Source organism: Methanothermobacter sp. KEPCO 2, from assembly GCF_041228365.1.
Taxonomy (GTDB): Archaea; Methanobacteriota; Methanobacteria; order Methanobacteriales; family Methanothermobacteraceae; genus Methanothermobacter; species Methanothermobacter marburgensis.
Genome location: NZ_CP166185.1, coordinates 196563 through 251301, shown reverse-complemented (window position 1 = coordinate 251301; position 54739 = coordinate 196563). Strand labels below are relative to the sequence as shown.

At 48.5% G+C, this 54739-nt stretch carries 69 protein-coding genes (2 of these 69 only partly in view); 32 read left to right on the top strand and 37 right to left on the bottom strand.

Annotated features, from left to right (window positions below; all coding sequences use genetic code 11):
• On the bottom strand, positions 1-1659 hold the 5' portion of the coding sequence (locus AB9H23_RS01530) for an ATP-binding cassette domain-containing protein (RefSeq protein WP_370005133.1). 48 nt of this gene lie to the left of the window's left edge; only the first 1659 of its 1707 coding nucleotides appear in the window; its start codon is at positions 1657-1659; its stop codon lies beyond the left edge, outside the window.
• Positions 1660-1838: 179 nt separating this feature from the next.
• Between AB9H23_RS01530 and AB9H23_RS01525 the strand changes: the two genes are divergently transcribed.
• The 7 genes from AB9H23_RS01525 (at position 1839) to AB9H23_RS01495 (ending at position 6534) form a co-directional block, all read left to right on the top strand.
• Entirely contained in the window at positions 1839-2366 is a 528-nt protein-coding gene (locus tag AB9H23_RS01525; RefSeq protein WP_013295419.1) for a nicotinamide-nucleotide adenylyltransferase, read from the top strand.
• 9 nt (positions 2367-2375) lie between these two features.
• Positions 2376-2807, top strand: coding sequence for a molybdenum cofactor biosynthesis protein MoaE (locus AB9H23_RS01520; RefSeq protein WP_321211748.1), 432 nt, complete (start codon positions 2376-2378; stop codon positions 2805-2807).
• A 10-nt stretch (positions 2808-2817) separates the two neighbouring features.
• Positions 2818-4038, top strand: coding sequence for an HD domain-containing protein (locus tag AB9H23_RS01515; RefSeq protein WP_370005131.1), 1221 nt, complete (start codon positions 2818-2820; stop codon positions 4036-4038).
• Between the two features lie 112 nt (positions 4039-4150).
• Positions 4151-4720, top strand: coding sequence for a UbiX family flavin prenyltransferase (locus tag AB9H23_RS01510; protein ID WP_321211746.1), 570 nt, complete (start codon positions 4151-4153; stop codon positions 4718-4720).
• Between the two features lie 87 nt (positions 4721-4807).
• Positions 4808-5374, top strand: coding sequence for a precorrin-6Y C5,15-methyltransferase (decarboxylating) subunit CbiT (gene cbiT / locus AB9H23_RS01505; RefSeq protein ID WP_370005129.1), 567 nt, complete (start codon positions 4808-4810; stop codon positions 5372-5374).
• 17 nt (positions 5375-5391) lie between these two features.
• Complete coding sequence (locus tag AB9H23_RS01500; protein ID WP_370005127.1) at positions 5392-6150, top strand: hypothetical protein; 759 nt, start codon at positions 5392-5394, stop codon at positions 6148-6150.
• 180 nt (positions 6151-6330) lie between these two features.
• Positions 6331-6534 (top strand): pseudomurein-binding repeat-containing protein, encoded by a 204-nt coding sequence (locus AB9H23_RS01495; protein ID WP_013295413.1) that lies wholly within the window; start codon positions 6331-6333, stop codon positions 6532-6534.
• On the opposite strand, the gene AB9H23_RS01490 is transcribed toward AB9H23_RS01495, so the two are convergent.
• From AB9H23_RS01490 to cbiM, 14 genes are all read right to left on the bottom strand, one after another.
• On the bottom strand, positions 6524-7123 hold the full coding sequence (locus AB9H23_RS01490; RefSeq protein ID WP_370005125.1) for a molybdenum cofactor guanylyltransferase: 600 nt from the start codon (positions 7121-7123) through the stop codon (positions 6524-6526). The two genes, AB9H23_RS01495 and AB9H23_RS01490, sit on opposite strands and share 11 nt — an antisense overlap.
• A 28-nt stretch (positions 7124-7151) precedes the next feature.
• Positions 7152-8633, bottom strand: coding sequence for an IMP dehydrogenase (gene guaB, locus AB9H23_RS01485; RefSeq protein WP_370005123.1), 1482 nt, complete (start codon positions 8631-8633; stop codon positions 7152-7154).
• Between the two features lie 32 nt (positions 8634-8665).
• Positions 8666-9376, bottom strand: a complete 711-nt coding sequence (locus AB9H23_RS01480; RefSeq protein ID WP_370005121.1) for a (5-formylfuran-3-yl)methyl phosphate synthase — start codon at positions 9374-9376, stop codon at positions 8666-8668.
• Positions 9377-9478: 102 nt separating this feature from the next.
• A complete protein-coding gene (locus AB9H23_RS01475; RefSeq protein WP_370005120.1) occupies positions 9479-10669 on the bottom strand; it encodes an LUD domain-containing protein in 1191 nt (396 codons plus the stop codon).
• A 55-nt stretch (positions 10670-10724) separates the two neighbouring features.
• Positions 10725-11408, bottom strand: coding sequence for a (Fe-S)-binding protein (locus AB9H23_RS01470; protein WP_370005118.1), 684 nt, complete (start codon positions 11406-11408; stop codon positions 10725-10727).
• A gap of 101 nt (positions 11409-11509) precedes the next feature.
• Entirely contained in the window at positions 11510-12637 is a 1128-nt protein-coding gene (locus tag AB9H23_RS01465; RefSeq protein WP_370005116.1) for a glycosyltransferase family 4 protein, read from the bottom strand.
• Between the two features lie 27 nt (positions 12638-12664).
• A complete protein-coding gene (locus AB9H23_RS01460) occupies positions 12665-12991 on the bottom strand; it encodes a DUF2304 family protein (protein WP_321211738.1) in 327 nt (108 codons plus the stop codon).
• Positions 12992-13028: 37 nt separating this feature from the next.
• Positions 13029-13724 carry a glycosyltransferase family 2 protein gene (locus AB9H23_RS01455; RefSeq protein WP_370005891.1) on the bottom strand — a complete coding sequence of 232 codons (696 nt, stop codon included), beginning with the start codon at positions 13722-13724 and terminating at the stop codon, positions 13029-13031.
• Positions 13725-13809: 85 nt separating this feature from the next.
• Positions 13810-14394 carry a flavodoxin family protein gene (locus tag AB9H23_RS01450; protein WP_370005114.1) on the bottom strand — a complete coding sequence of 195 codons (585 nt, stop codon included), beginning with the start codon at positions 14392-14394 and terminating at the stop codon, positions 13810-13812.
• Positions 14395-14415: 21 nt separating this feature from the next.
• Positions 14416-14874: a riboflavin synthase gene (ribC, locus tag AB9H23_RS01445; protein WP_370005888.1), complete on the bottom strand. Its 459-nt coding sequence runs from the start codon at positions 14872-14874 to the stop codon at positions 14416-14418.
• A gap of 12 nt (positions 14875-14886) precedes the next feature.
• The gene (locus AB9H23_RS01440; RefSeq protein WP_370005113.1) at positions 14887-15723 is read right to left on the bottom strand and encodes an ATP-binding cassette domain-containing protein; all 837 of its coding nucleotides are present in this window, start codon (positions 15721-15723) and stop codon (positions 14887-14889) included.
• Between the two features lie 86 nt (positions 15724-15809).
• Complete coding sequence (gene cbiQ / locus AB9H23_RS01435) at positions 15810-16574, bottom strand: cobalt ECF transporter T component CbiQ (protein WP_370005111.1); 765 nt, start codon at positions 16572-16574, stop codon at positions 15810-15812.
• A 21-nt stretch (positions 16575-16595) separates the two neighbouring features.
• Positions 16596-16883: an energy-coupling factor ABC transporter substrate-binding protein gene (locus AB9H23_RS01430; RefSeq protein ID WP_321211733.1), complete on the bottom strand. Its 288-nt coding sequence runs from the start codon at positions 16881-16883 to the stop codon at positions 16596-16598.
• Between the two features lies 1 nt (position 16884).
• On the bottom strand, positions 16885-17553 hold the full coding sequence (gene cbiM, locus AB9H23_RS01425) for a cobalt ECF transporter S component CbiM (protein ID WP_370005109.1): 669 nt from the start codon (positions 17551-17553) through the stop codon (positions 16885-16887).
• Positions 17554-17757: 204 nt separating this feature from the next.
• Here cbiM and pyrF point away from each other — a divergent pair, with 204 nt between their 5' ends.
• A complete protein-coding gene (pyrF, locus tag AB9H23_RS01420; protein WP_370005107.1) occupies positions 17758-18411 on the top strand; it encodes an orotidine-5'-phosphate decarboxylase in 654 nt (217 codons plus the stop codon).
• Between the two features lie 94 nt (positions 18412-18505).
• Here pyrF and AB9H23_RS01415 read toward each other — a convergent pair whose 3' ends face one another.
• From AB9H23_RS01415 to AB9H23_RS01400, 4 genes are all read right to left on the bottom strand, one after another.
• A complete protein-coding gene (locus AB9H23_RS01415) occupies positions 18506-19033 on the bottom strand; it encodes a hypothetical protein (RefSeq protein ID WP_370005105.1) in 528 nt (175 codons plus the stop codon).
• Between the two features lie 20 nt (positions 19034-19053).
• Entirely contained in the window at positions 19054-19956 is a 903-nt protein-coding gene (locus AB9H23_RS01410) for a deoxyhypusine synthase (protein WP_370005103.1), read from the bottom strand.
• Between the two features lie 182 nt (positions 19957-20138).
• Positions 20139-21020: a CBS domain-containing protein gene (locus AB9H23_RS01405; protein WP_370005102.1), complete on the bottom strand. Its 882-nt coding sequence runs from the start codon at positions 21018-21020 to the stop codon at positions 20139-20141.
• A 95-nt stretch (positions 21021-21115) separates the two neighbouring features.
• Complete coding sequence (locus AB9H23_RS01400) at positions 21116-21298, bottom strand: hypothetical protein (protein WP_370005100.1); 183 nt, start codon at positions 21296-21298, stop codon at positions 21116-21118.
• Positions 21299-21366: 68 nt separating this feature from the next.
• On the opposite strand from AB9H23_RS01400, the gene AB9H23_RS01395 reads away from it, so the two are divergent.
• The 3 genes from AB9H23_RS01395 (at position 21367) to AB9H23_RS01385 (ending at position 24013) form a co-directional block, all read left to right on the top strand.
• Positions 21367-22380, top strand: coding sequence for a B12-binding domain-containing protein (locus tag AB9H23_RS01395; protein WP_370005098.1), 1014 nt, complete (start codon positions 21367-21369; stop codon positions 22378-22380).
• Positions 22381-22419: 39 nt separating this feature from the next.
• A complete protein-coding gene (locus AB9H23_RS01390) occupies positions 22420-23490 on the top strand; it encodes a sensor histidine kinase (RefSeq protein WP_370005096.1) in 1071 nt (356 codons plus the stop codon).
• Positions 23491-23557: 67 nt separating this feature from the next.
• Positions 23558-24013: an NUDIX domain-containing protein gene (locus AB9H23_RS01385; RefSeq protein ID WP_370005094.1), complete on the top strand. Its 456-nt coding sequence runs from the start codon at positions 23558-23560 to the stop codon at positions 24011-24013.
• 138 nt (positions 24014-24151) lie between these two features.
• Here AB9H23_RS01385 and AB9H23_RS01380 read toward each other — a convergent pair whose 3' ends face one another.
• Positions 24152-24376, bottom strand: coding sequence for a TIGR04165 family Cys-rich peptide (locus AB9H23_RS01380; RefSeq protein WP_048174901.1), 225 nt, complete (start codon positions 24374-24376; stop codon positions 24152-24154).
• An 87-nt stretch (positions 24377-24463) separates the two neighbouring features.
• Between AB9H23_RS01380 and AB9H23_RS01375 the strand changes: the two genes are divergently transcribed.
• Together AB9H23_RS01375 and AB9H23_RS01370 are read left to right on the top strand one after the other, a co-directional pair.
• Entirely contained in the window at positions 24464-24973 is a 510-nt protein-coding gene (locus tag AB9H23_RS01375) for a nitroreductase family protein (RefSeq protein ID WP_370005092.1), read from the top strand.
• A gap of 75 nt (positions 24974-25048) precedes the next feature.
• A complete protein-coding gene (locus AB9H23_RS01370; protein ID WP_370005090.1) occupies positions 25049-26035 on the top strand; it encodes an ATP phosphoribosyltransferase in 987 nt (328 codons plus the stop codon).
• 103 nt (positions 26036-26138) lie between these two features.
• On the opposite strand, the gene AB9H23_RS01365 is transcribed toward AB9H23_RS01370, so the two are convergent.
• Complete coding sequence (locus AB9H23_RS01365; protein ID WP_300479643.1) at positions 26139-26315, bottom strand: hypothetical protein; 177 nt, start codon at positions 26313-26315, stop codon at positions 26139-26141.
• A gap of 123 nt (positions 26316-26438) precedes the next feature.
• Here AB9H23_RS01365 and AB9H23_RS01360 point away from each other — a divergent pair, with 123 nt between their 5' ends.
• Positions 26439-27455: a pseudomurein-binding repeat-containing protein gene (locus tag AB9H23_RS01360; RefSeq protein WP_370005088.1), complete on the top strand. Its 1017-nt coding sequence runs from the start codon at positions 26439-26441 to the stop codon at positions 27453-27455.
• Positions 27456-27505: 50 nt separating this feature from the next.
• Here AB9H23_RS01360 and AB9H23_RS01355 read toward each other — a convergent pair whose 3' ends face one another.
• The gene (locus AB9H23_RS01355) at positions 27506-28249 is read right to left on the bottom strand and encodes a SagB/ThcOx family dehydrogenase (RefSeq protein ID WP_321211720.1); all 744 of its coding nucleotides are present in this window, start codon (positions 28247-28249) and stop codon (positions 27506-27508) included.
• A 13-nt stretch (positions 28250-28262) separates the two neighbouring features.
• Complete coding sequence (locus AB9H23_RS01350) at positions 28263-28817, bottom strand: heme-binding protein (protein ID WP_370005086.1); 555 nt, start codon at positions 28815-28817, stop codon at positions 28263-28265.
• Between the two features lie 55 nt (positions 28818-28872).
• Between AB9H23_RS01350 and AB9H23_RS01345 the strand changes: the two genes are divergently transcribed.
• From AB9H23_RS01345 to AB9H23_RS01330, 4 genes are all read left to right on the top strand, one after another.
• Positions 28873-29022 (top strand): hypothetical protein, encoded by a 150-nt coding sequence (locus AB9H23_RS01345; protein WP_370005085.1) that lies wholly within the window; start codon positions 28873-28875, stop codon positions 29020-29022.
• A gap of 2 nt (positions 29023-29024) precedes the next feature.
• Positions 29025-29177 (top strand): TIGR04165 family Cys-rich peptide, encoded by a 153-nt coding sequence (locus tag AB9H23_RS01340; RefSeq protein WP_321211717.1) that lies wholly within the window; start codon positions 29025-29027, stop codon positions 29175-29177.
• 8 nt (positions 29178-29185) lie between these two features.
• Positions 29186-30313, top strand: coding sequence for a TIGR04083 family peptide-modifying radical SAM enzyme (locus AB9H23_RS01335; protein WP_370005083.1), 1128 nt, complete (start codon positions 29186-29188; stop codon positions 30311-30313).
• Between the two features lie 73 nt (positions 30314-30386).
• On the top strand, positions 30387-30863 hold the full coding sequence (locus AB9H23_RS01330) for a hypothetical protein (RefSeq protein ID WP_370005081.1): 477 nt from the start codon (positions 30387-30389) through the stop codon (positions 30861-30863).
• A gap of 69 nt (positions 30864-30932) precedes the next feature.
• On the opposite strand, the gene AB9H23_RS01325 is transcribed toward AB9H23_RS01330, so the two are convergent.
• Entirely contained in the window at positions 30933-31499 is a 567-nt protein-coding gene (locus tag AB9H23_RS01325) for a zinc dependent phospholipase C family protein (protein ID WP_370005079.1), read from the bottom strand.
• A 144-nt stretch (positions 31500-31643) separates the two neighbouring features.
• A complete protein-coding gene (locus tag AB9H23_RS01320; protein ID WP_370005077.1) occupies positions 31644-32024 on the bottom strand; it encodes a hypothetical protein in 381 nt (126 codons plus the stop codon).
• A 161-nt stretch (positions 32025-32185) separates the two neighbouring features.
• Between AB9H23_RS01320 and AB9H23_RS01315 the strand changes: the two genes are divergently transcribed.
• On the top strand, positions 32186-32407 hold the full coding sequence (locus AB9H23_RS01315; RefSeq protein ID WP_147671043.1) for a hypothetical protein: 222 nt from the start codon (positions 32186-32188) through the stop codon (positions 32405-32407).
• 113 nt (positions 32408-32520) lie between these two features.
• Here AB9H23_RS01315 and AB9H23_RS01310 read toward each other — a convergent pair whose 3' ends face one another.
• Positions 32521-33069 carry an ArsR family transcriptional regulator gene (locus AB9H23_RS01310; protein WP_370005075.1) on the bottom strand — a complete coding sequence of 183 codons (549 nt, stop codon included), beginning with the start codon at positions 33067-33069 and terminating at the stop codon, positions 32521-32523.
• Between the two features lie 149 nt (positions 33070-33218).
• Here AB9H23_RS01310 and AB9H23_RS01305 point away from each other — a divergent pair, with 149 nt between their 5' ends.
• The 7 genes from AB9H23_RS01305 (at position 33219) to AB9H23_RS01275 (ending at position 39533) form a co-directional block, all read left to right on the top strand.
• A complete protein-coding gene (locus tag AB9H23_RS01305) occupies positions 33219-33887 on the top strand; it encodes a tributyrin esterase (RefSeq protein WP_370005073.1) in 669 nt (222 codons plus the stop codon).
• A 9-nt stretch (positions 33888-33896) separates the two neighbouring features.
• On the top strand, positions 33897-35756 hold the full coding sequence (locus AB9H23_RS01300) for a glutamate synthase-related protein (protein WP_370005071.1): 1860 nt from the start codon (positions 33897-33899) through the stop codon (positions 35754-35756).
• Between the two features lie 137 nt (positions 35757-35893).
• Positions 35894-37075: an MFS transporter gene (locus AB9H23_RS01295; protein WP_370005069.1), complete on the top strand. Its 1182-nt coding sequence runs from the start codon at positions 35894-35896 to the stop codon at positions 37073-37075.
• A gap of 38 nt (positions 37076-37113) precedes the next feature.
• Positions 37114-37266 (top strand): hypothetical protein, encoded by a 153-nt coding sequence (locus tag AB9H23_RS01290; RefSeq protein WP_255503767.1) that lies wholly within the window; start codon positions 37114-37116, stop codon positions 37264-37266.
• Positions 37267-37669: 403 nt separating this feature from the next.
• The gene (locus tag AB9H23_RS01285) at positions 37670-38530 is read left to right on the top strand and encodes a C39 family peptidase (protein WP_370005067.1); all 861 of its coding nucleotides are present in this window, start codon (positions 37670-37672) and stop codon (positions 38528-38530) included.
• 5 nt (positions 38531-38535) lie between these two features.
• Entirely contained in the window at positions 38536-39015 is a 480-nt protein-coding gene (locus tag AB9H23_RS01280) for a hypothetical protein (RefSeq protein WP_370005065.1), read from the top strand.
• Positions 39016-39101: 86 nt separating this feature from the next.
• A complete protein-coding gene (locus AB9H23_RS01275; RefSeq protein WP_370005063.1) occupies positions 39102-39533 on the top strand; it encodes a hypothetical protein in 432 nt (143 codons plus the stop codon).
• Between the two features lie 319 nt (positions 39534-39852).
• On the opposite strand, the gene aqpM is transcribed toward AB9H23_RS01275, so the two are convergent.
• From aqpM to AB9H23_RS01260, 3 genes are read right to left on the bottom strand one after another with little or no spacing between them, the layout of a single operon-like run.
• Entirely contained in the window at positions 39853-40593 is a 741-nt protein-coding gene (gene aqpM / locus AB9H23_RS01270; protein WP_370005061.1) for an aquaporin AqpM, read from the bottom strand.
• A gap of 1 nt (position 40594) precedes the next feature.
• Positions 40595-40804: a DUF2180 family protein gene (locus AB9H23_RS01265; protein WP_147671048.1), complete on the bottom strand. Its 210-nt coding sequence runs from the start codon at positions 40802-40804 to the stop codon at positions 40595-40597.
• Positions 40805-40835: 31 nt separating this feature from the next.
• Positions 40836-42335, bottom strand: coding sequence for a DUF2193 domain-containing protein (locus AB9H23_RS01260; protein ID WP_370005059.1), 1500 nt, complete (start codon positions 42333-42335; stop codon positions 40836-40838).
• A gap of 234 nt (positions 42336-42569) precedes the next feature.
• Here AB9H23_RS01260 and AB9H23_RS01255 point away from each other — a divergent pair, with 234 nt between their 5' ends.
• On the top strand, positions 42570-42875 hold the full coding sequence (locus tag AB9H23_RS01255) for a DUF2769 domain-containing protein (RefSeq protein ID WP_370005057.1): 306 nt from the start codon (positions 42570-42572) through the stop codon (positions 42873-42875).
• A 227-nt stretch (positions 42876-43102) separates the two neighbouring features.
• Positions 43103-43786 carry a radical SAM protein gene (locus AB9H23_RS01250; protein ID WP_370005055.1) on the top strand — a complete coding sequence of 228 codons (684 nt, stop codon included), beginning with the start codon at positions 43103-43105 and terminating at the stop codon, positions 43784-43786.
• A gap of 14 nt (positions 43787-43800) precedes the next feature.
• On the opposite strand, the gene AB9H23_RS01245 is transcribed toward AB9H23_RS01250, so the two are convergent.
• Both AB9H23_RS01245 and AB9H23_RS01240 read right to left on the bottom strand, forming a co-directional pair.
• The gene (locus tag AB9H23_RS01245; protein WP_370005053.1) at positions 43801-44136 is read right to left on the bottom strand and encodes a hypothetical protein; all 336 of its coding nucleotides are present in this window, start codon (positions 44134-44136) and stop codon (positions 43801-43803) included.
• Positions 44137-44192: 56 nt separating this feature from the next.
• Positions 44193-44399 (bottom strand): hypothetical protein, encoded by a 207-nt coding sequence (locus AB9H23_RS01240; protein ID WP_370005052.1) that lies wholly within the window; start codon positions 44397-44399, stop codon positions 44193-44195.
• Between the two features lie 182 nt (positions 44400-44581).
• Between AB9H23_RS01240 and AB9H23_RS01235 the strand changes: the two genes are divergently transcribed.
• The 4 genes from AB9H23_RS01235 (at position 44582) to AB9H23_RS01220 (ending at position 49655) form a co-directional block, all read left to right on the top strand.
• Positions 44582-45103, top strand: a complete 522-nt coding sequence (locus AB9H23_RS01235) for a hypothetical protein (protein WP_370005050.1) — start codon at positions 44582-44584, stop codon at positions 45101-45103.
• A 97-nt stretch (positions 45104-45200) separates the two neighbouring features.
• Entirely contained in the window at positions 45201-46091 is an 891-nt protein-coding gene (locus AB9H23_RS01230) for a hypothetical protein (RefSeq protein WP_370005049.1), read from the top strand.
• Positions 46092-46299: 208 nt separating this feature from the next.
• On the top strand, positions 46300-48984 hold the full coding sequence (locus AB9H23_RS01225) for an FmdE family protein (protein ID WP_370005048.1): 2685 nt from the start codon (positions 46300-46302) through the stop codon (positions 48982-48984).
• 89 nt (positions 48985-49073) lie between these two features.
• Entirely contained in the window at positions 49074-49655 is a 582-nt protein-coding gene (locus AB9H23_RS01220; RefSeq protein ID WP_370005047.1) for a zinc dependent phospholipase C family protein, read from the top strand.
• A 139-nt stretch (positions 49656-49794) separates the two neighbouring features.
• Here the strand turns inward: AB9H23_RS01220 and AB9H23_RS01215 are convergent, their stop codons facing one another.
• The 6 genes from AB9H23_RS01215 to AB9H23_RS01190 form a co-directional block, all read right to left on the bottom strand.
• Positions 49795-51030, bottom strand: a complete 1236-nt coding sequence (locus AB9H23_RS01215) for an LL-diaminopimelate aminotransferase (RefSeq protein ID WP_370005885.1) — start codon at positions 51028-51030, stop codon at positions 49795-49797.
• A 240-nt stretch (positions 51031-51270) separates the two neighbouring features.
• Positions 51271-51546, bottom strand: coding sequence for a HEPN domain-containing protein (locus tag AB9H23_RS01210; RefSeq protein ID WP_370005046.1), 276 nt, complete (start codon positions 51544-51546; stop codon positions 51271-51273).
• A 13-nt stretch (positions 51547-51559) separates the two neighbouring features.
• A complete protein-coding gene (locus AB9H23_RS01205) occupies positions 51560-51862 on the bottom strand; it encodes a nucleotidyltransferase domain-containing protein (protein ID WP_013295360.1) in 303 nt (100 codons plus the stop codon).
• Between the two features lie 223 nt (positions 51863-52085).
• Positions 52086-53744 (bottom strand): glutamate--tRNA ligase, encoded by a 1659-nt coding sequence (gltX, locus tag AB9H23_RS01200; RefSeq protein ID WP_370005044.1) that lies wholly within the window; start codon positions 53742-53744, stop codon positions 52086-52088.
• A 3-nt stretch (positions 53745-53747) separates the two neighbouring features.
• Positions 53748-54725 (bottom strand): short chain isoprenyl diphosphate synthase IdsA, encoded by a 978-nt coding sequence (gene idsA, locus AB9H23_RS01195; protein WP_370005042.1) that lies wholly within the window; start codon positions 54723-54725, stop codon positions 53748-53750.
• Positions 54722-54739: the 3' portion of an RNase J family beta-CASP ribonuclease gene (locus AB9H23_RS01190; protein WP_321211691.1), read on the bottom strand. The gene runs 1335 nt beyond the window's last position; the window shows 18 of its 1353 coding nt (coding positions 1336-1353); its start codon lies beyond the right edge, outside the window; the stop codon is at positions 54722-54724. The genes idsA and AB9H23_RS01190 overlap by 4 nt, the downstream gene beginning before the upstream one ends.

Genomic DNA, 54739 nt, shown 5'->3' with positions numbered 1-54739 from the left:
CTCGTCGCAGAGGCCATCTGGTTCCCCGTCCATTACAAGACGGCCGTCCTCAACCATCACAGCCCTCGTGCTGAGCTCCCTTATGAAATCCACATGGTGACTCACCATGATTATGGTTGTCCCGAACTCCATGTTGATCCTCTTGAGGGAATTTGAAACCATCCTGAGTGTTATGGGGTCAAGGTCCCCGAACGGCTCATCAAGGACAAGGACATCGGGCCTTGATGCAAGGACAAGTGCAAGGGTCGCCCTCACCCGCTCACCCCCTGAGAGCTCATAGGATTTCCTGTCAAGTATGTCCATGGGGAGGTCCAGGGCCCTGAATATGGGCTCAGCGTACTTCTTAACCTCACTGTCAGGGAAACTCGGGAAGAGCTCCTCAAGTATCTCAGGTGAGAGGCCAAGTTTCTCAAGCCTGTATCGGGCCTCTGTTTCAGGAAGATCCGTGAGCTGGTAGAGCACATCAAGGACCATATCGCTTATCCCAAGCTCCTCGGCCCTCTTCCTTGCCTCTGCAACAACATGTTCACCCTTAACACCGAGCCTTGCAGCTATCTGGCTCCTTATGGTGGCGTGGTGTACAAGGGCAAACTCCTGATGCATGAAACCCATCTTCCTCCTTACACCCATCCTTTTAACGCCAGGTTCATGCATGTTAACCCATTCACTGTTGAGCCTGAACTCCACCGTACCCTCATCAGGAAGATCCAGTCCACCGATCATCCGGAGGAGCACCGTCTTGCCGGCCCCGCTGGGCCCTATTATGGATACTATCTCACCCTCCCTGATATCAAGGTTAACATCCCTCATCTCAAGAACTGCCCCGCCCTTGAGGAGTACAAACCTCTTGGCCAGGTCCCTGACCCTGAGGATCTCCCTCTCTGAGCTGGGGGGTGTGTAGTCAACCGGGGGCTCAATGTCCCTCATGAACCTCTCTATAATCCTCCCGGGTTCCCCCTCATCAACGATGCGCCCGTCCTCCATGAGAACCAGGCGGTCTGCAAGGTACTCGTGGACTTCAGGAAGGTGTGAAACCAGCACCACCGTGACCCCCAGTTCCCTGTTGATGTTCTTTATGGCATCCAGTATCTCCTGCTTTGTCCCCGGGCATGACATGGTTGCGGGTTCATCAAGAAGGAGTACCCTGGGTTTTTTTGCAAGTTGCCTGGCCATTATGAGCCTCTGCTTCTCGCCACCACTGAGGACAGGTGCAAAGTGCTCGGCCTTGTGGTCGAGTCCAACCACCCTTAGGAGTTCCATTGCCTCTTCACCGAATTCATCATAGGCGAAGTCAAAGTCCGTCATGGACTCGTCACCATATTTTGCAGCGTACAGCTTCCTTATGACATTCTGAAGGGCGGTCTCCGACCAGAGCCCAAATGACCTCTGGAGGTGAATCGCAGTCTTCTTTTTGAGCTTTGAGAAGTAGTACTGTCCAGAATCAGCCTCAACGGTTACATCATCCAGGGTTATCCTCCCTGAATCAAAGGGTTCAACACCCCTCAGGATCCTCAGAAGTGTCGTCTTACCTGAACCGCTCATTCCAAGTATTCCCAGTATTTCGCCCTCAGAAACCTCAAGGTTAACATCAGAAAGTGCCCTGAATTCATCTCCATTCTCAAGTTTATAGGTCTTTGTGAGGTTCTCCAGCCTTATCATTGCATCACCGCAACCATTCCTTCAAGGTTCAAAGATACCAGATCTCATGGCAGTGACTGAAAAACTGCCAGTGAAAATTTCATCCAATCGTTACAGCAACGTGCTGCCATGAATATATACTAGAACCACTATAGTTCTAATAGTTTTACTGACATAATAACCTTTATGCGGTGATATGAATGAGGGGATTGCTGGTTGGAAGGATGCAGCCATTCCACCGGGGACACCTCCAGGTTATAAAGAGGGTGCTCGGGGAGGTTGATGAACTCATAATATGTATCGGGAGCGCCCAGCTGAGCCACAGCCTCAGGGACCCCTTCACCGCCGGTGAGAGGGTGATGATGCTGACCAAGGCACTCAGTGAGAACGGTATCCCCGCATCAAGCTACTACATCATACCTGTCCAGGATATAGAGTGCAACGCCCTCTGGGTTGCACATATAAAGATGCTGACACCCCCATTTGACAGGGTATACAGTGGAAACCCCCTTGTCCAGAGGCTCTTCAGTGAGGACGGCTATGAGGTGACTGCACCCCCCCTTTTCTACAGGGACAGGTACTCAGGGACAGAGGTGAGGCGGAGGATGCTGGATGATGGTGACTGGCGCTCACTCCTTCCAGACTCGGTGGTTGAGGTTATAGAGGAAATAAATGGTGTTGAAAGAATAAAACACCTTGCAAAAAAGGAAGTTAGTGAACTGGTGTAGGTGTCAGAGATGATGGTCATGGTGACAGATGAAAAGGAGGTCTTCAGAATGGATGACCTCCTTGAACATGTGAAGAAGAGCCCCTACCTTGATGAATGCGGAGCAGTGTTCACCTTTGAGGGTATCGTCCGTGGTGTTGATGATGAGAGGACAGAGAAACTTGTACTCACAACACCTGACATTGAAAAGGCCCAGAGGGAACTGGAGGGGATAGTGGAGGATGTGATGGAGAAGTACCCTGTGAGGGACGTGGCGGTTGTGCACTACGTTGGGGAGTTCTACGTATCAGAGACCCTCTTCATGGTGGCTGTTGCAGGACCCCACCGCGGGGAAACCCTTGATGCCCTTAAAGAGATAATCGAGAGGACAAAATATGAAATAGACTTCAAAAAGGAGGAGTACACCACCAGCGGCAGGAACGTTATCATGTCAGGCGGCTAGGAGTCTTAAAATGAAATTCATAAGGGACAGCGTCCACGGTAACCTGAAACTCACCGAATTTGAGGTGAGGGTTGTTGACACACCCCAGTTTCAGAGACTCAGGAGGATAAAGCAGCTGGGATTCACGAATCTGATATACCCCGGGGCAAACCATTCAAGGTTCGAACACTCCATAGGGGCCATGTACCTGGCATCGAGACTGGCAGAACACCTCAACCTTGGACCTGAAAAGAAGAGCATACTGAGGCTCTGCGCCCTCCTCCATGATGTGGGTCACGGTCCATTCTCCCATGTATCAGAGGGCGTCCTTGAAAGGTCCCATGAGAGCCTCACAAGAGAACTCATAAGGGAATCTGTGCTCGGTGAGATAATATCAGAGGAGTTTGACCTTGAACAGGTTATGAGGATACTGAGGGGTGAGGGGGTCCTTGGACAGGCAATCAACGGGGAGCTTGACGTTGACAGGATGGATTACCTGCTGCGGGACTCCCACTACACAGGGGTGGCCTACGGTATAATAGACGTTGAAAGGCTGATATACAATATGAAGATGGAGAACGACCTTGTCCTTGACAGGAAGGGTGTTCAGGCCGCAGAGTCTGCCCTGCTTGCAAGGTACTTCATGTATCCCAGCGTCTACCAGCACCACACCACGAGGATCGTGAACTCCATGTTCAGGAGGTGCCTCAGGAGCCTCATATCTGAGGGGGTGCTTGATGAGTCCAGGATATACCGGTATGACGACATGGACCTCATCGTAATGTGCAGGGAGCAGGATGGACTTGCAGGTGATATGATACGGAGACTGGATAACCGTGACCTCCTCAAGACCGTGGACTCTGTGAAACTCAATGAACTCGAGGACCCCCACAGGGTATTCAGGATCACAGATGCTGAGATAAGAAAGGCCGAGAGGGAAATTGCAGATGACATGGACCTGGACCCTGATTATGTTGTGGTTAACCTTCCCGAGTACCCTGCGTTTGATGAGATGAGGACCCAGGTTTCTGTTGGGGACTCCATTGTGAACCTGAGCCATATATCAAGTCTCGTGGGGGCGCTGAAGGAGGCGAGGTTCAACCATGCAGATATCTGTGTCTACGTCCCCCGTGAATCCGCCACAGCATTCAGGGAATTCAGCCTCCACAACTACATGGATCTCCCTGAGAGAAGACCAGCACACCCCAGGCAGCTCCGCCTCACGGTACCTGATTACCTCAAATTCCGATAAATAATACCCTATCATGGCGGATAACAAAATAAAACCCTCCAGGATACCTCAATCAGATAAATTCTCATCAAAAAAGAATGATCATACATAAAAACACTCAGAAGTGATTCAGATGATAATACTGGCAATGACAGGTGCAAGTGGCGTTATCTACGGGGATAGAATACTCAGGGCCCTGAAGGACGCCGGGGAAAATGTTGGACTCATGATAACCGATACTGCACGTGATATAATCAGATACGAACTTGGAAGAGACCCTGAAACCCTGGAGGAGATGGCTGATGAGTGCTTTGATTCTGATGACTTCACATCAGCAGTTAACAGTGGCTCCTCCAGTTTCAGTGCCATGGTCATAGCGCCGTGCACAATGAAGACCCTATCAGCGATAGCCAATGGATATGCAGGCAATGCACTCACAAGGGCCGCTGACGTGTGTCTCAAGGAGAGGCGTAAGCTGGTCCTTGTGCCAAGGGAGACTCCACTTAGAAGCGTGCACCTTGAGAACATGCTGAGGGTTTCAAGGGAGGGGGGTATAATACTCCCTGCAATGCCCGGATTCTACCACAGACCATCATCAATAGAGGAAATCGCCGACTTCATAGCTGGTAAGGTGCTGGACGTCCTGGGGATAGAGAATGAACTCTTCAGAAGGTGGAGCGGTGAGGATATGAAAAGGCCTTAAAGCCAGTACTTCCTGTTCACAATACACTTATTCACAGAAAAGTGAGGATATGAAAAGGCCTTAAAGCGAATGCAACGGTGGTGTGAGTTGATACCTGACCATGAATTCATAAAGAACCCCTCTGTACCGGGACCAACAGCCATGGAGGTTAGGTGCCTCCTCATGTGCCTTGCAGATCCCCGGAAAGGGGACACAGCAGTTGACGTGGGGTGTGGAACCGGTGGAGTGACCCTTGAACTTTCAAGGAGGGCTGGAAGGGTCTATGCAATCGATAAAAGCCCCGATGCAATTTCAACAACGGAGATGAACCTTAAAAAGCATGGGCTGGGGGATAACGTCACGCTGATATGTGGTGATGCGGTGGAAGCTCTCTCTGAAATTGATGCACTGGACATTGCTGTAATCGGGGGAAGCGGCGGTAGACTGGGGGAGATACTTGAAGTGGTTACAGATAAACTTAGAGATGGTGGAAGGATCCTTATAACCGCAATACTTCTTGAGACAAGGTGCGAGGCCGTGAAGTACCTTCGGGAGCTTGGATTTGACGTGAACATAACCGAACTGAGCATAACAAGGGGTCGTGTACTTGAAAGGGGGACCATGATGGTTTCAAAGAACCCCATTGCAGTGGTTTACACGGAGAATTCAGATTAAGATTCTCAGGTGATGGTATGAACTCAAGGCTAAACTGGAAATTCAGGGTGGGGATTCTGCTTGTACTTGTATCAGCCTCCATCTACCTTCTCCTCTACTTCATATTCCATAAACCGGAGACTGAACTATTCTATATCGGTATAGACCTTGCATTTGTGCCCCTGGAAATTCTGATCGTTGTTATAATCGTGGAGGCTGCCATATCCCGGCGTGAACTTGTTGAGAGACTCGAGAAACTCAACATGGTCGTGGGGGCGTTCTTCAGTGAGGTGGGCACCGAATTCCTTAAGAGGGTATCCACCTTCGAGTCAAATACAGATAGGATTGCATCAAAACTTAAGATAGATGCATCATGGAGTCCAGATGACTTTAAGGGAATGCTCAGTGAGATAAGGGGATGCGAATTTGATTTTGAGCTGGGGTCCCCTGAAAGTGTTGAACTCCTCAAGTACCTGAAAGTTTTCCTAACGTCCAAGAGGAAGTTTCTACTGGGGCTTCTTGAAAACCCCAATCTACTTGAGCATGAAAGCTTCACAGACATGCTCTGGGCGGTCTTTCATCTCATGGAGGAACTTGAGGCACGAGAGGACCTCTCATCTCTACCTCCCACAGACTATGAGCACCTGGCCGGTGACCTCCAGAGGGCCTACTCTGCAGTTGTTTCTGAGTGGCTGGGATACATGGAACACCTCAGTGAAAACTACCCCTACCTCTTCTCACTTGCCGTGAGGAAGAACCCCTTCAACAGGGATGCGAGGGTGGAAATTCTTGAGTGATGATCTCAGTACACTGGAGAATTTACCCTGGCACGGAGGCCCCATAAAGAGGAATATAAGGACACACGTTCATTCATATTTTAATTTAAATTTTTAATAATGCCTTGTTTTGAAAATAAAATCGTATAACTTATATATTATGACGGAGAGATTATAAAAAAACTCCAATGGTTGGTATCCATGGAACGTTTGACCCTTGAGCAGTATAGGGAAATGGTTAATGAGATAATTGAATTCAAGAATCTGTACGGGTCTTTACCGGAATATGCCCTCGTCGATGGGAAGAAAATCCACAAAGAACACTACATCGACATGATCGAGAGGGTAAATAAGTTTGTTCTTGAGATGGGAAGAAATCCGCGCACAGTTGATATCAGATCCTGAGGTCCTCCGGTCGGTTGAAGTTCCTGAAACTCCGAAGGGTTGGATCCAGACTGATAGCGTCTAGGCGGCAGGATTCAATGGAGTCAAGGAGAACTCTAACTCTCCTTTCATTTTTGGCGAGCAGACTCTCTATATGGTCCCTTATTTTTACCGAGTAGATTGAGTGTAGCGGCTCGGGTAGACCATCCCTGCAGGGTACAATGGCATCACACCCATCCCCCATAACCCTGAAGGCATCCTTCATATTCAGGAGAAATTCCCGGGTAACAAGGGGGGAGTCACAGGGGAGAAAGAGGGCCGCAGGACCTGATATTCTTCCAAGGGCCGTGAATATACCCCCCAGCGGGCCGACACCCGGCACCTCATCTGTGAAGACTCTGATACTGGAATCAAGAAGATCCCTGTAATTACATGCCTGCCTGCTGTCACGGAAGACCACAGCAACCTCACTGAAATATTCCAGCAGCCTATCTGTTATTATCTCAATGAAGGACCTTCCATCCATCACAAGAAGGCCCTTATCTGATCCCATCCTCCTGCCCATTCCCCCGCAGAGGACCACAGCGGACTTCAGTTCACGGTTCTTCATTGGATCTGAAATTACAGAAAAAAATGATTTATTTAAGGGTGGGGTAATTTGGGCTTTCATTGGTTATGAGGAGGTCATGCGGGTGGCTCTCCTTGATACCGCTTGAGGTTATCCTCACAAGCTTTGCCTTCTCCTTCATCTCACCGAGATCTGCGGCGCCGCAGTATCCCATTGAGGCCCTGAGACCTCCAATTAACTGGAACAGGACCTCGCTCACCGTTCCCTTATAGGGGACAACACCCTCAACACCTTCAGGGACGACCTTGGTGTGTTTCATGTGCCCCTTGGGCTCCTGGAAGTACCTGTCTGTCCCTGCACCTATACCGCCTGTCATTGCACCCAGGGACCCCATTCCACGGTACTGCTTGTACTTACGGCCATTCATAACAACAACGTCCCCCGGGGCCTCATAGGTACCTGCAAGCAGGTTCCCGAGCATGACACAGTCCGCCCCAACAGCCACTGCCTTTGCAATATCCCCTGAGTACCTTATACCACCATCAGCGATCACAGGAACATCGTACTCTGCTGCCACATCAGCCACCTCAGCTATGGCTGTGAGCTGCGGCACACCCACACCTGCAATTATCCTGGTGGTGCACATTGACCCGGGACCTATACCAACCTTGAGGCCATCAACGTCCTGTGCGATGAGGTCCTCTGCAGCCTCCCTGGTTGCGATGTTACCCACTATGAGGTCCGCGTCTATCTCCCTCTTCATTTTCCCGGCGCTCTTAACAAGGTTCATGTTGTGTCCGTGGGCGCTGTCGATTGCCAGTATATCTGCCCCTGCCTCATCAAGTGCACGGGCCCTTTCAAGGTCAAATGGCCCTGTGGCTGCTGCAACCATGAGGTAACCTTCACTGTCCCTTGATGCATTGGGGTACCTCTTCCTCTCAAGTATATCCTTCATGGTGAGTATACCAACGATCTTCCCGTCCTTCACAACAGGGAGCCTTTCAACCTTGTTCTCGTAGGCTATGTCAAGGGCCTCTGATGGGGTCACCGATTCATCAACAGTGACGACATCCCTTGTCATCACCTGGTCAACCTTTCTGTCGGCCTCGGAGTTGAATATGGGCTCAATGTCCCTCCGGCTTATTATACCTATGAGTATTCCATCCTCAACCACGGGCAGCCCGCTGATCTCCTCCTGATCCATTATTTCATGGGCCTCCCTGAGGGTGGAGTCCGGTGATATGGTTATAACATCCCTTATGGTGAGGTCACCGGACCTCTTGACCTTCTTAACCTGCTCCACCTGGTCCTTGATGCTCATGTTCCTGTGGATAACACCCATTCCGCCCTCCTGGGCCATTGCGATGGCCATCTCATACTCTGTAACGGTGTCCATCGCAGAGCTTATTATGGGTATCTTGAGCCTGATATTTCTTGAGACCCTTCCAGATGTCTCCACATCCTTCGGTTCCACATATGATGCCTGGGGAAGAAGGAGAAAATCATCAAATGTGTAACCGGTTTCTGCTTCCTTCAACTTTTTCGTGTACATTATTAACCACCTGAGAGGCCGCCAGGGTTATTTTAGAAGCTTTCTATCATTTCCTTGAGTTCTCTCACAGCTGTCCTGTGGATTCTGCCAGTGTTGCGGTCTCCGCCAACACATGCGGCACCCCTTATGCCGACCACATCACATCCAATATCATGCAGTGGTTTGAGGTGCTCCCTTCCAACGGACCCTGCAAGGGCGGATTTCAGTCCATGGTCCCTGCTTTCTGAGACAAATGATTCCAGCTGCTCCATGTCCATGAAATCAAACAGTGACTTACCATCCTTCACAGCGGTGTCAAGCATTGCAAGATCAGCCCCTGAATCTGCGGCGACGCGGGGTATCTCCATTGGGTCCACCGCACCCACACGGTGGGCGTCGGCGTAGCCGGCTGCAACAACGATTGCGTCGGATTCATCCTTAACTGCCCTCACAACGTTCTTCATGACATCAACCGCCTCTTCATAGTTTTTTGTCCCGTAGAGGCCGACCTTTATGTAGTCTGCCCCTGATACAAGGGCCCCCATGGCTGCCAGCGCCACGGTCCCTGGCTTGTAGGGCACATCACCCAGGGTGGCGCTCACAAGCATCTCATCGGGTGTCATCTCCCTGACCCTGCGGATAACCCAGGGAAAGTTGGCCCCAAGAGATCCCTCACGGGGGTTCTTAACGTCAACTATGTCTGCACCGCCTTCTATGGCTTCAAGTGCCTCCTCTGTGTTAATTGGACTTATCAATAGAAGCAAACCAATAACCTCCTGGTAAAAATTATGGAATGATATCCCAAGAAACATTACATGATAATTTTTTTAATTTATCTAGAACAGCACCCTTTTATACCTTTCTTTTCAGAGTGGTGAACCCCTTCTTTTTATCCTCTCAGCCACCCTCAGATGTGACCTGTGGTAGAGGCCCGCGGCATTGCACTCTCCCCTCAGCCTCTCCATGAGCGAGGCTGTTGGCGTCCCCACCGGGCACTTCTCTGTACAGAGGCCACAGAGGGTGCACATGTAGAGCCCTGATTCAACCGCTGTTTCTCTATCTGCAAGGAAGGAACTCATAACAACGCCCCTGCCCCCAAGGTATCCCCTGTACCCGAACCTGTTCCCAATTGCATTGTAAACCGGGCAGCTCACTATGCAGCTGCCGCAGCCTATGCAGAGGAGGGCCTCAGGGTAAGCCGAGGATCTGCCATTATCCACTGCAACTGCAATGACCCTTGATGCCCCGTACATGCCCCTGAGGAGCATCTTTTCTATATCCGCGGTCTTTGATGGTCCTGAGATCACATTGATATAGGAGGGGACCCCTGTACCTGTCGCATAGGCGGTCTCGAGTTTCACCACTGACACCGCATCCTCTATTTCAGGTACAAACTTATCTATCCCGAATACTAGTATGTGGGTGTCCATGAGGGATAGTCTTCCCACATTACCCTCATTGTGGACTATCACAGCCGCTCCATCATGTGCTGCCACGGAATTTGCCCCTGTCACTCCCGTGGTGCAGGATTTGATTTTACTGAGAATATCCTCCCTTACAGCTGCCATTATCTCATATGGATCATCTGAAATATCAACCCCCAGCTTATCCCTTACTATCTCAGCTATTTCAGAAACTCCCAGGTGAAGTGCAGGTCCAACGGGATGTGCTGGTTTCTTAATTCCTGCAAGCTGAAGTATCCTATCCCCCAGATCTGTCTCAATAACCTTCACACCTTTTCTCTGGAGATAATCAGAAAGACCTATCTCAGAGAGGGTGTTGGATTTGGACTTTGCAAGAGGACCCCCATCAAGTGACTCATGAATTATCCTGCAGGCCTCATCTGCATCCTCTGCAAGATGGAATTCAATGTCGTTTTCCATGAAACGCCTAGAGGCCTCGGCTATGAGATCATCCATTTTTTCAATTGCCAGTTCACGTATCCCTGCAACTCTATCTCTAAGTACATCAAGTTCTGGAGTGTCAAGGAGTCCAGTACGCCTCTCGTCAAGTTTGCTGAAGGATATCCTCATCTGACGGATTTCATCATCGTTCAACCTTTATCCTCCCTGATAATTTCAAAGATCCCCATCCAACGAATCCCATCATCACTCAACCTTTATCCTCCCTGATAATTTCAGATAGAAGCTCTGTTATGTCCATTACCCTCATGGAGGTGGATTCAAGGTTCAGGCGGCAGAATGGGCAGGATGTGCAGAGTATATCTGCCCCTGTCCTCTCAGCCTCGTCTATGCGTGATGATGCAACCCTGGCTGATATGTCCCTGTGGGCTGACCTCAAGCCACCCCCGGCGCCACAGCACCTTGAGTCCCTCCCATGGTGTTCCATTTCCCTGAAATCTGTAAACACTTTTAGAATCTCCCTGGTGGCGTCCTTCTCGTCTGTGTGCCTTGATAGGTGACAGGGGTCATGGTATGTCACCCTCAGGGCGGTTTTATCAAATTCAATGTCCCCTGCATCTACAAGGTCAAGGATAATTTGTGAGATGTGCTTCACCCCTATGCTGTAGCCCATCCTCCTGTAGTCCTCGTTGAGTGTCCGGTAACATCCAGCGCATGATACGATAACTTCCTTTCCCTGGAGCATTTTCCCTGTCCTCTTAATCTGCCTTTCAGCGTCCTTCAGAAATCCTGTTCTAAGGAGTACTGATCCACAGCAAGTTTCATCATCCATAACCCTGTATTCAAGCCCTGCTGTCTGGAGGATTTTCTCTGTGGCTTTTTCTATTTCTGTGAGCCTCTCCCTTGCAATACATCCCCTGAAGTAGATAACCATGATATCAGTTATGCCAACGGCTCTATTAATATGTTGGAGTTTTCAGGAAAAAATGAAATGTCCTCTGATTTGGAAGTAGATTTTATCATCTCAAGAAAAGATCAAAGACCTGTAACCTCTTTCAGGATTTCCTCAAGTTTTTTTCCAATTTCATCTGCACTGTAATCCCTGAAAACATCTGAAGCCTCCTTTGTGAGTCTTCCGTGGAGTTCTGTGTCAGATAAAAGTGTTCTGAGTTTATCTGCCAGGTCCCTCCAGTTGCAGGGTTCAAAGAAGAGTCCCCCCATCTCCCTGCTTGCCTCCATTACAGGAGGTATCCTGGAAGCCACGAAGGGTGTCCCGCATCCCATTGCCTCCACAACGACTATTCCGAAACCCTCCACCACGCTTGGAAGGCAGAAGACCCAGGACTCCGCTATAACCCTCAGGACATCCTCATGTTTCTCCACGAAACCCAGAAACTCAACCCTATCATCCACTCCCAGTTCAGCTGCAAGGTCCCGGAGCTCCCCCTCCAGTGGACCCGTACCTATTATCCTGCACTTCAGATCAGGAAACTCGTCTGCGAGAACTGAAACCGCCCTTATGAGGTCCCCCACTCTCTTGTATTCAACGAGCCTTGAAACGCATGCAATGGATGGGGTGGGGGTTTTCTCAACCAGCGGCGGACTGAAGTCCACCATGTTGTGGACGACTGAGACCCTCTGCCAGGGGTACCTCTCAAGTATCTTCCTGGCGGTATATTCTGACACCGCTATTATCCTGTCGAACCTCCTTGAGAGGGTGTATCTCTCAAGTATCTCACCGAGTATTCCTGAAAAACCAATATTTTTGAGCCATTCACCGATCCAGACATCATGGTAACGTGCCAGGGCCTTCGCATTCGTTTTCCCTGCTATCATCCAGGCCACAGGATGTGTTATGAAGTTGTACCCTATAACAGCGTCAGGTTCAAGTTTCAGGCCCTCCCTGTAGGCTGAAAGCATGAATGAGAGCCTCTCCCCTATGGAGCCTGCCTGAACATAGGACCTCATGGGGCCGCAGCAGATGACATCCATGTTTCCGCTGGTGTATCCATCAGGATTTTCAGGTGTCCTTGAGGTTAGGACCGTCACATCATGCTTCTCTGATAATTTAAGGGCCTCGTTGAATGCACAGGCCTCTGCACCGCCCCTTATGTCGAGTTTCTCACCTGCTGGAAAGTACTCTGTCACGATACATATTCTCATATCAATCACTGAAGTGTGGAAGTGAATCTAGTCATCATCCCCTCTAAGTGCAATCTCATGTACAAGTTCTGTTATCTCCTGCTGTAGCCTGTCCACCATTAAGTATATCCTGAAGAGAAGGTAATAGGCCCCAAGTATGCCTATTATAAGGAGAAAATCAAGTCCCCTCCCTATTCCAAGGATGTTCGCAATTTCAGTCGAAAAGGAGGGTCTCAGTGAGAAGAATATGACGGAAACCCAGAGTATCAGCCACAGTATGAGGCCGCCAGGGGATGTCCTTGAATCCCTGAACCTCAGAACAGAGATGAGTATCCCTGCAATTCCAATTAAAATTCCCAGAACCTGGTATATCATGAATTCGCCACCTTTTTAAGTATTCATGGATAAAAAACTAAATCTTCCGGAATATATTGAGCAGAAGCCTCAGGAGTATCCTTATACCCACCGATGTGCTTGTCCCCTTGGCAATTGTTTCAGGTGTGTATATGGTCCTTATGGTAACCTCGCACATTCTGAGGCCATTCCTGCGAATCTCCCCAATTATCTCTGATGAAACACCGTAGCCCCTGCTTTTTATATCGATAAGTGATGCCGCCCTGGATGTGAATGCCCGGAGACCTGACTGGGAATCCGAGACCCTGCACCCATAGAAGATGAGGGTGAGAAGGTTCATTATGGTGTTTCCAAGGTTTCTTGAGAGGGGCATATCCTCGAAATCTCTCCTTCCAATAACCACATCTGCAGAACCCTCCAGGAGGGGTTTTAAGACCCTTTCAATGTCGTCGGGGTCATGCTGCCCATCGGCATCGAAGGTCACCACGTAGTCTGCCCCCTCCTTCAGGGCAGCCCGCAGGCCCGTCCTGAGGGCCGCCCCGAGACCCCTGTTTATGAGGTGTGTATAGATAGATACCCGGTCATTCCTGGAGGACATCCTTCTGAGTATCTCTGGCGTCGAGTCCCTTGAGCCGTCGTCAACCACCAGGACCCTGTAGCCCCTTTCAAGAAGGGCCTTCAGGACATCCTCTATAGTCTTCTCCTCATTATAGGCCGGCACAACCACAGTGACATTCCCTGGTATCGATTCCATTGGCATTCACTCATACCTCAGTTAGCCATGAATTTTCATGGGATTATGGCATGGTACAGTCGAAAAGCGAATACTCATACCTCAATTAACCATGAATCTTCATTGCAAGGGACGCTACCTTTCTTCCAAGGTTCCTGGATGTCTCGATACCCGTTGCATCCTCTGCAGAGTCCCCCTTTGCACCGCCGACACCGGTACCTCCATAGTGGGCTGTTGGTGCCGCGTCACCCACAACAACAGCCTCGTGTATAAGGAAGAAGTTGTGTATATCGCCGCATGCGGTCTCCTGGCCGCCGTTCCTTGAGCCCCCAACGGTTACTGCCCCCCCAACCTTATCTGATAATCTGAAATTGCTCCTGAGGGGCCTTGTCCTGTCCATGAACATCTTGGTCTGGGCTGTTACAGAGCCAAAGTACACCGGGCTTCCGATTATTATCCCATCAGCCTCTGCTGCAAGCTCAATCACCTCATTGAGGTCATCGTCGATATCGCATTCCCCTTTACTCTTACATGAGTCACAGGCCCTGCAGGGGTTTATATCCCTGCCTGCGAGCCTCACAAGCTCGGTTTCAGCACCCTCACTGGCAGCGGCCTCAAGGGCCTCCCTGAGCAGAATCTCAGCGTTACCATTTTTTCGTGGACTTCCACAGATTCCAATAACCTTAACCATCAGATTCACCTCCTATCCTATTTAGAGGGGCCCCGCATCAGGTTTGCCCTCACGCATACCCATCCCTGCATCACGTGTCAGCCTCTCTGGCCTGAAGAGCATCATGATGAGGTTCTGGGCATGTTCCCTTGCCCTGTTATCTGCAAGGACCTTTAGATCCTCAGGGTCATCCTCCTCATCCTCATGGACAAATACCTCAAGTATATGGGTGTTTGTCATGAGCTGAGCCTGTATGAGGCCAGTGGATGCCTCATGGGCACATACCTTATCCTTCTCCTCTGGACCTGGCATTCCGAGGGCCATGACCATTTCACAGCCCTCCTCCTCGATTAGTTTCTTGCAGGCCACCGGAAGATCCTTTATCCCCGGGACGGTTCTCCTTATGATCTTTATACCTGTGGCATGCTTTTTAATCTCATCGATGGCTGCACCACCCATGTCATACCTTGCAAAGGTTGTATCACAGATCCCGACCTTTATCATGATATCACCCTATTTCAGCTGGTCACGGAGTTTTCTCCTGGCCTCCCCGATCGTGAGGGGGTATGGTTCCCCAAATGGGAGGTCATCCTCCTTCTGAAGTATCTCCACCAGATGCGCTATCCTTGGAAGACGGAGGTTGGCTCCCCTTATGGTGTCTATATCTGAGAAAACATCTCCGGGTGTTCCCTCACTTATTATCTCTCCCCCGCTTATTATGTATATCCTGTCCGAGTAGAGGGGTGCCAGGTCAACATCATGGGTGGATATGATTATGGTCATGCCCTCCTCATTCAGCTCATGGAGAAGTCTGAGTATCTGCGATGCCCCTCGGGGGTCAAGGCCGGAGGTTGGCTCATCAAGTATCATTATATCAGGTTTCATGGCAAGTATACCAGCTATTGCAACCCTCTTCTTCTCACCCCCGCTCAGGTGGTGTGGAGGCCTGTCCTCGTAGCCTGACATCCCCACCTTCCGCAGGGCGTCCTTAACCCTCTCTTCAACCTCGTCCTCATCAAGTCCCATATTGAGGGGTCCGAATGCAACGTCCTCGTCAACCCTTGGTGCGAACAGCTGGTCATCAGGATTCTGGAATACGATTCCAACCTTCTGCCTGACTTCTATGAGCCCTGATTTGCTGTAGTCGATTTCCTTCCCATCTACCAATACCTTCCCGCTGGTTGGCTGCAGTATGCCGTTGAAGTGAAGGAATAGTGTGGACTTTCCTGCGCCGTTGGGGCCAAGAAGGGCCACCACCTCACCCTTTTTTGCATGGAAATCTATACCCTTCAGTGCCTCGGTGCCATCCGGGTAGGTGTACCTGATATTTACTGCCTCAATAATCTTCATGTTCACACCACTGGAAACTGACCATATGATGAATAGTGTTCATTTAATATTTAACTGTGCCCCGGTGGTATCCTCATAGAATCAGATCAGAAGATGACACCCTTTGATGTGAAAAGAAGCCCCACTAAAAGTAAACCGTCAAATAATGCTATCATAACCGCTTCACGGGTTCCAATGGACTGCCTTCTGATGGATGGCATGGTCCCCTGATAGCACCTCGCCTCCATGGAACGGTACACCGTCTCACCCCTCAGCCAGGACCTTATAAAGAGGTTACCTGCAAGGAGCCCCAGGGACCTGTAGGAATTTTTAATACCACTGTAGCCCAGCCTTGAATCCTGGGCATTATACATCACTGACGCCTCCTCAAGGAAAACAAATATGGACCTGTACATGAGGAGGGCTATTTCAATGAAAGCCGCTGGAAGACCCAGCCTTCCAAGTTCATGGAAGACCTCATTGAGGGGTGTTGTGAGTGCAAGAAAGGCGAGACATGAAAACCCGCCGAGTATCCTTGAGAAGACCAGAATACCGGTGTGCAGGCCGTCACTGTAGACAGTGAGGCCCATGAAAGTCACAAGGGGGTTCACACCAAAGAATAGCGCCATGAGCACGAGTGTCAGAACACCGAATCCCACAGGGATGGCGGCAAACCGGAGGTAATATGAGGTGGGTATATCCGCTGCAAAGAGAATCAGGAGTGTCATTAAAAATGCGATGATGAGGGGCATAACAGGGTTTGGTGATAGGACTGAAATGAGCATTGTGATGATGGCCAGGGCCATCTTAAAGCCAGGGCTCATGTTTCTGAGGCCATTGGTATGTGCATAGTGGTCAACAGATATGTTCATCGTCCTTCACCATGAAAAAATTTATTCAGGGGATTCTCCCCTCCCCCTGTAGTAGCCAAAGACGTATCCTATTATGAGGGCGCCTATGGCTGCCTGGAGAGCAAATAGCAAGCTCTCTATCTCACCACTTGGTGGCTCCCATATTGGCTGGAACCAGGGTTTATACCCTGTTTCAGATATTGCCTCTCCTGCACTGTCATCTGCCCCTCCAAAGTATCCCTGATCCTCTCCAAGACCACTGTAGATTACAAGGGGTGCTATGGCAATCACCGCAACTGCAATGAGCATTATGATGTGTCTTTTATCCATTTTAACCCTCCACAGCAGGTTTTCCTATAACCTGAAGTTTCTCCATTATATCAGGTTTGAGCTTGAGGATGTTCTCAAATATCACCACAGTGAGAAGGCCCTCGGCAACCGCCAGTGGAACCTGGGTGTAGGCAAATATCACCATGAACTTCATAAGGGCCTCCATGAACCCTGGTTTAGGGAATGCAACTGCAAGCTGGACTGATGTTGTCACATAGGTCATAAGGTCGCCCAGAAATGCTGCAAGGAAGACCGCGGCAGATGATGGTATGGCTGACCTTGTGATCCTGTAGATTCCCCAGGCACAGACCGGGCCAATGATACCCATGGAGAACACGTTTGCACCCAGGGTTGTTATGCCCCCATGGGCAAGGAGCAGCGCCTGGAATATGAGAACAATGAGCGCCATGACAGATGTGACTGCAGGGCCGAAGAGCACGGCCCCGAGTCCATTACCTGTGGGGTGTGAACAGCTACCAGTTACAGATGGAAGTTTAAGGGATGATAGAACAAACATGAACGCACCGCTAACTGCAAGAAGCGGTTTTGCCTCGGGTCTCTCATCTGAAATCCTTATTATCCTGATTAAACCATAAACTATGACCGGTGCCGATAGTAGATACCAGAAGAGACACCACTCGGGTGGCAGGAATCCTTCCATGATATGCAATTTATCACCTTCTTGAATCTTTCTAAAGTAAACTTTAAGATATGAGTATATAATATTTTCTATAATTTCTGATTTAAATTAAAGTTTTCTTGAGAGGTGTCTTTGCCCAGATAAATAGACAACCCCTCTTATTCCACATACCCACACACCATCAACACATAATCCCAGAAAAATAGATAACATAACTCCAATAGAGTGGTTAACATGAAAATCAAAAACAGACTCATCCTTGCAATGGACCTCATGAACCCCGGTGAAGCCCTCAGGGTCACAGGAGAGGTCGCTGAATACATTGACACGGTTAAGATAGGTTACCCCCTGGTACTCTCAGCAGGTATTGAGGTTATCAGGGACTTCAGGGAGAACTTTGGGTGCAGGGTGATAGCCGATTTCAAGGTGGCGGATATACCTGAAACCAATGAGAAGATATGCAGGGCCACCTTCAGGGCAGGGGCCGATGCTGTGATAGTACATGGATTCACAGGTGCAGATAGTGTAAGTGCCTGTCTAAAGGTTGCAGATGAAATGAAAAGAGAGGTTTTCCTGCTGACAGAGATGTCACATCCAGGTGCAGAGATGTTCATACAGAAATCTGCAGATAGAATAGCAGAGATGGGAGTTGAACTGGGTGTTAAAAACTATGTGGGCCCCTCCACAAGGATAGAAAGGCTTTCAAGACTCAGGGAGATCATCGGCCCCGAAGCATTCCTCATATCCCCCGGTGTGGGTGCCCAGGGTGGAGACCCCTCTGAAACACTGAAATTTGCAGATGCTGTGATCGTTGGAAGGTCTATCTACCTTGCAGAGGATCCCGCTGCTGCTGCAGGTGAGATTCTGGATACAATAAGAGGTAGATGATTTATTTAACTTTTAATATCCATGAAAACATCCGGCAAAACTATTTTATCCACTATACAGTTTACATGACATGCAACCAGGTTCAAGCGGCCCCCTAAATCCTGATTCTTCCTGCAATTTCATAGGCGACCTCAAAGAGTATGAAAAAGAGGACCGTTGCAGGACCAAAACCAGTATCTGAAACTCCAAGCAGTGAAATAACAGCAAGGAGGACTATTACAGCCTTGAGGGAGAACCTGTAATCAAAGAAAAACCTGAAAAAACGGCCCTTTTCGTATACCCGTGGGTTGTCATTGCCATATTCATCAATGTAGGCTCCCGCTGTGCATGCAACAAGAGCAGGGATACTCAGTGAGGGCACTCCACCAGAAAAAAGGACCAGAAGGAATACCACTGCGGCAAGCACGTGGCTGGGGCAGTCTATCTTACCTGATATGAGGGTGCCTGCAAATATCCCAAGGAATATACATGCAGCAGCCGTATCAGCAGTGGAGAGAACACCAGATGAAAGCCCGCAGAGGGCACCGGCAACCATGCCTGTGAGGGGCCTTCCCCACTCATCCTCGGCGTCATCCGCAACCTTCATCAGGAAACCTGAAACAGGAAAAAGAAGTTCAATCATGAAATGACCTCAAACCTCCATCAATCCCCATCAGTGAGTGCAGCTGAAAGTATAAGTGGAAACAGGGCCGTTGCATCCCCAATCACAGTTACAAGATTCGAACCAGCCTGTGCCTTGGCCCACGACTTGGCCTCCTCAAGGGGGGCGCCGCTGAGGCTTCCAGTTTCACTTCGATCCATGGTTATCTGGATCGCAGCATCCACACCACCCCTTAGGAGTGTGGATGCCAGTGTGTAATGCTTTGGAAGTCCCCCTCCAAGTATAACAGCCCCTATCCTCTCATGGCTGAATACAAGGTCAGAGAGGCTGTGCATATCCCTCACAGCATCGAGGCATACCCTGTTGTCCTGTGTGTACATCCAGAGCTGCAGGCCAAGCATGCTGTCTATGATCCCCGGGGCATAGATGGGAACACCCCTCAGGTGGGCAGTTCTTATGATGGACATCTCATCCTTCAGATGTGCCCCTATCTCGTCAATGAGCTCCTGAATGGAAATATGGGGTTTTGATTTGAATATGGATGAGAAAATGTCCTGCATCCTGGATTCAAAGACCTCAAAGTCCTCTGACCTTGTGTATATGTCACCTATACGGCCTATCCCCTCCTCATGAAGCCTTTCATCATCGAATCCATATTCCCTGTAATGGGCCCCTCCAAAGGCCTCAAGGAGGTCATGGGTAAGGTTAGCCCCGCTTGTTATGAGTGCTGATATAACCTTCTGATCTATGAGATCCCTTATGATCCCCCTCATCCCGCCAGGCACCAGTGGTCCTGCAACACTCATGAATAATGCCATTTCACTGTCATCAATCATCTCACGGAGCAGTCCTGCTGCCCTGTGGACCCTGCCAGCTCCAAGGACCCCGGACCGCCCCATCTCCCTTATAAGGTCCCCTGCCTTCATGTTGGGCTTTATATTCATATGATTTACATTCAAAAGTAACACTTCCCATTATAGTGATAAATGCAGTTAACTTGCATGAGCACCCAGAGAACTACAGAATTGTTGCACATTAATATATATTCAGATATCTAAATGTTCAGATCTCCGATAGGATCCTGATTTGCGGTATCTTTACTTAAAATCAGGAAAAAACTGAAGTCTCAATCGAGACCCGCTATGCTGTCAAGGATATCTGTACGGGTTATTATGCCCGAAAGTTTACCCTCACTGTCTGTAACGATCAGTCTCCCTATATTGTGTTTGTTCATGATTTCTATTGCATCAGAGATCATCATTTCAGGTTTAACCGTTATTATATTCTTTGACATTATCTCTGAAACAGGCATGTTCTCGGTACCCTCTGCTATGGAGGCTGTTATGTCACTGAGGGTCACTATGCCCTTCACCTCATCGTCCTCCACTATAGGGGCCCCCTCGATTCCCAGTGAAGACAGCTTAACCGCGGCATCCTTCACACTGATATCAGGGGGGAGTGTCACAAGTTCATGGGTTGCAACCTCCTCAACCGTCCTCTTGGGTATGCTCCTTATGGCGGTGGTGTCAAGGAGGATTATGTTGTCCATATCATCCCTTCCCACTACAACCCCGTCAACAATGAGTTTGTTAACCGGTGTTGGGCCTATGCGCACTCTATCCCCCAGATCAAGTTTTCTTATGCTGCCAACCAGTTTTATTGCGGCCTCACACTCCCCGGGGTCAGGGATGCTTGTGAACTCTATCTTTGCAACCGAAAGGTCATCGATTCTCTCGCCACCCCTGTAGATGGGGACGGCAGTTTCCCTTCCGGTTGATGATATGTTCAGCTGATGGTAGGCCTTTATGGTTGGCTTGTATCCCCCACGAGGTCCGGGAACGCCCTTCACAAGTCCCAGGCTTCGCAGGGACTGCATCTGGTTCCTTATTGTGCCCGGATTGCGGTTCATTATGGCTGCTATCTCCTCACCCTTAATGGATTTGCCGTTTGAATTCCTGTAGAGGTTGATGAGTGTCTGGAGTATTTCCTTCTGAACAGAGGTAAGCATCTTAACACCTGATGATCTATTATGAATAATAATTATAATTATTTTTAATTAATATGTTTTTTTATATTGTGTCAATTATAAATCCTAAAAGCTGATCATCTGCTGATTTTCCTATCCCTCTTAAAGTATATGCAGTGCGCTGGCCTACCAGGCCCCATGGGGTGTCTGCAGTAAAGCTTAATCTCTCCAAGATCCTCAAGGACAACCTCACATCTGTAGACACATTCCGGACATTCTCCTGTGGTTGAAGTTATTCTGAAACCTTCCGATGACTTCATATTTAACACTGCAAAAAATGATAAATCTCTTATTGAGGTTTCAACTTAAATATGTTGGGGTGTTGTTAATGGGGATCAATGTCCCAAGGGAATCCCTTGTATCAGCTGTATATGACGATCTTAAGGGGAGGGGGCTTGTAAGTCCTGAAGATAGGGAGCTGTGCATACAGGACATAAATTACCATCTGGACTACCTGGAGGAGGCCATCAGAAATTCAAGTCCAGAACTCTTTGAGGACTACGTCCTCTGGGCCGATATCCTTCTGAGGAACCTTGGGCTCCCTGAAGAGTGCCTCAGGGGTTCGCTTAAAAGTATGGAAAAGGTTATGCTGGAAATTCTGGACGATGAAACCGCTTCCCTTGCTTCCAGTTACATCTCAGGTTCCCTCAGGAAACTTGAAATGGAACATAAACCTCCAAGCTACATCAGGGATCAGCCCCTGAGGGATCTTGCAGAGAAGTACCTTGAACTTGTTCTGAATACAGAGGCAAAAAAGGCCCGGGACCTCATAATCTCGTCCCTGAAGTCCGGCGTGAATGTTGAGGACATATACCTACATGTTTTTGAGCCTGTCCAGCATGAAATCGGCAGGCTATGGCAGACCAACCAGATATCGGTTGCCCATGAACACTACGCAACATCAGTGACGCAGATGATAATGTCAGAACTCTACCCCTACATCTACCAGGCATCAGAGCGGAAGAACCTCAAGCTTGTTGCTGCATGCGTTAACAATGAGCTTCATGAGATAGGAATAAGGATGGTCAGTGACTTCTTTGAAATCAATGGCTGGGATTCTGTTTACCTGGGGGCCAGCACACCACCGGAGGATTTCAGGAAGATGGTGGATGAACTGAAGCCTGACCTTGTTGCTGTATCAGCCACCATGACCTTCAACGTTGGACACGTGAGAAGTCTCATAAAAATACTTGGGGAGCTGGATGATTCTCCCCCTGTAATGGTGGGTGGCTACCCATTCAATGTGGACACTGAACTCTGGAGGAAGGTCGGAGCCGATCTGCACGCCGCCAGTGCCTCCAGCGCCGTGAGGGTGGCTGAAGAATTCCTGAAAACAGAATAGAAGATTCTGTTTAGACTTTAAGCTATTGAAGGTTATAGAATGAATAATAATGGACCTGAGGGTGTTTTCCTTATCCTGAGGAAGGATGGATTCATTGAGAAGATAATAGACCATGGCTCCGACGTACCCCTGACCATGGAATCCTTCGTTGATCTCATGGACATAGGTAGCCAGGCAAAGGCCTCCCTTTTCATCCAGGAGATCAATGATAAGGGGGCCGCCTATAACTGGGAACTGAATTTAAAGAACCTTAAGACCTACCACTTTTCAGGTTTCATGGCTGATGAAAGGATCTACGCTGTTGGTGCGGCCAGAAAGGAGGATATGATAAAAATCTACCGCCTTGTTGATACTGAGCTGCCTGAAACACCAGAAATGGGTCCATCTGCTGGTGGGGATGTGAGGGAAGAACTATTTGATGAACTCACAAGGCTCAACAACCAGCTCTCTGCAGCCAGAAGAGAACTTCTAAAGAAGAACCTGGAACTGGAAAAAGCCCTCAAGGAGAAGGAGATGCTTCTACGGGAGATAAACCACAGGGTCAAGAACAACCTCATGATAATCTCAAGCATCCTCAATATCCAGTCAAGGTATGTGAAGGATAGGGATGATCTCATGCTCTTCAGGGAGGCCCAGTCAAAGGCCAGAGCAATGGCCATGCTTCATGAGCGGCTTTACACTTCAGGTAAACACAGGAGGGTGGACTTCGGTGAATACCTGAGGGGACTTGTGAGGGACCTCTACCAGACATTCCTATCGGATCCAGGCCGCATAGCCCTTGAGACAGATATAGATGAGGCCGAACTCGATATAAACACGGTTGTCCCCCTGGCACTCATTGTAAATGAGCTCTTCACAAATGCAATCAAACATGCATTCCCTGAGGGAAAAAAAGGTAGAATAAGGGTTTCATTTAAAAAAGGGGATGGCAGTTACATTCTTGCGGTTGAAGATGACGGGGTGGGTCTTCCAGAGAACTTTGACCTCCAGAGCACATCCAGTATGGGTATGCAGCTTGTAAAAAGCCTTACTGACCAGCTGAATGGTAACCTCAAAGTTGAATCAGAGGGTGGGACCCGTTTCTCAATTGAGTTCAGGGACTGGAAGTAGCCCAGCAAACATTGCAATCGATACCCAGTTTATATATTTAGAGCCCCAATCATAAACAGGGATTTTTATGGTGGGAAGTGTTTATATACTGGCTGTGAGGGCATTCATTGAGGATGATAACGGAAGGGTTCTCATAATCAAAAGATCTGAAAATTCAAAGACCAATCCATCCACCTGGGAGCTTCCCGGTGGAAAGGTGGGTACCGGCGAGTCCCTTGAGGAGGCCCTTAAAAGGGAGGTCAGGGAGGAAACCGGCCTTGAAATAACCCCCGGTGAGGTTATGGGGGTTGTTGAACAGAAGTTCCCGATAATAAACGCTGTTCATATCATAATCAGATGCAAGGCCTCGGGTAATGTGAAGCTGAGCCACGAACATGAGGGCTTTGCATGGGTTGAACCGGCTGGTCTTTCGAAATACAGACTTGCAGACTGGCTCGCCGACTTTGTGAAGGACATAAAGGTAGAAAGAAAAAGTGAAAGGTCAGGTTTCAGGGATATTCTTGGATTCATAAGAAGGAACTGAATCTGAAGGCTTCTTAAACATCCACCGATTGAAATCTCCTAAGGCAATGAATCTGAAGGCTTCTTAAACATCCACCGATTGAAATCTCCTAAGGCAATGAATCTGAAGGTCTCTTAAACATCCACCGATTGAAATCTCCTAATCAATGGAAACCCTCTTGACCTCTATGCTGCACTTTCCTCCTTCACAGTACTCAAATACATATCCACATTTACTGCACTTTATGGCCCCAACTATCTCCTGGTCCTCAGGTATGCCTGCCTCTTTCAGTTTTTCCTTATTCTGGGGGTATTTAACCGTTGAAACGTCCTTGTCCACTTCACCGCACTCAGGACATGGCTTTTTTAAATCCTCAACCCTCATGTTATCACTCGTTCGTATTCTATAGAACTATTATGAACCTTCCAACATATAAAGGTCACCATCCATATAGGTTTTAGGGTGAGGAAAATGGAAGTCCTCGAAGCAATTAAAACAAGACGAAGCATAAGGAAATACACCAAGAGAGACGTGCCAGATGAAATACTCCATAAGATACTGGAGGCGGCCATGTGCGGACCATCAGCGGTTGACCAGAGACCCTGGCACTTCATAGTAGTGAAAAACAGGGATATGCTTGAGAAGATACCAGAGGTGCATCCCTACGGGGCAATGGTAAAGGATGCCCCCCTTGCAATCATAGTATGCTGTGACACCAGCCTTGAAAAATTCCCGGGATTCTGGGAGCAGGACTGCTCCATTGCGTCACAGAATATACTGCTTGCAGCCCACTCCCTTGGTCTTGGTGCGGTCTGGACAGGTGTATACCCCCTTGAAGACCGTGTTGAGGGTATAAGGAGGCTGTTCCAGATTCCAGACCATGTTATACCCTTCTCAGTGATACCAATAGGTTACCCTGCAGAGGACCCCGGGACAAGGGACCTTTTTGACCCTGAAAGGATACATACTGAGAAATGGTAAGAAAATCACTTTAATTGTGACTGGAAATTAAAGATTTGCAAAAGTTAAGATCATCAACTGATTACAGGTGAAACTATGAAGATAGTTCTGGGATTACCCAAGGGTAGTTTAAACAATGTCAACCGTGGAAACACCTACAGGCTCTTCAAGGACGCCGGTTATGAGGTTAAGGGCTACGAGCCCGGGCGTGAAGAGAACGAAATAGAGATCACCAACGATCCTGAAATAAAGGCTTACCTCACAAGGCCCCAGAGTGCCCCGGTGGAGCTCAACCGTGAAATGCTTGATATTGCAATAATCGGCGAGGACTGGGTGCGTGAGGAATCCATAAACAGTGGCGATGAGTCCATAAAAAAGATAGGGGACCTTGATTACGGTCAGACAAGGCTTATAGTTGCCCTACCCAAAGAGGAACCCTACACCTCACTGGAGGACTTCTTCCTGAAAAATGCTAATAGGAAAACACCCATACTCTGCTTCACAGAGTATCCCAACCTCACAAGGGACTTTTTCATGAAGAATCCCGGCTACAGGGAACTCTTCGGTGACTCAAGACCAGTGGTGCAGATAAGGGGCCTCAGGGATGGCGACAATGAGATGGTCCAGATAATAAACTCTGATGGTGCAACCGAGGTTTACATCGCCAAGGGTGCAGACCTCATAGTGGACAACACCCAGACAGGAAGCAGTCTGAGAAAGGCTGGACTCAAAATAATTGACACAATAATGGAATCAAGCGCAGGGCTCTATGCCGGACCATCATGCACCGGTGAAAAACTTGAAAAGGCTGAGATGATATTCAAACAGCTCTACGGCGCCACCAAGGCCAGGAACTACTTTGATGTTAAGTTCAACATAGCAAACCACAGGGCAGAGGATGTGGTTGAGTTCCTCATGAAGATGGAGTACTGCTCAGATGAGCCGACCGTCGTTCCAGGCAGGGAATTTTCACAGATCAACGTCCTCATAGATAAAAGGAGATTTCCTGAAATGCTTGAAGAGATAAAGGGCTTCGGAGCATCAGCAATAGTACGAGAAAACATGAAACAGTACATAAGATAATCTTCAGAGCATCAGCAACAGTACTGGAAAACATAAAACAGTACATGATATGGGTTATCTGATTTTCTTTTTCAGATATACAAATTAAAAAGGTTTGAGAGGTTTACTCTGAAACCTTCTCCTTTTTCAGGATGCTGTTAAGTGATCTCAGCAGAGCAAGATCATTCTTGGAATCTATACTTGCAGTCTTATTTTTGCCTCCGCAGTATGGACATGTATCCTTCCCATCAATCCACTGCTCACCGCAGATCAAACACTTCTGTTTTATCTCAGGAACCAAATTATCACCATTAATGGATTATAAGAAAAAATTCGGGGCTTAATATGTAGAACCTCATCTTATATAAATCTTCCTGAAAAATTACTTAAAGGGCCGCGAATAGAGGTTTATAAAGGTGATAGTTTGCAATTAAAGGGAATTATACTGTTCATGACAGCCCTTGTCCTTTTTTCAGTGAATATCAGTGGCGCGGCGGCAGTTGATATATTCCTCACCTCAGACTGCATAACAGGCAACAGCTCCTCTGATATTGAAAACCTCAACCTCATCAAGAGCTGCATTGAAAACGAAAGTGAACACAATGTTACAGTGGACCCCAAAGCCCCGAAACCTGGTGAGGGTTGCCGTGCAATAAGCTGCGCTCCTCAGGGTGGAGTAGCGGTTTACCTTGCAGCCTCCTGCCCGGGGGCAATGAGGGAAGTCGCTAAACTTGCAGCAACCACATCCAAGGGTGTGATATTCGTAAACACCGGGAAACTCAACCTCAAAAATACCTACATGCTGAGGAGGGCATGGGACGATAACTTCTCCACCAAGTACTTTGCAGGTATCAGGTACCCCTACAGGTTCCTCACCTCCGCAGGTGTCAGGATCATACAGCCAAACATTGACTGTCCCGGTGCCTCCTGGGAAGAAAAGTGCCGGTTCATAGCATCGGAGATCATGAGAATCCTGAATGAAACCCCCGGGATGACCCAGAAGAATGGGAGATTCTACAACAGCAAACTCATAGCCTACCACAGCATTGACCCTGCAGTTATGGCCCGTGTGGCTGATGGAATACACACTGACCTGAAAAACGGCAGAAAACTCAAAAGGACCTACAATGGTTACAGACCAGAGACATTCCTTCTCATGGTAACAGACTACATGAACGGGCCCATAAGATACCTGAAGGTAAGGGGACCCTCAAATCCTGGTGTTAAGAGCACATTCCATGGTTACCTCTCAAGGACCCAATACCGGAAACTTGCAGCCGATGTCAACAGGTACATGAGAAGGTATCTGAGGGCACCGAATTATGTACGATTTGAAAATGGAATAATAGGTTACAGGGACCTCCTCAGAATGTACTCAGGGATTACAAGGACCCACACATCCAGTAAAAAAATGCAGCTACCATCATCCGTGAAAATCTAATTTTTTTAGTGGCTCCTCATAAGGTGAAGGTAACACCACACTTCAATTTTTTAAACCTTTCCAACCGGCGCCATGTAAATGGCGAATTCATCCACACCATCAACCCCCAACACCTCATCAAGGTACTCCTGGTCATAGGCTGCAACCGCACATGTACCCGCACCTATGGCCTCACAGGCAAGGTAGAGGTTCTGGCAGACATGTCCTGCGTCAATGAGGATCACCCTGTGGGCCGCAAGACCATACCTCCACTCCATCCTGTAGGGTATCGTGGTCCAGATGAATGTCACAGCGGATTCTCCGGTGAAGCGCTGATTGAAGGACGCCTCCACTATTCTCTGGGAGAGGTTATCGTCAAGGTACTCCACCAGCAACCGGTGCACCGATGGTATGTACCTGTAGAGACCCACCTCAAGGCCCTCCACATTGAAGACCGCAAGATAGGTTTCAAAAGTGTGCCTGCAGCCGGCTGATGGGACAGTGCGGAAGGCGCTGTGACCTGCAACCATCCTTATCCCCTGGGTGGCCCAGAGAAGAAAAGAAAGTTCCTCAAGTTTCAGGGGCCTGTCAGTGTAACTCCTGCGGCTCTTACGGTTTCTTATGCAGCTTACAATATTCGCATCCACCATTTCGGCCCAGTCAAGTACCGGGAGGTCAATCATTTCAGCATCCTCTCGCCATGGCTTCTCGAATGGTGGTGCAGCCACACCCATGCTCTGGGGTGTTTTTGAAAAATCTATCCTCTTCCTTATACTATCCTTCAGGAAGTAACGGTTCCTTTCAATCTCATTCATCAGAATCCCCCACTTATATCTTCACAAGGATCTCATTCCTTCTCAGGAAACCGGGGACTGCAGGATGGTTATACTGGGCAACTATAAATCCTGATCTGGGTTTTATGGAATTTTTTCTGAGCCACTCCCTGAATTCACCAGTTCTTTCCTCCACCATTCTCTCATTCACCCTTCCTGAAAATTTATAGACCGCAAACCTCTGATTCTTCTCAGCCCTGAACCTTATACGTGTGTCACTGGGCTCTGGAAGTGTTTCAAGGGTGTATGATGATGGCATGGTAAACGATATCCTGTAAACTCCCTCATCATCGAGTTTCTCCTCTGTAACCGGTGCTGCCATTGGTATCTTCTCCCCCAGTCTGACTCCAGTTACCGGGGATGTCATTGGAATCTCCTCCCTGCGCCTGTTATTGCCGAATATGTAGTCTGCAAGGATGGAAAATCCCCTAAGCATCGCATCCCTGAAGTTCCCCTCAACATCCACCTGTGCCAGTATGTACCCTGGATAGCGCCTTATCTCAAAGTCACCGTCCTCCAGTTCAACCTCATAATCTGGACTCTCAGTCAAAAAAACAACCCCCTTACAACCTTATATATCAGACCATATATATCTAGGTTACATGATGTGGATAGTCGAAGCTTACTGTGACCTCTGCAGGGCTAAGAGAACCCTTGAAGTTGAAGGTAGAACACCACCCTACCACATTGGAGACAGAATAGAGGAGTGTCCCTGTGGCGGTAAATATGTGGTGGAAGAGATAATAGAGGTCTGAACATGAAGATGGAGGAGTTTCTGAAGGAGTGCCCTGTGTGCGGCTGCAGGGACAAGGTTGTTAAGAGAAGATTCATGGATGAGCACAAGTCAAGGACGTCCCTGAAGGAAATCGTCTGTGAAAGGTGTGGCCATGTATTTGAAACCGCTGATTAGGTGATGGAATGGCATTCCATGTTATGATCATCCCCTCAATGAACTGTCCCTCCGACTGCAGCTACTGCTGGGGTGTTGACCGGGACTCAAAGGTGATGGACACTGAAACAGTGAGAGAAATGGTTTCATGGCTGAGGGATTTCAGGAAAGAACCCGCCACATTCACCTTCCATGGGGGAGAACCTCTCCTTGCAGGCTACGAATTTTACAGGAAAACCCTGCAGCTGATATCCACTGAACTCGATTTTCTAAAACCCGCATTTGCCATCCAGACAAACCTTTGGCTCATGACCGACGAACTGGCTGAGCTCTTTGCAGAGTACAGCATACCCATCGGCTCAAGCCTTGATGGTCCCCGAGAAATAAATGATCACCAGAGGGGTGATGGTTACTTCGATAAAACCATGAAGGGCTATGAGATAGCCAGGAGGCACGGTCTGAAGGTGAGCTTCATAAGCACATTCACCTCCTACTCCATAAGAAGAAAGGAGGATATATTCGAGTTCTTCCTTGAGAATAAGATGAACATGAAGCTCCACCCGGCCCTCCCCTCCCTCAAGAGCCCTGACCCTGAGGAGTGGGCCATAACCGCAGAGGAGTACGGGGATCTCCTCCTCTACCTCCTTGAGAGGTACCTTGAGCACTTTGGTGAAATCGAAATACAGAACATTGCCCACTTTGCAAAGAGCGCCTTTCTCCGCAGGGGTGTTGTGTGCACACACGCGGACTGTGTGGGAAATACCTTTGCAGTTGACCCCTACGGGGACATATACCCCTGTTATCGCTTCGTTGGCATGAAGGATTACATAATGGGTAACGTATCTGATAGGCCCACCATGGAGGATCTCAATGAAAGTGATGCCCTCAGGTCCCTCTATGAGTGGAGAAAAATGGTTGATGATGAATGCGGTGACTGTGAATTCTACAGATACTGCCTCGGTGGCTGCCCATACAATGCCATAACAGTCGAGAATGGAGTGCGGAGGATAGATGGTGTCGACCATCAGTGCCAGGCCTACCGGATGATCTTCACTGAGATCAACAGGAGGGCCAACAGGGAGTTTCTCGAATCTGGAATCCTTGGAGGGCAGAAGAAGAAATCAAAACCTGGCGTGCTGGATATAATGATGAAATAATAAAGTTATAACTATGAGACACTCATTAAAGACCGGCTTCAGCATAGTATGATTAAAAAGGACTAATAAACCCATGAGACACTCATTAAAGACCGGCTTCAGCTTCGGTCTTACATCGGCCATAATAACCACCCTTGGCCTTATGGTGGGACTCCATTCAGGTACCCATTCCAGGCTTGCGGTGATTGGGGGTGTGCTCACAATAGCAATAGCCGACGCCTTCTCTGATGCCATGGGTATACACATCGCCGAGGAGTCTGAGAACCGGCACAGCGAAGTTGAGGTGTGGGAGTCCACCATTGCAACGTTCATGAGCAAATTCGTCTTTGCCATCACATTCCTCTTACCTGTTCTTCTACTTAACCTGACAGTTGCGATTGCAGTGTCAGTCATCTGGGGCCTTCTACTTCTGGGTATCCTGAGTGTACATATTGCAAGGTCACAGAATGCGCCCCTCTGGAGGGTGCTTGGTGAGCATCTCATGGTGGCAATCCTGATTATAGTGATAACACACTACACAGGTGACTGGATAGCCTCAACATTTGGCTAAAACAAGTATTAAAGCAGCTCCATTAGGCCCATACACCACTAAAATCTCAAAATTTGAGAAAAACCAGTATTATGACCCTATGGACTCCATGATCTCCTTATATGATGCACTGCATGCCAGGTCAAGTGCCCCTGATATGCATGAGTCGTCACCCTCGGAAACCCAGGAACTCCAGAGTTTCATTGCCTCCATTTCAGGGTCATCAGAGACAGGGACCAGTACAGGTTCAAGCATCATTGCACGTATCTCATAGACTGTGTGGAGGTACCTGCTGGATCCAGGGGAGGTGTGTGGACCGCAGATGCCATCAGAGATATAGTGGCTTGCAACACCATAGCAGTAGCTGGCATAACTGTAGTTACCTGAATCATAGCTGATTTTCCCCTGATCTAACCAGAACCTGGCCTTTTCAAGGTTATATGGATATACGTGATATTCAAAATCAAAAAAAACCGTGTCAGGGTCGTCTGCTCCATTCTTCATCTCATCAAGGCTCAGACGGTTTTGAACATCAGAGGGCATTGCATGATAGACCCCCCCTGCAATATCATGGTGATTCTTTACAGACCAAGCCGATGCCCCCTGAATCTGCAATGCCACAAGAATCAGAACCGCGGCTATAAAAATAGACCTCATCTCAACCTCACAGTAATCAGGGAATTTTTATAGAAATAGTTATGTTCTCCACATATAAACCTTTTGCGAGATACCGTGTGAATTAATAAAAAATTTATGGTGAAGCTTAACTTTTTATGATGAACACCCCTATTAATAAAAAATTTACAGTACACGCTTGAGTTTCATGGTACCGTTACAGGCGTAAACCTCCGCAGGTATTGAAAATGTCTCAACACAGGTTTTCACAGAATCTGCAATTGGGTAGGGTGCAACTATCCAGAACCTGATGCCATCGGTGTATGCAAATCTTCTCCATTTTCTTATATCACTATTATCGGTGCTTATCTCAACTACAATTTCATCGGAGCCATTAAGGGCATGGACATCAGGCAGGAACCCCTTCAGCATACGTGGTCTGAGTTTCTTTTTACCATTATTCACCTTTAAATCGTATCCCTGATCTCTGAGGTGTTCAACAACCGTTTTTAACATTATGGAATATTTATCCTCATTTTTACTGTAATTTAAAGGTCTTTTAATCATTTCAGGCCCCTTAACTCTTTTTTTATCATGATGCCAGAAATTTATTTTTCTGAACATTGTATATAGTATTGTCCAATGTAGTATAAATACTTATACCTCATGGAGATTGCACTGCAAAAAATATATATATTGCTGGAATATAGTAGATATTGGTGATTATGATGAGCGTTCTTGATGATGAAACTCTGAAGATGAGGTACATTGAACTTGTCAGGAAGGGTATACTGGAGAGTGATGAATGTGCTTCCTATGCCAGCAAGGATGAGTTGAAGCCCTGTATGAAGCAGAAGGTTGCGGAATTCGATGACTTCTTTGTGCCGGGTACTGTGCTTATAAGTGAGAGGGCGTCCTACAGGCTCAGGGTTGGATACCCCATGGAATAAACATTTTTCTGGTAATAACCGCAACCTTCAAACCAACCTTTTTTGTAAAACAGCACCAATTTATAACACATTAAACCAACTCCTTTTTTGTAAAACTGTACTTATAAACTCTCTTAGATTATAACGAGTTTACCTGCATCGGTAATGGAGTATCTATCAAACATCTGGGACTGCTCCACAAGTCCCATTTCCATCAGACCTGATAGGTGCTTGTAGACCATAGCCCTTGAAATGCCGACCTTCCTTGCAATTAAAACCGCGTTGAGGCTTTCCTCCTCAAGGACCTCTAGTATCCTGAGCCTGGTATCGGATATGTCAAGTTTCAGTGGGGGAAGACGCACCGCAGAATCCCCAAAGCACGTGTAGATACCATCCACCCCCTCACGGTGGGCTAAAAATGAGAGTAGACCTCCAAGGTCACTTCCATCGAATGCAACATAGACCTCCCCATGCTTTTTAGCCCCCCTTATGACCTCTGCTATCTTTCTGGCGGCCTCAATGGGGTTTTTACCTTCAACCCGAATAATACCTCCCTTTATGAATTTCTCGAGACATGTGTCATTGAAGTCCTCTGTCTGTACCGATATCAGCCCATCTATCTGGGCCTTCACAGCCACATCAAAGAGGCACCTTCCCCGCAGGTTACTCACAAGTGTCTTCATACCATCACCATTTACAGATCTCAGTATAGTAGATAGTAATCTCATTATAATATATAATTGTATATGTCTGATTTCCAGAAATGGGAATCCTTAAATTATCACATGTGGAAAATGTTCATCAAAGAACATTAAACAACAGGGGATGTTAGATGACTGTTCAGGAGATGAAAATCGCAGGTGATGATCTCTCAACAAGGGACATCAACAGGAAGATAAAGGAAGGGCTGAGGGAGAACATAAAGAAATTCAGCATAGAGAGCAACGCTGAACTTGACTCCATTGTTGTGGGGATAAGGGAGGAGGCAGAGTTCATCCTCAGTGGAAGGTTCGGTGACTTCGTTGGGGCCCTCAACCACGGACCAAAGATAGAGATTCATGGAAAAACCGGGAGATACGTTGGCAACAACATGACCGCGGGGGAAATAATCGTCCACGGAGATGCAGACGATGGTGTGGGTTTCGGAACCTACAACGGAACAATAGTCGTCCATGGAGACGCAGGTGACGGAATCGGGCAGCTCAACAAGGGCGGTGTGATCATAATCGATGGAGACATAGGTGACCTTGCAGGTCTCTACATGCTGAGCGGAGACCTCATAATAACCGGTGACACCGGTAAGGATATAGGTGACTGGATAATAGGCGGCAACATATACGTTGGTGGAGACTTCGAAACCGGAACCAATGCAAAGGTCATGGACCCTGAAAGGGACGACCTGGACAAGTTATCCTCACTCTTCAGCAGATACTCAATAGACGCCTCTCCAGAGGAATTCAAAAAAATACAGCGCAAGGAGATACGTCCATTCTACGGTTAGGTGGTTTAAATGGTGCAGATACTCTTAACGGAACCTGAAAAATGTGATGGCTGTAACAAGTGTGTGGAGGCCTGTGAGGAGGTCCTCGGAAGAAGTGCCATATTCCTCAACAAGATGGACACAGGATACCATGCAATCGTATGCCAGCAGTGTGTTGACCCGTCATGTGCAAGGGGATGCTTCAGGGATGCCATCCAGAGGGAAAACGGTGCAGTGAAGATCAACCAGGAGTCATGTGTGGGCTGCAAACTCTGCATGCTCATGTGCCCAATAGGTGCCATAACCTACACAGAGGATGGGATGGTTAAGTGCGACCAGCAGTGCATGGAAAAGCCAGGGGATACACCTGCATGTGTGGCTGCCTGTGAACAGGGATGCCTAGAGGCCCTCGACGTTATGGAGTACGTGAACGACATCCAGAGGGGCTTTGAAATCAAAAAACCAAGTACAAGCTCAATAACACCATCATCACCATCATCAGACCTTGCAGCAGCAACACAGGGGCTCTGTGTATTCTGCGGTACCTGTGAAATCGTCTGCCCAACAGACGCCATAGAGATTGTGGAGGACCATGCCGAGATCGATAAGACCAAGTGTATCATGTGCGGGTCATGTCTTGCAGCATGTCCTGTTCTCCTGCCAACCGGTGCAGGCAGCATATGGGACCCGAGGACAATCGCAGATATCAGGTACACATCCAAGGCAGGTAAATATGTCCTCAGGGGATTCGGTACAGAGAGGAGGCTGCCAAACTTTGATGATATAATAATACTCCCTGCCCAGGCATCAATTCCCCCAGTTGACAAGTACAGGGAGCCCTGCAACACCAGCGTGGTGCTGGGTGACAGGTTCGCAGAGGAGCCACTGGTCCTCCAGACACCTGTGCTCATCGCAGGTATGTCCTTCGGTGCCCTCAGCAAGGAGAGCAAACTGGCCATGGCCAAGGGCACATCCCTCGTGGGATCCTGCGCCAACACAGGTGAGGGTGGAATGCTACCTGAGGAAAGGGAACTTGCAGATAACCTTATGGTACAGTACTCCAGCGGCCGCTTCGGTGTATCCTCAGATTACCTCAACGTGGCAGATGCAATAGAGGTCAAGATAGGTCAGGGCGCAAAGCCAGGAATGGGTGGGCACCTCCTGGCAGAGAAGGTGAGCCCTGAGGTTGCAAAGATCCGTGGAATACCCGAAGGAACAGACGCCCTCAGCCCTGCCCGTTTCCTTGACGCCACAAGGGAGGGAGACCTTGCAAAGCACATAGAACTCCTCAGGGAGGTCACCGACTGGAGGGTGCCGATCGTTGTCAAACTTGGACCTGGAAGGGTCTACGAGGACGTCCAGATCGCCGCCGAGGCCGGTGCAGATGTGATCTCAGTTGATGGAATGGAGGGTGGAACAGGTGCTGCACCTGAGGTTGTTATAGAGCATACAGGTGTTCCAACCCTCGCAGCCCTTGTGCAGGCAGTTAACGGTCTCAATGACATCGGTCTCAAGGATGAGGTTGACCTCATCATAACCGGTGGTATCAGGAGCGGTGCCGACGTTGCCAAGGCCATGGCAATGGGTGCAGATGCTGTCTACATCGGTACAGGTGCAATGATCGCCATGGGATGCCGTGCCTGCCGCATGTGCTACACAGGTAAGTGCCCTGTTGGTGTGGCAACACAGGACCCTGTCCTCAGGCAAAGGATGGACGTGGACCTTGCAGCCAGAAGGGTTGCCAATTACATAAAGTCCATGACCGAGGAGGCCAAGATGCTGGCACAGCTTGCAGGCCACGACGATATAAGGAAATTCAGCCCCGATGACCTGCGTGCACTGGACACCAATACAGCGGAGATCACGGGACTTAAACTCATAAACCAGTGAAATTCGCTGAAACCTTTTCCTTTTCAAAAATCCCCAAACTTTCTTTTTCACAATCCCTAAACCACAAAATTCCAAGAAACCTTCTTTTCCCGCTGAAATTGATAAAGGATTTATCAGTTGAACACTGAATATTTCACATGGACACAAAAAGCAGGAACATTATACTGGTGCTGCTCTTTGCAGGGGTCTTCATGGGGGCGCTGGATATAGGAATAATCGGCCCGGCGCTTCCTGCAATCGAGAAATCATTCCATGTGGACCCCCGCCTTGCATCCTGGATGTTTGCATCATACATACTTTTCTTCATGGTGGGAACACCTGTCATGGCAAAGCTCTCAGACAGGTACGGTCGGAGAAACATTTACATCCTTGACATAACCCTCTTTGCAGCGGGATCCGCCATAACAGCACTATCACCATCATACCCCCTTCTTATCCTCGGAAGATCACTTCAGGGATTCGGTGCTGGGGGTATCTTCCCTGTTGCAAGTGCATTCATAGGGGACACTTTCCCCCCTGAGAGCCGCGGAAGGGCGCTCGGTATCATCGGATCGGTATTCGGTTTCTCATCAATAGCAGGGCCCGTGCTTGCAGGTTTCATACTCCCCTACGGGTGGGAGTGGCTGTTCCTCATCAACATCCCGGTGGCAGCCATCATTGTTATAGCAGGATTCTTCATACTCCCCGTCACGGTTAAGGATGATGAGGGTGGTTTTGATGTCCTGGGGACCATCATACTCGCAGCCCTTGTCACGTCACTGGCCATTGGCATAAACCAGCTTGACACAGCAGATATCCCGGGAAGCATCACAAGACCAATCGTGTCACTTCCCCTTTTAATCGCCATGGCACTTCTACCCATCCTATGGCGTGTTGAAAACAGTGCCCGGGACCCCATAATACAGGTGGACCTCCTGAGGGAAAGGGAGGTCAGAATTGCAACTGCAATATCCGCAGGTAATGGCCTGTCACAGTCGGCCATCGTCTTCATACCAAGTTATGCCCTCCTGGCCCTTTCACTATCAGAATCAATGGCCAGTTTCAGTTTACTTCCATTTGTGATGACAATGGCCCTTGGGGCACCTGTTATCGGTTTCCTGCTTGACAGGGTGGGGTCGAGGACCGTGATGGTCTCAGGTAGCCTCATACTTATAACAGGGTGCCTGATGATGGCCCTTCTATCATCCACCCTGGGACCCTTCATACTGGCAGAGGTTCTCATGGGCCTTGGCCTCATAACAGTTATAGGGGCCCCCCTGAGGTACATAATGCTTTCTGAGGCCCCCCTGAACACAGGGCCTCCGGCCAGGCCCTCCTGAATATACTTTCAAGTGCCGGTCAGCTGGTGGGTGGTGCCATGATTGGGGGTGTTGTGGCATCCATTGGAGGAACCGGTGGTTACAGGTATTCATTCCTCCTCCTTGTGTTTGTCGCCATGACCATCTTCCTCCTATCAACACGCCTCAAGAGAAGGGAAGAACAGCTCGCTACCATGAAAAGGAACCTTTAGTTATTGAAATCATGTCTCCAGGATAATAATTCGGTTAATTACCATGCCCTGAATCTCCAGGGAACATACACCTTATTTTCTGATTTCAGTAAAAATCCCAAGGCTGAACACCAGAAAAATAAATTGAGACACTCAGCCATCGGCCTTTTACATGAGAAAAAGAGCCAATAACATCAAATCCGGAAAAAGACACTGGAAATATCAATATAACAGTCCAGTACTTCAAGGGGCAGCATGGTCACTGGGGGGATTCTCTGAGAATTTTAATATCTATTTGCTGATTATCACCAGAGTCCAGCCGAGTGATGCTGAAAGATCCTTCATCTGTTAATACATTAAAAGTGAACCGTAATATATATATGAGTTTTTCTTATAGATTTATTATCAATTTATGGTGGTGATAATGATGAGAAAGTCGTGTCTTTGGGGTTTGCTGATCCTCCTCACACTCACGGTATCTTTTAACGCTGCTGCGGCCGCAGAAACCCCGCAGGATAACAGCAGCAGCCCCACCGATCCCATGGAACTATCCACAGCAGATAACCCTGAAGGGAACTTCACGGATCCAGCAGAGTTCACCATAGACGATAACATCACAGCCGACACCACAGGAGTGGTTATGCAGACCAGGAACTACACCTGCGGGCCGGCAGCACTCGCCACACTACTCCAGAACCTCGGAATAAACACAACCGAAGATGAGCTCGCAGACCTCGCCGAAACCACAGAAGACGGAACAACAATGCAGGGACTCATCAAAGCAGCAAAGGCCAAAGGCGTGAATGCAGTCGCAAAGAGGGTTTCTGTAGAAAACCTGAAACCTGGGATGATAGTCTACATGGACGGTCATTACAGTGTCATAAGAGATGTGGATAATGAGACAGTTTCACTGGCAGACCCCAGCCTCGGGAAGATATCAAGACCACTTGAAGAATTTAAAGATGAATACAGTGGTATGGCACTACTTATAAGTGGAAACAACACATCAGCGGACGGAACAGGAGATAACCTCTCAGAAAACACCACAGAAGAACCATCGCCAGAAGAAATTGAAAACATAAAAGGAAGATATCACACAAGCTACACGGAATACAGGAAAGTATACGTGCGTGTAGAATATCGGTGGGTCTGTGGGTGGCACAAAGAGGTTGTAGGGGGTATACATACAATATTTGGAACTTTTCCACTTTACAGAGAAGTATGGGGCTGGTACAGAGTCTATGATCCGCACTATGAACTAAGAGTCATAGCCATTAAGAGGTGAAAAGTATGGATAGAAGGCATTTTCTGATTCTTGGTCTGCTTGCTGGCTTTTTTGTGGGTTATGGGGTGAGTGAGCTTCTTATAGCAGGTATTCCCCTTCCATCCAGTGGGGATGATCTCGCTAAACCCTTAACAGGCGCCGAAGCCGTGAAATATAAGGAGGAATGCCGTGCACTTGACCTTTCCACTTCAAGGGAGGATCCATACGCCCTCAACGGTCAGAAGGTCTGGGTTGAGGGAACAGTGTATAAAAAGGGGGAATCATACGGTGTCAAACCACAGGAAACCTTCATTGCCCTCAAGATCAACACCACACCAGACTACATACTCCTAAGTTACGCCGGAACAACCCCAATAAAAAAGGGGGACCATATAAAAGCATATGGTGAATACTTCTACCCTGCAGAGGACACAACCACACCTGAACTCAAAAATAAAGAACTCCCTCTGATAAAAGTCGTCTACATTGAGAAAATAAACAGCTGATACATCAAACACATGGAACACAAAACACTCCAACATTCCTAGTTAATACAACAGTAACCAATTATTTTTTTAAGAGGAGAAAAGTTATGAAATATAAAAGGTTTATATTAACGTTACTGGCAGTTTTTGCCATAACTGCGGCTATAGTTCTATCAGGGTGGCTGCAGGGGGATGACTGGCCCTATTCTTCTATGCTGTATCAGGGGGACCCTGTTGATTCAGCAGCCTATATTCTCATTTTAGATGTCATTGTTATGCTGTTCATGACTGGGTTGAAGGGGGTTATCATAGACACGGGTGGATGCTATGACCATGACTTTACCGGGACACTGCTGATCAGCGCCCTGTTCACACTGGGATTCAACCTCATAGGTTTAACAAACGCCATCATCACAGAAACACCCATCAACAAAAATGTTGTGGGCACCGCATGCGTCGCGCTTACAGTAACCGCCACCGCATATATCGCCTTTACAGTGTTAACCATAATCAAACCAGTAACTGATTCAAAAGATTGAGAAAAAAGCATCATTAAAATACAGCAAGCAAAAAAAGTATCGGTTAAAGATGAGGGTTGAATGGCATGGTGAGGAGTTTAACTGGTGGAAGGTTTATTACATGGTTTGCCGGGACAGTGTACGGGGGTTCCCGGGGCAATGGATGCCCCCATCTCATCTTTGAACCTTCAGAAGGGCGTTATTATCGTACACATTGTGGGTGGCGGTATTAAAGTACCGCCATTCTAAAGGAAATTAACCTTCAGTAAAAAGGCCTTCCCTAACTTACCGACACGACCTGTTAGTCTATGATATTTTATCTCCTAAAAATAAAGTTGGGTTATTCCGATGTGAGATACTGGTAGGTGAGTGCTGCAAGAACCGCCCCCACAATGGGGCCTATGACGTAGATGGGGTAGTAGTTCCAGAGGTTAGTGCCTGCGAAGATCATGTCATTGAGGTAGGGGCCGAAGGTACGTGCCGGGTTCAGTGAGCTTCCACTTATGTTGCCCAGTGTTGTGATTATACCGGCAACCGTGAGCCCTATAACTATCCCTGCAAAGCCCTTGGGGGCTCTCCTATCAACGGCAACACCCATTGCGGTGATCATGAGGAGGAATGTACCAACTATCTCTGCAAGCATTGCCTGCCAGTAGCTTATCCCCGGGAATGGTGCTGTTGCCCCCAGCCCACCAACGGTGGCTGCACTGATACCTGCACACTGGAGGAATATGAAGCTCCCGAATGCAGCTCCAAGGAGCTGTGCGATGATGTAGGGTATGACTTCACGTCCAGGGAACTTCTTAACAGACCATAACCCTATGGTGACTGCCGGGTTTATGTGGCAGCCCGAGATGTTTCCCAGGGCATATATGCTGGCAGCTATTGCAAAACCAAAGGCGAGACCTATTGCAACCCAGTCCCCGAGTCCCCCAAGGAGCCCTATTCCAATATTGAATGGGTTGGGGGATGTGCCGCCAGAGGCTATCATCAGTGTTACCGCGGCTGACCCTGCACCAAAGAACACAAGAATGAAGGTCCCTATAAACTCGGCGATGCACCTTTTTGTAAGGGATACCATGCTATTCCTCCTTCATAACGTTGTAGCAGTAGGGGCAGAGTATCCTTGGAAGGGTACCCCCAACCTTCTCTGCCGGAAAGGGGTAGCCGCCACTCCATACCTCGGTTTCCTCGCGTATTGCGTGTTCTGTGCAGAGGCCCATGCCACAGACAATGCATATGGCCACAGCATCGGTGTCCTTTCCCTGCTCTGCACATACATAGCATTTCATACCATCACCCGAAAAAAGAAGTGTTTTAAGGCTATACAGCCTCTCTCCACTGGCAGTGGTTGTGCCTGAAGTCCACCAGTGCTGCCGCTGCGCAGTTCTTACAGGTCCTTGCAGGTGATGCTGCGCTCTCCTTATGGAGTGCGATTATGTTGGTCATGAGGGTTGCTGTTACAGGTTCACTTGTAAGGAGGCATGGGTAATCGGCAAGTCTCATGAGGGCTGAGAACCTCACGGTTATTGCGCAGGCAGGGTATGTGTAGCGCTGCGGGTTCATTATAACCTCGTTTTCATGTATCGGTGAGAGGTCAACCTTATGTCCAGCGACCATTGGCTCAAGTGGACCCTCTCCTCCGTTGAGCATCCTCCTTGCTTCATCCAGGTGGGTCCATCCACGGTATATCATGTCCATGAAGTCACTGTTGTGGAGCTCTGCTGCAGCCCCCCTTGTGGGATATAACTGGACATAGTTGTGGAACCTCTTGGTGAGGAGGTCAACAACACCGATTGCATTGAATCCGTCGAGTTCAAGTATGTACTCAACTGCACATGCAGATGAACCTGTTGCAAGGCTCAGCACATCATATTCGCTCCTAAATGAGCTGACTGCACTGTTAAGTGTGCTTTCCATAACCCCGGTTGTTGCCTCGATTATGGCCATCACCACATCATCCTTGCACATGTTGTAGGTGGACTGGGCTATGTGGTGTGATATGTCACCGACGCAGTATGCCGGCACCGTGAGTATGTTGCCGTAGTGCACCCCATCATCAATGGCGGCCATCACCGTCCCCTCCATCTCCTTCCTGTAGCGGGACATGTACTCCCTCACATCGAAGGACTCGTGTCCATGATCGTCCATGAGTTTTGCCTGTGCCTCAACAGGTTCCTGGTAGATGTATTTCACCATTTCTATTTCCTTCTCTGCCGCCTCTGCAGCGGTTGCCCCGTTTTCGATCTCATTTGCGAATACCTCTCCAATACCATAGGAGGTGTTCATACCCCATGACTTTGCTGAGAGGATCGCCTGTTTGTGCATCTCAGGTATATCTGTCTCCCTGAGGATCCTGTTCACCACGTTGCTTGTGCTTCCTGGCATGAGGGCAAAGTCAACCACACAGGTTGGTCCATAGAATCCCCCATACCTTCTTATTGCCTCCCTTCCTATGAGGGCCTCTGCCCTTCCTATTGCATCTATGAATGCCTCAAGGCTCTTCTCAAATTCAGTGTCCTCGTCCCTCAGTATCTCCAGGACCACGGGTGTCTGGTAGTGTTCAACGAAGGGGTCATCCTCCGGTCTTATGGTGTCTGTAAGGCTGTCAAGTATCTCATAGTGGGCCTTCACTGAGTCCTTGTGCAGGTTTATCACCGCCTCGCTCTGCTCTCCCACAGCCTTCATGTCCTGCACAACGTCCAGGTAGGCCTTTGTATCCTTTATTTTAAACTCCTTTCCCCTGTTCTTTTTTATGGTTTCCACATCGGCTTTCTGGGCCATCATGGCCTCTTTTACCATTTTCTCATATAACTCAGCCATTAGATCACCTTCGGTAGAAATGTCTCCCGGATCAGTCCCCGGTTGACCACATTCTACCAATATTAAATAGATCACCTTCATTAATATCACTTTCTAAAAGTTACAAGACAAAAGTTTTAAATAAATGTTGTTTTCTGGAAAAAATTCAGTTTATCATGATTATTAATTAAAATTTTTCGGAGCTGGGGGTAAAGATGAAGTGGCAGCAGACACATATACAGCTACGGTGATGGCATGCCGGTTGACTTCAGTATGGAAAACATCAGAAGGTGCCTCTGCCTCGAGTGTCCCGTCCAGAGCAGGAGTCAGTGCGTGGCAGATAAGAAGAAGATAATGCTCCTCATAACCCAGCAGGACCTTGACAGTGCCATGCGCATGGACACCGACCGGGTTCCAGGGGTCTACTGTTCCACAGGTGAGGCCATTTGCAGGGATATAGATCCCCATGATGAATGCCTCTGCAGTGGGTGTGAGGTCTGGCGTGAGCACAGGTTATCTGAGGATGAGGTATCTGAGTACTTCTGTGTCAGAGAAAGGTAAATTCGTAATATAGATGTATAATGAAGTTGGTTTCATGGTGTGGAAAAATGGTCAGAAATGTCAGATCTGGACCGCCACATATATACCAAAACATCAATAAACCGTAAATTTGGGTTGAAATTTTTCAGCCATCGGAGATATCTGTAAGTGACATCATAATATACCCGAGACTCATCAGAAGCCATGAAGGATGAGTCACCCATGTAAGTGATCATATTATACCCGAGGTGAAGGATATCCAGCTATCACACATATCTGTAAGCGACATCATAACGGTGCTCACTCCAACATGCAACCTCAGGTGCAGGTACTGCTTCTTCACCCCAAGGAGCTGCAGGGAGTACGATGCAGAGAGAATAGCAGACAGGGTCCTGAAGATCAGTTCAGAGGAGGGTATAGACAGGGTGCTCATAGCAGGTGGTGAGCCCACACTGCAGATGGACCTGCCTGAACTCACAGAGGCCCTCAGCGGGGACCTCCATGTGACCATCTCAACCAACGGCACACGATGGGAAATCCTGAGGGAGAGCGCATTCCATGAGGTCCACGTTGACCTCAAGGCACTCGATGATGAGAAACACGTGCAGCTCACAGGGGGATCCAACCAGGCGGTTCTTGAGTGCATAGAGAAACTCGCGGGTTCAGGTAAACTGGAGGTCTCAACTGTCCTTGTCCCTGGAATCGTGGATGTTGATGAGATTGAAAAAATAGCAGAGTTCCTCTCAGAGTGGGACGTCCCCTACAGAATAACAGGTTATGTCGGCTACAACAACAGCCTGGGTGCCAGGAGGCCAGGAGATGATGAAATACTGAGGGCTGCGGAGATAAGCAGGAAGTACCTCAGCAGTGTCTCAACGTCACTGGACTTCCGGAGGCATAAGAGGAGAAGGATGGTCCTTGACCACATCTGAACAGGCGATACTCATCAGATGTTTTTGGATGTCATGGATAGCATTTCCCATTTGAGGCATCTGAACAGGTGATGCTCCATCAGATGTGCTCCTCTGCGATTAAAATCAAAAAATATATAAATGGTCCCGCTTTTATATGGACAGTAGGTTGGGGATCTTATGAGAAACGCGATGATTCCGGTTATGGCATTATTCTTGCTGGTTATGGGTGTTTTCACTGCAGCCGCGGTCAATGAGACAGAAAACAATTCATCAGTGAATAACACCTCAACTCCCCGTGGGGGTGTGGTGCAGCCACTCTCATTGGGGTCATCAGTAACCGTTGAACCCTCCACCATCAGCCTCGGCACTGTACCCCCGATGGGATTGAGAGGAGCTACCCGAACGCTGTAACAGCAACCGTCGACTACATACTCGCCTTTGGTGATACCCTCTCTGTGAGGGCATCAGATGACCTTGTGAATACCGCTAACAGTTCACTCAAAATACCCCTCTCCAATTTCAAGTTCAGTACACCAGGTCTCAGCCCGACGCCATTTACAAAATCCAACCAGGAGATAATGAAATATTCTGGATTGTGGGGATCCCGGAGTGTCCAGCTCAGCCTGTACATAAAGGTGCCCCCTTACACGGATCCTGGCACATACTCAACGACCCTTATCTACACCTCAACCTGATTTTGTGAAAATAGTCACAAATACATTAATTATATGTTTCCACTGTCACCAAATCTCGAAAGATTTATATAGTATGCTGTGACAACTAATTTTATCTAAAAATTACTGGTGATACAATATGAGGGAAAAAATAATGGGTGTAATCCCGCTTATGGTTGCCCTGATGTTTGTGGTGGCACTCGGTGCATACAGCTCACCATCCTATGCGGCAACGGCAACACAGACAGTGACCGTCACAGTGCCAGAGGCCATTTCAATAGTAGTGCCTAACGTTAACTTCGGAGTAGTAAGTGCAGGAACCACAGGTACAAGCCCTGACTTCACGATACAGAACACTGGTAACGTTAAGATCGACCTATATGTCAATGCAACTGATTCAGCACTTAGAAGCGGAACTGCAACAGATATCATTGGTGTAGGTAACCTTACAATAAACAGCAACGTTGCCAACAACTATGTCCAGATTCCATACGCCTCACCGATAAAGATATACGACAACATGAACAAGGCAGCCCAGGGATCAGGTACACCTACCACCTGGACAACAAACATGAAACTCGTGGTGCCATCATTCACAGAAGACGGGGCATACTCAATAAACCTGCTCTACACCGCAGTTAAACACAACACTGCACCTTAAACATCTCCACTTTATTTTTTTGGAGAAATACCTTTTCATTTTCCATTCATTAACTATTTAATAAATACCGTCAAACTTTTTCTAGAGGTTGATAACCATGAAACCCAGACATCTAACTGCAATTCTTATATTTCTCTTCATCCTGGGATCAGCGGCACCGGTAATCGCAACCGGACTCTGGGCCTCACCCGCAGACTTCAGATACAACCTTAAACCTGGACAGTCAGTGAGTGGCGAAATCACAGTGAGAAACATTGGTAAGGAAGAGGTGAACGTCAACGTAACAAAGAAGAGGCTCCTCATGGACAGCGTTAACCTGGTATACTCCGACAGGGGGATAGCCCAGTGGATCACAATAGAGGGCAACACGTCATTCAAACTGAAACCCGGCGAGTCAAGGAAGATCAGATTCACAGTGAATGCACCAGGGAAGATAAACTACCTTGACGCTGCAGGGGCCATCATCATAAAGGGTCTTCCTGTGCAGAATGTTACCGGTGGCATCCAGATAGTCCAGGGCGTTGAACTCGTCGTCCCCATCTACGTGGGGCTCCCGGGACCAATAATCGAGTCACTGAAACTTGAAGACCACAGCGCACCCAAGGTGCTTCTGAGCTTCATGCCAGGTAAATTCACCTACCTCCTAAAAAACACCGGTACGGTGCAGGCAAACATGACAGGGGCCATTGAACTCACCGGTATAACAGGGACACAGAGGGTCCCCATCGAGGGTGTGGTATACCCTGAGGACAACTACACACTGGTTGAGACCTGGAAGCCAGGTTGGATAGAATTCGGACCCTACATCGCAAAGACAGAGATAAACTATGGCCGCTACCACCAGACAAAAACCATAGAGACATCCGATACCGTCATAGTGATACCCGCATGGCTTATAATCCTCATTGTGCTTGGAGCCGCGATCTGGGTTATCCGCAAGAAGGAAATTGAACCCCCAATCTCAATCAGGATAGAAAGAAAGAAATAAAGGCATTAAACGTCTTCTCCAAACACCTTTTTATTTTTAATATTTTTAAACCATTTAAACGTCTTTCATTCTCACACCGAATACTCCATCACCATGCAGAATTGAGTATTATTTTTGGCCATTACTACCTCAATTTAGTAATAACTAAAATTTATATGTTAGTAATATCATTATTTTTTATGAAAGAATTGAAGGAGGTGAAAATTTGATGAGAAGACAGTATTTCATTGCTTTCATTGCACTTCTCATTGCCGTAACACTGACAGGTTCAGTGAGCGCAGTGGACAAAGCATGTGAGGTGGGGGTGGATGTAAAGTACGAGTACGCCGACGACAACGGCCAGATAAACCCTGACATACAGGAACTCACAGACGAAAACGGCACAAGGATCAACTTCACAAGGACCTTTGACCCGGCAGCCAACATCACAAAGATCCTCTTCAACTACGGGAACATCACAAACACCACAAGGTTCACAATAAAGATCAGGGCCCCCGGCTACAGGGAACTCTCACACACATTCCAGCTGGCAAATTACGGGACAAAATACGCCGCTTACCTCCCCCTCAAGATGAACGCCACAGACCCCTACAGACTGGGAAGGGAGATCACCAGGAAGGCTGACCAGATCCTGAACTTCACAAAAACAGGTGATGTACTGGTTATAACAACTGCAGGGACATCCTACTACAGGAACCAGACCACAGAGGATGTCCTTGAGGGTATACTCAACCAGGCCCGCGGAAGGGTGAGCTATGGGAAGGGTAACCTCCTGATGCTCAGAAAAACACGCCTAGACCCCCTGGACTTCGCATTCGTCGTGAGGAAGGGGAACGACCTCATAGTCGCATACTTCAAAAACGCCAGCATGACACCCATCTACATTGGAACCGTGTCACAGAACATGACACTCACACAGTACCAGGCACTCCAGAAAAAACTCGGAAGCGACACATTCCCCATAGCAAGCCTTGCCAACGCATGGGCAATAGGACTATCACCTGACATACTCAGGGAGGCGGCATTCCATGGACACGTCTGCCTCGGTACCATCAGCGGATATGCAATGATAGAGACACTCCTAAAATACTACCCTGCAACCAATGAATTCGGACTTCCACTGGAGGGTGTCAGTTACCAGGTTGTTGGTGTGCCCGGTGGATCAGACGATGATGTCTTCATATACGCCATGGACGCAACACCCGGTAAGAGGGCCTACGTTGGTTTCAACACAACGGCGGACACCAATATTGTTGGATTCATCAGGTGGAACTCAAAGACAAAGACAGGAACCCTCATAATAATGGCCTACAGTCAGCAGGAACTGATAAACAAATACAAACAGGAAACAAAAGCCACAGCGGTCTCTGAACTCAAGTTCAATGCATGGGCAGTTAAAAAACTCACAACAAGTCCCGAATCACTTGTGAAGATCCTCTACGCATTCGACAACCTCACACAGGACCAGGTCAACTATATCATGGGATATGAACCCACCAAGGGTAACACAACCATCAGTGCAGCCGGACTCGACCTCAACTACATACTGAACCAGACAAACCTCGTGAACGCAACACCCGCAAACAGAACATACAGCACAGGAAACCTCACCTACAGCGACCTCAAGAACATCGGGCGCCTTGCAGCCGAGAAAGCCGTGGAGCTCTTCAGGGCAATGGGTATAAACCTTGAAAAGGATGACTATCACCTTTTCGTGCTGACATCCGCAGGTTATGTGAGGATCAACGGCCAGGACACAGGCGCGGTCTGGGATGGAATATTCGATGTGCTGGGATCAAGGTTAAGCAGAAAGACACTCCTGCCTGTCCATGCACCACTCTGGGGTCAGCTGAAGTTTGACTTCTGCCTAATCAACGGGACCCAGAAGATAATCAGGTCAATGTACTACAACCTCACAACAGGAACATTCACTGTTCAGAGTTCAGCAAATTACATAATAGAGGATGTGCTCCCATATGATCCGCCATTCGACGTCCTCATGGGCTGGCTCTTCCACAACCATGTCTGTGGTGGAAGCTCACCAGGTTACCTTATAGCAGACTACATATTCCAGAATTACCCCAAGGGTGAGAACGAGAAGTACATCTACGTCACAACGCTGGACAACTGTAAGGATGACATCCTCTTCATGCTCCTGGGGGTTTCAGCTGGACAGGGAACCTACTCCAATCAGAGGCTGACAAGTGAGGAGACAAGGCTCGAGACAGGGGACGGTATGAATGGAATGGTGGGCTACATAGTGGTATGGGATGAGAAGACCAACACAGGAAGGGTTGCAATCATCACCTGGCAGGGCCCACGCTTCGCAGCCGGATCCAACATGTACGAGGAATACATCAGGCTCTACAAGCACGACTACTCATCACCTAACCTGATATCCCTGCCGACGGTCAGTAAAGCGGCTGAGCGATTCATAAACAGGGAAGAACTCAACATACTCCTCTCAGGGGGTACAGGGTCCATGAATGCGCTCCAGTACATATTCAGCATCCCAGCAAACAGGACACGTGAAGATCTCATCCCGGTGAATAATGGCGGAAGCCAGAACGGAAACCAGGGTGGTGTACCAGTTATACCCGGTGGCTCCACGGGTGGTTCAACCGGTGGTTTACCCTCAGGTTCCCAGGGTACCGCAGGGCATTCAGGTTACACACCTGGTGCTGATTACAGTGCTTCACCGGCTGATGTGAGTGCAGCATCTGAGGTTTCAGAGGAACCTGCAACAGAGGGTAAGAAGGCCTATGAGGTTACAAATGCAACCTCCCATTCTGGCGGCTCTGACTCCTCATGGTATGTCTATGGTATCATGGGTGTCCTTGTGGCTGCTGGACTTGTGGCCTTTGGATTCCTCAGGGGCGGAGCAGGAAAGTAACCCCCTATTTTTCTATTTTTTATATCATCACACCCTGTTAAGAAAAAATTTATACATGTAAATACCTCATATTTCATGGAGGTTTTAAAATGAAGAGGGGTGTGTCATTAATTCTCGTTCTCGTCCTCATGCTGATGCCCTGCTCCTATGCATGGAAGACCGTCACCCACTATGACGCCGCAGAGGCCATCTATGAGAAGCTCCCATCATCCAAGAGATCAAAGATCAACATTAACGCCATGATCGACGGATCCAATGACCCTGACGAAAAGTTCCATGACACTGTGAGACACAGCTTCCCAAGAAGCTTTACAGAGGCTAAAAAATGGCTTGACAGGGGTAGAAGCGCCTACAGAAGCAAGAATTACAGTTATGCCAGTTACTGCTTTGGTGTTGCAAGTCACTATATCATAGACACTTTTTCAGCGCCTCACTGTGTAAGTAGAGAGTCATCCACACTTCACAACAGCTACGAAAAACAGGCCACGTACCTTGCACCCAGAATAAGTTACGTTTCAGGGGACATCTACAGCCTCATGCAGAGGGGCTACCTCAATGGAAAGAGCGACTGGTCACGGTGGACAAAAACCAAAAGCAGCTCGATAGTCCAGAGGGACCTCAATATGGGGACCAGCGTAGCCTACAGGGCCATAAACCTTGCCATGAATTAAACCCCCCAATTTATTTTTTTCTGAAAGACGAAGCCAGACATCTCCATCAAAAAATAATTTATATTTTCAGAACCCCGAGATCTTAAACCGGTCCCTAATGAAGGTAAATAATCAAAAAAATTATATTTTCAGAACCAGCCTAGAAGCTGAGTTCAGATATCCTCTCCATTGCCCTCACGGTGTTTTTAAGGGAGTTGAATGCTGTCAGTCTGAAGTATCCCTCACCGCTCGGTCCAAAGCCAGAACCTGGTGTTCCAACGACCTCTGCCTCGTTGAGTAGCATGTCAAAGAACTGCCATGAATCCATGCCCTCAGGTGTCTTTATCCAGATGTATGGTGCGTTAACACCACCATAGTACCTCAGACCGGCACTTTCAAGGTTCTCCCTTATTATCCGTGCATTCTCCATGTAGTAGTCTATTGACTCCCTTATCTCCCTCTGGCCCTCAGGTGTGTAGACGGCCTCCGCGGCCCTCTGCACAGGGTAGGAGACCCCATTGAATTTTGTTGTCTGGCGCCTGTTCCAGAGCTCCTTCAGGGAGTGCATCCTTCCCTGACTGTCGGGGACCTCCAGTTCCTCTGGTACCACAGTGAAGGCGCACCTTGTACCTGTGAAGCCGGCGTTCTTTGAGAAGCTCCTGAACTCAACTGCAACCTCCCTTGCACCCTCCACCTCATAGATGCTGTGGGGTATTCCATCCTCCTGTATGTAGGCCTCGTACGCTGCATCGAAGAGTATTATGCTGCCACTGTCCCTGGCATAGTCAACCCACTCTGCGAGTTGCTTCTCTGTGAGTGCTGTTCCTGTGGGGTTGTTGGGGTAGCAGAGGTATATGAGGTCAACCTTCTCCTCAGGGAGGGCTGGTATGAATCCGTTCTCCTCTGTGCATGGAATGTACACCAGACCGCTATACCTTCCAGTCTCATCTGCGGGGCCGGCTCTTCCCGCCATCACGTTGCTCTCAACGTACACTGGATAGACAGGGTCTGTTACAGCAACCACATTGTCCTGTCCAAAGATCTCCTGGATGTTTCCTGTGTCACACTTTGCACCGTCACTTATGAAGATCTCCTCTGGTGAAACCTCAACACCCCTGGAGGCGTAATCGTTTTCTGCTATGGCCTCCCTGAGGAATGGGTAGCCCTGTTCGGGCCCATATCCCCTGAAGGTTTCCTCCTGTGCCATCTCATCAACGGCCCTGTGGAAGGCCTCCACCACCGCGGATGGGAGGGGCCTTGTAACATCCCCTATACCCATCCTTATCACATCAGCGTCGGGGTTTTTCCTCTGGAAGTCCTCCACTCTCCTGTTTATCTCAGAGAATATGTAACTGCTTTTAAGTAGCAGGTAGTTTTCGTTTACTGTCACCATGATTTAACCTCTCAGAAACTAATTTCAGGTAGGTCCCTGAAGAAGAATGATATTATCATGTAGTCTGCGGGAGTTAATAAAAATTGCTGTATAAACAGCTGCAGCCTTAGTCCGAGGGACTAAAAAACAGTTTCAGTTCTCATAAAAGGTGCCTGGGGCAATCAACAAGCTATTATCTGAAGGTTTTACATTCCTCAACGAATTTCCATGCTCCTTTGATTATAATAATTGCTTCTTTCTGATCTATTTCTGAAAGAATGCCATAATCAGCCTCTTCCCTATCTTCATATGCCTCAGAAGTATGTCAAATATCTCCTTCTGGAATCCCCCATTCTTTACGAATTTGAGTCCAAACTGTGAAATCAATCCCCTGTGAGTCTTCGGGTAAATGTTCCTCCGTGATAGCAGCGCTCTTGCTGCAAAGAACATTGCGTAGTATGCTCTGCTTACAGCATCTCCATAGAATCCATGTTCGCACAGTGTTCTGGCAGCCTCAAGTTTCCTGACTGCCTTTTCCATCAAAATTTCCTCATCACCCAAGCACCACACCCTCTTTCCTTATTCTGGAGATGAAATGGGTGTCCCCCAGAAGCCTGTATTCCTCAGGGGAAATGACCTTAACTGAGATATGGACACCTGTACTGAGGAGTATATCGCGCGCCTTCCTTATGACCTTATCCTTTATTTCAGTTTTTTTTGTGGAGATTATGATTATGTCTATATCAGAGCCCTCTCTATCATCCCCCCTGGCAACGGACCCAAAAAGGATTATTTTTTCTATTTCAGGATAATTCAGTGACTCTGAAAACTTCCTGGCAAGTTCAAGTCTGTTCATCATTACCCCCCAGAACGAAGTGTGAACCCGAAGAGCTACTGACAGTTTCAGATCTTTTCGCCATTATAATTAAATTTATGTGTGCTCCCAGTAGAGTCTACCTGTTTAATCTGTCCACTGAAAGACGATCTCGCTCACAGACAAGCCGTGCGTCTTCGATGTCTAACTGTTTAATCTGTCCACTGGAAAGGCCTTCAAAAAATGGTTGAAAAGAGATTCCCATTCATTTATGGGCATAATAGAATACCAGTCTCTCCCCTGATGAATCAACCCTGGCAAACCCGAATCTTTCAAGCTGTACCACATCATCAACCTCAAGTTCTGAGGCATCTCCCTCAATGACACCCTCAATCTCTGAGGCGTCAGGCATCACGACCACTGCTTTGAGGGCTGATTCAGCTGGAACCCAGTGTATCATTGCTGCCTGCAGCTCCCTTGCCTCCTCGATGCCCTCACTGTGGTATCTGAGTTCACCATCAGAGTAGATCACGTTAACAGCATCTATTAACCTGAGAGGACCCTCCCTGAGGTCCCCGTGGGGGAGGTACACGTCCCCATGCAGCTCGAGGATGCGGTTACCCAGTTCTGGTTTATCAGGGTGCAGGGGTCTTTCAACCCTGATGGGTCCTGGCAGCCCCTTTATTTCAAACTTAACAGGGTCTGCCGCGAAGAAGTACCTCCTGGCTTCTTCCTCCAGGATGTTGCGGTTGAGGCCGTAGATCTTCTTCCAGCTCATGGTGGAGTCCGCTATCTTGACACCGATCTCAACCATGAGTTTTCTTATTGCCTCAGGCCTTATACCCCTCCTTGCGATGGCCCTGATGGTTCCAAGGCGAGGGTCGTCCCAGCCAGAGTATTTGCCCTCGACTATTCCCTCCCTTGCCCCTGATGTGCTCAGTGCAATGTCATCCATCTTAAGGCGCCCGTAGTGTATGAATACAGGGGGCTCCCAGCCCATGTGCCTGTAGAGGTACTCCTGTTTTTCACTGTTTGCAAGGTGGTCCTTGCCCCTTAGGACATGGGTCACCCCGAGGAGGTGGTCGTCCACTGCAACCGAGAAGTTCATCATGGGGTACACCCTGTAGCGGGTGCCTGTGCGGGGGTGTTCGGCCTCCACTATCCTCATTGAAACCCAGTCCCTTATGGCTGGGTTGGGGTGCTGGAGGTCTGTCTTAACCCTCACAACCGCTGAGCCCTCTGGCATCTCAAACATCTCCCTCCAGCGCTGGAGGTTCTCCCTGACCCCCAGGTCACGGCAGTGACAGGCCTTCCCCTCATTTTTGAATTCCCTGAATGCCTCGGGGGTGCATGTGCATACGTATGCCCCGCCCCTCTCTATGAGCCTCTCTGTGTACTCATAGTAGATCTCCATTCGGTCGCTCTGGATGATGGTCTCATCCCATTCAACACCAAGCCACTCCAGGTCAGAGGGGATCATATCATAGGCCTCCGGGTCAACCCTTCGGGGGTCGGTGTCCTCGATTCTGAGTATTAACCTGCCATCATACCTCCTGGCGTATTCATGGTTGAGGATGGCTGCCCTTGCATGGCCTATGTGGAGTGGTCCGCTGGGGTTGGGGGCGAACCTCAGTACAACCTCACCCTTAACATCAGGGAGGTTCCTGAGTCCCTGTCTCTTCTTCTGCTTCCTCTCCCTGATCTCAAGGCCTAGCCTCTCCATTTCACTCTGCTGTTCTTCAGGTGTTAAACTGTTAACCTTCTCAACAGCAGCCTGAACAGCCTCCTTGACCTCGGGGGCCCTCTTTCTGAGTTCAGGTTCGTTGCTCATAACGGCCCCCATGACAGCGCCCGGGTTTGCCTTTCCCTTATGCTTAACAGCATTCATGAGTGCGTAGCGGTAGACGAGGTCCTCCACCATCATCACCTAGTGTTCCCTTTCAAGTACAAAGTCAGCTATCCTCAGGAGTGCGTCCCTTGCATCTGAGTCTTCAAGTATCTCAAGGCGCTCCTTGGCCATCCTCACATAGTCAAGGGCCACCTCATGGGCATACTGGGTTGCACCGTAGCGTTCAAAGATCTCTATGGCCTCAGCAGCACGGCCCTCATCACCTGATCCAAGGATTGATATGAGCCTCTCCCTGTCCTCCTCTGATGCCTCCTCCAGGGCCTTTACAACCATGAGGGTCATCTTGCCCTCTGCTATGTCACTGCCCACAGGTTTGCCCAGGGATTCCTCATCACTCACCACATCCAGGTAGTCGTCGTGTATCTGGAATGCTAGGCCGATGAATTTACCGTAGTCCTCCAGGGCCTCAACCTCTCTCTCTGATGCACCACCCATTATGGCACCTGCCTTTGTTGCTGCTGCAATGAGGGCTGCGGTCTTCTTGTAGATCATCTCCATGTACTCATCCTCTGTGACATCCAGCCTCTCCTCAAAGCCCATGTCAAGGGCCTGACCCTCACATATCTTAACGCATGAGTCAACCACCACCGCAAGAGCATCCTTCACCCTTTCTGAGTCCCCGTTCCTGATGACGGCCTCGAAGGCCTTGGAGAAGAGGACGTCCCCTGCAAGTATGGCCATGGGTTCACCCCATATGACATGGACTGAGGGTTCCCCTCGCCTCATCTCATCATCATCCATTATATCATCGTGGATGAGTGAGAATGTGTGTATCAGTTCTATGGCCGCAGCCACCCCTGCAGCGTCCTCAGGGTTTCCGCCTACAGCCTCACAGCTAAGGAGTGCAAGTGAAGGTCTTATCTTCTTACCACCTGCTGTTATGAGGTGTTCTGATGCCTTAAGGAGCGTATCAGGTGTTATGTCGCTGATGCACTCCATTATCCTCTTATCGGCCACTTCAGAGTACTTTCTGAGAATATCTAATACTTCCGTCATCGGATACCTCCATT

Coding starts and splice junctions, on each gene's coding strand:
- AB9H23_RS01525 (WP_013295419.1), top strand. CDS start 1,839: ATGAGGGGATTGCTGGTTGGAAGGATGCAGCCATTCCACCGGGGACAC.
- AB9H23_RS01520 (WP_321211748.1), top strand. CDS start 2,376: ATGATGGTCATGGTGACAGATGAAAAGGAGGTCTTCAGAATGGATGAC.
- AB9H23_RS01515 (WP_370005131.1), top strand. CDS start 2,818: ATGAAATTCATAAGGGACAGCGTCCACGGTAACCTGAAACTCACCGAA.
- AB9H23_RS01510 (WP_321211746.1), top strand. CDS start 4,151: ATGATAATACTGGCAATGACAGGTGCAAGTGGCGTTATCTACGGGGAT.
- AB9H23_RS01500 (WP_370005127.1), top strand. CDS start 5,392: ATGAACTCAAGGCTAAACTGGAAATTCAGGGTGGGGATTCTGCTTGTA.
- AB9H23_RS01495 (WP_013295413.1), top strand. CDS start 6,331: ATGGAACGTTTGACCCTTGAGCAGTATAGGGAAATGGTTAATGAGATA.
- AB9H23_RS01490 (WP_370005125.1), bottom strand. CDS start 7,123: ATGAAGAACCGTGAACTGAAGTCCGCTGTGGTCCTCTGCGGGGGAATG.
- guaB (WP_370005123.1), bottom strand. CDS start 8,633: ATGTACACGAAAAAGTTGAAGGAAGCAGAAACCGGTTACACATTTGAT.
- AB9H23_RS01470 (WP_370005118.1), bottom strand. CDS start 11,408: ATGGTTATCTACTTCAGGGGATGTATTGCAAGGGAGAGGCTCACAGAA.
- AB9H23_RS01465 (WP_370005116.1), bottom strand. CDS start 12,637: ATGAGAATATGTATCGTGACAGAGTACTTTCCAGCAGGTGAGAAACTC.
- AB9H23_RS01460 (WP_321211738.1), bottom strand. CDS start 12,991: ATGATATACCAGGTTCTGGGAATTTTAATTGGAATTGCAGGGATACTC.
- AB9H23_RS01455 (WP_370005891.1), bottom strand. CDS start 13,724: ATGGAATCGATACCAGGGAATGTCACTGTGGTTGTGCCGGCCTATAAT.
- AB9H23_RS01450 (WP_370005114.1), bottom strand. CDS start 14,394: ATGGTTAAGGTTATTGGAATCTGTGGAAGTCCACGAAAAAATGGTAAC.
- AB9H23_RS01440 (WP_370005113.1), bottom strand. CDS start 15,723: ATGAAGATTATTGAGGCAGTAAATATCAGGTACACCTACCCGGATGGC.
- cbiQ (WP_370005111.1), bottom strand. CDS start 16,574: ATGAACATATCTGTTGACCACTATGCACATACCAATGGCCTCAGAAAC.
- AB9H23_RS01430 (WP_321211733.1), bottom strand. CDS start 16,883: ATGGATAAAAGACACATCATAATGCTCATTGCAGTTGCGGTGATTGCC.
- pyrF (WP_370005107.1), top strand. CDS start 17,758: ATGAAAATCAAAAACAGACTCATCCTTGCAATGGACCTCATGAACCCC.
- AB9H23_RS01415 (WP_370005105.1), bottom strand. CDS start 19,033: ATGATTGAACTTCTTTTTCCTGTTTCAGGTTTCCTGATGAAGGTTGCG.
- AB9H23_RS01410 (WP_370005103.1), bottom strand. CDS start 19,956: ATGAATATAAAGCCCAACATGAAGGCAGGGGACCTTATAAGGGAGATG.
- AB9H23_RS01405 (WP_370005102.1), bottom strand. CDS start 21,020: ATGCTTACCTCTGTTCAGAAGGAAATACTCCAGACACTCATCAACCTC.
- AB9H23_RS01400 (WP_370005100.1), bottom strand. CDS start 21,298: ATGAAGTCATCGGAAGGTTTCAGAATAACTTCAACCACAGGAGAATGT.
- AB9H23_RS01395 (WP_370005098.1), top strand. CDS start 21,367: ATGGGGATCAATGTCCCAAGGGAATCCCTTGTATCAGCTGTATATGAC.
- AB9H23_RS01390 (WP_370005096.1), top strand. CDS start 22,420: ATGAATAATAATGGACCTGAGGGTGTTTTCCTTATCCTGAGGAAGGAT.
- AB9H23_RS01385 (WP_370005094.1), top strand. CDS start 23,558: ATGGTGGGAAGTGTTTATATACTGGCTGTGAGGGCATTCATTGAGGAT.
- AB9H23_RS01380 (WP_048174901.1), bottom strand. CDS start 24,376: ATGAGGGTTGAGGATTTAAAAAAGCCATGTCCTGAGTGCGGTGAAGTG.
- AB9H23_RS01375 (WP_370005092.1), top strand. CDS start 24,464: ATGGAAGTCCTCGAAGCAATTAAAACAAGACGAAGCATAAGGAAATAC.
- AB9H23_RS01370 (WP_370005090.1), top strand. CDS start 25,049: ATGAAGATAGTTCTGGGATTACCCAAGGGTAGTTTAAACAATGTCAAC.
- AB9H23_RS01355 (WP_321211720.1), bottom strand. CDS start 28,249: ATGAATGAGATTGAAAGGAACCGTTACTTCCTGAAGGATAGTATAAGG.
- AB9H23_RS01345 (WP_370005085.1), top strand. CDS start 28,873: ATGTGGATAGTCGAAGCTTACTGTGACCTCTGCAGGGCTAAGAGAACC.
- AB9H23_RS01340 (WP_321211717.1), top strand. CDS start 29,025: ATGAAGATGGAGGAGTTTCTGAAGGAGTGCCCTGTGTGCGGCTGCAGG.
- AB9H23_RS01335 (WP_370005083.1), top strand. CDS start 29,186: ATGGCATTCCATGTTATGATCATCCCCTCAATGAACTGTCCCTCCGAC.
- AB9H23_RS01330 (WP_370005081.1), top strand. CDS start 30,387: ATGAGACACTCATTAAAGACCGGCTTCAGCTTCGGTCTTACATCGGCC.
- AB9H23_RS01325 (WP_370005079.1), bottom strand. CDS start 31,499: ATGAGGTCTATTTTTATAGCCGCGGTTCTGATTCTTGTGGCATTGCAG.
- AB9H23_RS01320 (WP_370005077.1), bottom strand. CDS start 32,024: ATGATTAAAAGACCTTTAAATTACAGTAAAAATGAGGATAAATATTCC.
- AB9H23_RS01315 (WP_147671043.1), top strand. CDS start 32,186: ATGAGCGTTCTTGATGATGAAACTCTGAAGATGAGGTACATTGAACTT.
- AB9H23_RS01310 (WP_370005075.1), bottom strand. CDS start 33,069: ATGAAGACACTTGTGAGTAACCTGCGGGGAAGGTGCCTCTTTGATGTG.
- AB9H23_RS01305 (WP_370005073.1), top strand. CDS start 33,219: ATGACTGTTCAGGAGATGAAAATCGCAGGTGATGATCTCTCAACAAGG.
- AB9H23_RS01300 (WP_370005071.1), top strand. CDS start 33,897: ATGGTGCAGATACTCTTAACGGAACCTGAAAAATGTGATGGCTGTAAC.
- AB9H23_RS01295 (WP_370005069.1), top strand. CDS start 35,894: ATGGACACAAAAAGCAGGAACATTATACTGGTGCTGCTCTTTGCAGGG.
- AB9H23_RS01290 (WP_255503767.1), top strand. CDS start 37,114: ATGATTGGGGGTGTTGTGGCATCCATTGGAGGAACCGGTGGTTACAGG.
- AB9H23_RS01285 (WP_370005067.1), top strand. CDS start 37,670: ATGATGAGAAAGTCGTGTCTTTGGGGTTTGCTGATCCTCCTCACACTC.
- AB9H23_RS01280 (WP_370005065.1), top strand. CDS start 38,536: ATGGATAGAAGGCATTTTCTGATTCTTGGTCTGCTTGCTGGCTTTTTT.
- AB9H23_RS01275 (WP_370005063.1), top strand. CDS start 39,102: ATGAAATATAAAAGGTTTATATTAACGTTACTGGCAGTTTTTGCCATA.
- aqpM (WP_370005061.1), bottom strand. CDS start 40,593: ATGGTATCCCTTACAAAAAGGTGCATCGCCGAGTTTATAGGGACCTTC.
- AB9H23_RS01265 (WP_147671048.1), bottom strand. CDS start 40,804: ATGAAATGCTATGTATGTGCAGAGCAGGGAAAGGACACCGATGCTGTG.
- AB9H23_RS01260 (WP_370005059.1), bottom strand. CDS start 42,335: ATGGCTGAGTTATATGAGAAAATGGTAAAAGAGGCCATGATGGCCCAG.
- AB9H23_RS01255 (WP_370005057.1), top strand. CDS start 42,570: ATGCCGGTTGACTTCAGTATGGAAAACATCAGAAGGTGCCTCTGCCTC.
- AB9H23_RS01240 (WP_370005052.1), bottom strand. CDS start 44,399: ATGTACAGGCTGAGCTGGACACTCCGGGATCCCCACAATCCAGAATAT.
- AB9H23_RS01235 (WP_370005050.1), top strand. CDS start 44,582: ATGAGGGAAAAAATAATGGGTGTAATCCCGCTTATGGTTGCCCTGATG.
- AB9H23_RS01230 (WP_370005049.1), top strand. CDS start 45,201: ATGAAACCCAGACATCTAACTGCAATTCTTATATTTCTCTTCATCCTG.
- AB9H23_RS01225 (WP_370005048.1), top strand. CDS start 46,300: ATGAGAAGACAGTATTTCATTGCTTTCATTGCACTTCTCATTGCCGTA.
- AB9H23_RS01220 (WP_370005047.1), top strand. CDS start 49,074: ATGAAGAGGGGTGTGTCATTAATTCTCGTTCTCGTCCTCATGCTGATG.
- AB9H23_RS01210 (WP_370005046.1), bottom strand. CDS start 51,546: ATGGAAAAGGCAGTCAGGAAACTTGAGGCTGCCAGAACACTGTGCGAA.
- AB9H23_RS01205 (WP_013295360.1), bottom strand. CDS start 51,862: ATGAACAGACTTGAACTTGCCAGGAAGTTTTCAGAGTCACTGAATTAT.
- gltX (WP_370005044.1), bottom strand. CDS start 53,744: ATGATGGTGGAGGACCTCGTCTACCGCTACGCACTCATGAATGCTGTT.
- idsA (WP_370005042.1), bottom strand. CDS start 54,725: ATGACGGAAGTATTAGATATTCTCAGAAAGTACTCTGAAGTGGCCGAT.